Origin of the sequence: Psychrobacter sp. PL19 (assembly GCF_017875835.1) — a bacterium.
Lineage (GTDB): Bacteria > Pseudomonadota > Gammaproteobacteria > Pseudomonadales > Moraxellaceae > Psychrobacter.
The window spans coordinates 1,153,426-1,211,096 of the sequence record NZ_JAGING010000001.1 but is presented as its reverse complement, the minus strand read 5'-3'; the positions used below and the strand labels follow the sequence as shown (position 1 = coordinate 1,211,096).

Genomic DNA, 57,671 nt, shown 5'->3' with positions numbered 1-57,671 from the left:
ATAAAGACTGTCATCGTTGGTGGCTTCAAAACGCAATTTATCACAGGCATCAGAAGCGTTTGAAACCAACTCACGGACGAAGATGTCAGCATTAGAATAAAGCGAATGAGTCACCAAGTGCAATAATTGGGCAACTTCCGCTTCAAAAGTATGTTTTTTTAATTCTGGGTTTTGTTCTTCAGCACTTTGGCCATCAACTGGGGTCGACTCACTCATAAAAACTCCTTTGTATTGTTATATGATATTTACTATAAAATAGCGGTATTCAAGCTAAATCTGTTTTTAGTCAGTTCGAAATAAAAGAGAGTCGTTCATAGCAAGGTGCTACTGCTATAAACATCATTATTAAGGTTAAATACCACCACACTGGTTATACAAATAGGGGCGCTGAACAAAAATTCAAGCGCCCCAGCTGCTTTAAGTGGTCTTTATTATGGTTATTAGCTTGTCTGTACGTCATTTATTAGCAATAACGACAAATTTAACGGGGCATTGGACGGATAGTGAGAATTTGTTCACTACGCCCAAAGGGTCCCTGGGTGTCATGAAGTACGCTACTGGTCACACCTATGCCATCAGTACCGTACTGTTGTACCGCCTCAATACCCAACCAGCGACCTTGTGGTGAGCGGTGCATATGAATTTGTAAGTCGGTATTAGGGAACATCCAACCAGCATCTGCTAATCCCAGCCCAAGCCTAGGAACCACGCCGTTGGCGGTATCGACCATACCTAAAAGGTGCACTAAGTCATCAGTGGGTTCGTCAGCTATCATATCAACATCGGTGGTTATCCACACCATACCTTTACCAGGACGACGGTCTGCCTCAGCGACTAGACGCACGCTTTTGATAAAACCACCCGGCCAACCTTTCATGTCGTCCCAAACGGGTAACTCATCAGGCTGATGGGGCGCGCTTTTGTCTTCAAGCCCTGCAATCATGCTGGTATCTTGAGTCAACAGTCGCCAAGCGCGAGCAATGATACAATCACGATCCCGACTGCTCATTACCGACTCAATCAGCTCAATGGTCTTACCGGGACGAATACAGCGCGTAGTAATGGTAAAGTCATCAAGCGGTATCAGCCCTAAGATATCAAGGCTAATACGAGCAATACGCATGTTGTCTTGCGGCGCAAACTGGCTGAGCTCGCGGCTAAGAACCCCAGTAGCTGGTGCCATATGCTGTTCGTGCTCGTTCCACGCCCCTTGCGCATGCTCGGTGGGCTGATAATGCGCAACACTGACCCCATCTGCTTGCTGTTCGCGTTCGACACATTGATAATAAGCTGACATCGTTATCCTTAACTTTTTTTATGAATAGTTTTTAGTAGCAATATTCTCTTTTGTGAGACGCTGTTATTCATAAGCACTTACTTGCTATAAGCACTTACTTTATAGCAACGCACAGTATAAGCAGTTGCTATTATTATATGAAATATGGGGTTACTAACTCATATCCTTGACAGGATATTGACTCTACTTGCTAACTTGTGCGACTGGAATACGCAATTCCTTGGGTAGACTAAAGATCACATCCTCCTTAATACCTGCTAGCTCATTGGGCATTTGACCACCCCAATCTTGCAGCTGTTGCAGTACTTCTTGAATCAGTACTTCAGGCGCTGAAGCACCAGCGGTAACGCCAACACTCTGTACACCATCGAACCAGATACTACTCATTTCACTAGCATTATCGATCAAATAAGCCTGACAATTCATGCGCTCAGCCAGCTCACGCAAACGATTAGAGTTTGATGAGTTTGGTGAACCAACGACCAATACCACCTCACAACGACTCGCTAAATCTTTAACGGCATCTTGACGGTTTTGAGTGGCGTAACAGATATCATCTTTACGTGGACCTTGAATGCTTGGGAATTTGACACGCAGCGCATCAATGACTCGAGCGGTGTCATCCATCGATAAAGTAGTTTGAGTCACAAATGCTAGACGCTCAGCATTTTGTACCGTTAACTTTTCGACATCGGCTTCATTTTCAACCAAATGAATGTGGCCGCCATGACGGTGGCTGAAACGTCCCATCGTACCTTCAACTTCAGGATGGCCAGCATGGCCAATCAGCACAGCGTCCATGCCCTCATTAGCGAACTTTGCTACTTCCATATGCACTTTAGTAACTAGAGGGCAAGTGGCATCAAATACGGTCAGATCACGCCTTGTGGCTTCATCTTCGACTGCTTTTGACACCCCATGCGCCGAAAAAATAACAATCGAGCCATCGGGTACTTCATGGAGCTCTTCGACGAACACGGCCCCGCGATTGGCTAAGTCTGAAACTACAAACTTATTGTGCACCACTTCGTGACGAACATAGATGGGGGGCTCAAAACGCGTTAAGGCTTGGTTGACTATCGCAATCGCGCGATCCACACCAGCACAAAATCCACGTGGATTGGCAAGATAAATTTGCATAAGGTGGCCTATCATTGGATAATTTGGTTTCAAAGCGAATGCCCTACTTTAGCATAATTTGCTTTTATTGCCCTTTAAAATAGCAGTTACTGACTGTTAAAAAACGGTTACTTCAATCTTATAGTGCTATAAAATGCAGGCATTGTTAAACATTCGTCATCTATAACCGTCTAAATGAAGACGTTTTCTATTTTTACCAGCCACTTTTGACAATCGTTTTTTAAACTGTGTTTCATTCTTTAACTTTGGTTATTTTTATTTCTATATAATCAACCTACACTAACATCGATAACAGAAAACCAGATATAAGCGCTACATTATTGCGATTAGCGAGATTGACGCTATAGCGGTTTTATATTGGTCAGACTATAACTTTTTTAGGATATACGGTATGACAGGTTCGCTATTTATTATTACCGCCGCCTCCGGTACAGGCAAGACCTCACTGGTGAAGCAGCTACTCGCCACCACCAACGACTTGACCGTGAGTATTTCCCACACCACCCGCGCCTCGCGTCCTGGCGAGATTGATGGTCACCATTATCATTTCACCGAAGTAGAGGCCTTTACTGCGGCTATCAGCGAGGGTAAATTTTTGGAGCACGCAGAAGTTTTTGGCAATTATTACGGCACCTCAGAACAAAGCGTGCGCACGCAGTTAGACGCGGGTGTTGATGTGATTTTGGAAATTGATTGGCAAGGTGCCTTACAGGTCAAAAAGATATTTACTGAGGCCACCATGATTTTTATCTTGCCACCAAGTATTGCAACGTTACGCCAACGGCTATCGACCCGCGCTCAAGACACTATAGAGGTCATAGAGCAACGCCTATCTGGAGCGGTCACAGAAATGGCGCAATACGTTCATTTTGACTTTGTTCTTATTAATGACAATTTTGAAGTCGCGCTGACGGAACTAAAAGCCATTATCGTCGCTGATAGACAGACTCTAAAACGCCAGCAGCAACGCTATCACCGTACCATTACCACCCTACTTAATAATAATTTAAATGATTGACCAAACAATCAAACTTAAGCCGATACCACTTCGAATAGATTAAGTATAAAAAGCAACTGCGCGACTAAACAAAAAATGCTATAATAGTTGGTTATTTAACCTTCATACATTTTTATATTATTATTACTATTTTTATTGGGTAGCGAACCATATCTGCTGCTAATAAAAACAACCGAGGTAGCTATCTATGGCACGAGTGACGATTGAAGATTGTTTGGATAATGTTGATAATCGCTTTGAGCTGGTGTTAGTCGCCAGCAAACGCGCCCGTCAGTTAGCCAAAGGTATCGCTGAGCCGTTAGTTGAAGTCGATAATGACAAGCCTACGGTCTTGGCGCTACGCGAAATTGCTGCGGGCAAAATCACCCGCGATATCCTAAATCAGCCGGAGCATAACTTTGCTACCAGCTCAATGGACTTAGCATTGTCAGGTGATCACGGTTTTTAGAGTGACCGTTATTAAAGTGGCCGTTATTAAAGTGGCCGTTGTTAAAGTGGTTATGTTCTAAAGCGCTAGTGGCTTAGGCGTAATTTTAGCCTGTGGCTATTTTACTCCTGGCGCTACAGACTAACTATCCAAACCAGAGAACCACAGTGTAATGCTGTGGTTTTTGCTATTTGACTATAGTAATGCCTTCTTATTAAGTAATGCCTTCTTAAATTATTTAAAGACTGTTGATAATAACTGCTCATATTAAAACTTGAGCGAGTGTTCAGTGACCCTTTAAGTAACAATCCTGCATTTTTTATACCATCTATTCGCTTAACGGTTGACATTGAGCTCAATTTACGATTAATTAGAGGGTGGTTTCCCAATTTTCTGACTTGTTCTCTAGATTTCTCCAGTCATCTGAATTTTTCCAGTAGTAAGTCAGCCCTCATTTATATTAATAACCATCACTTGTTGGTTAAACACGTAATCACTATCAGATTAGCGATCGGCAGATAGATAACGAAGAATAGGATAGCCCCCTTTATGAGCCAAACTTTCCCCAAACTCAGTCATCATATGGTTGATGAAGCGCAATATAATTTGCTACGCTCAGTAGGCTATTTGAACGCAGCTGAGCGCCGCGATATTGTTGATGCCTGTAAGTTTGGTGATATTGCACACATCAAAGACAAACGTAAGTCAGGAGAGCCTTATATCACCCATCCGATTGCGGTCGCGGAGATATTAGCCGGCTTTCGCTTGGATCGAGATACGATTATTGCTGCAATTTTACATGACACCGTTGAAGATACTGAGGTTAGTGACGATCAGCTCGAACAACGTTATGGCAAAATAGTCGCTAGATTAGTCGATGGCGTTACCAAATTAAAATCCTCTACTCATAATAAACAACAAAACAAAGCGGCCACCTTTCACAAAATTCTTACCGCGACCCTTGCTGACCCGCGAGTATTGATTATCAAACTCGCTGACCGCCTGCATAATATGTCTACCCTCGATGCCGTACGCCCTGAAAAACAGCGCGCTACTGCTCAAGAGACCCTAGATTTTTACGTGCCATTTGCCCGTCTGATGGGTCTTAATGATATTGCCGACTATATTGAAGAACTGTGTTATCGTAACCTTGATTCTGACATGTATAACAAGCTGTCTGACAAGCTGTTACAACACGGACTTGGACGTAATTTTCAAAGAGAGTCCGTACATCGCTATCTGACCATCGTCATGAATAATCTAGAGCTTAGCGGACACGTTAAAGTGCTGGACAACCGGGTGGTTATATATCGGCAGTTTTTCCGTAATCGTGGTGAAATTAACGCCTTGTTGCGCCATTATGCTTTTGAGATTGTGCTCGATAATATTGAGGCGTGTGACAAGCTGGCTTATTATCTGATTAAAAAATATCAGATAGATGATACCCATATTGGAGACAATATTCGACGCCCATTGCCTGGTGGTAATCAGTCACTAACTCTTATTTATGAGCGTGATAATGACTTTGTCAAAGTAACTATTTTAACCAAGCAAATGCAAAAGGCCGCACGACTTGGGGTGATCGGTGCCGAGCATGCCTCTGATGTCAGCCAATCGGTTATTCAAGCATCACTACGTAATATGAAAGACTTAGTCGATGAAGACAACTTAGACAAAAATAGCCCTGATTTTACAGTAGCAGTCTCTACCATCAACGAGTTAATGGATTATCTACATTCTAGTAAAATCCTGTGTTATAGTCCGCGAGGCCGGGCTTACGAGTTGCCACAGGGTGCAACCGCGCTAGACTTTGCTTACGCCGTTGGACCTATGGTCGGTAATGTGGCTGTCGGTGCAAACGTCGATGGCAAGCACGCTAAGCTTGGCACTGTGGTCACGAACGGACAGCTGATTGAGATTGAAGTCGATAAGAATTCTGAGCCTAAAGCTGAATGGCTAGGCTTTGTTGTTACTAACAAGGCCCGAGAACAAATTCTACGCTGGTTTAAAGATTTATCCGCATACGATAAGCAACGCCACGGTAAACAGGCATTAGATCGCGCCTTAAAACCCTACCAAAAAAGTCTCGATGACTTAACAGATAGCGACTGGACCCACATACTTGAATGGCGCGGTCTGCTCGAAAAAGATGCGCTATTTGAGCAAATCAGTTCCGGCACCTTGCTGCCTCAACTGGCAGTATCACGCTTGTTCAGTGATGAAGTAACCGGCCTTCATACTCAGAAACACACTCATGAGATGGCACAGCCGCAGCAGTTGATTGCGAATACTGCAGGAGTTGAGCTTGATTTTGCCAATTGTTGCCACCCTATCTATGGTGATCCTATTGTCGGGCATTTATCACGTCACGGCTTAGTCGTACATCGCCACAAGTGTTTTTCACTTGACGACATTCGTAAGGATAACCCTTATCAGATTATACAGTTACGCTGGCGTAATGATAAGGCGATCCAGCAAAGCGAAACTGGTGATTACGGGGGGAAAATTCGTTTCCCAGCTTACTTAAAACTTTCTATAGCGCTCAGTGATGAACAAATTAGTGAAGTCATCTACCATCTGCGCCAACTGAATATGGGAGTCGAAACTGTTGATGTGCGTAGTAGTGATACCATTATCCACATCATCGTTCGTAGCCGTAACCATTTAGCACAAGGTATCCGTGAGCTACGCTCGCTACTGGGTTTCCCTAACATCATACGACTGTATCAGCTGTAAATACTTTAATAATGTCGCTTAATGACAGATACTCATAACTAATAATAGGTACTAATAACAGGTACTAATAATAGCAGCTGACCACTATTGATAGTTAGGGCGTATGGAGCTACGAGGCTTTAACCCTAGCTTTGAGAATACTTAAAACATATTAATTTCATCCGCTAAGAACTTAGCGACTTAACGCATCAAAAATACTATAAGGATATATTATGACCCGTCAAACCATCCAAACTGATAAAGCAGCCGCTGCTGTTGGCACTTATTCACAAGCCGTAAAAGTAGGCAACACCGTCTATATTTCAGGACAGCTGGGCTTTGATCCTGAAACTATGGAGCTACGAGATGGTTTTGAGGCGCAAGCCAAGCAAGTATTTGCCAATATTAAAGCGATTTGTGAAGCAGCAGGCGGCACTCTAAACGACGTGGTCAAATTTAACGTGTCATTAACTGATTTAAACGACTTTGCGACTCTTAATGAGTTATTTGCCGCTAACTTAAGCGAACCTTATCCTGCCCGTGCTGCCGTACAAGTTGCGGCCTTACCTAAAGGCGGCGTGGTTGAAATTGAGTCTATTTTATACATTGAATAACGTAAACAGCTAGAAATACTTAAGTCCTTTTAGCAAAGTATAGACAGTTATCAAGTACATAAGCTTTTAATATAAAACAGTTAAGCCCAAATTGCTCTAGTCCAACGACAGACATTTGGGCTTAATGGTGTTATCTACACTTTTCTTATTCTTTCTAACTTTATTATTTAGAATTCACGAGGCTGTGAGCGCGCTTTATGTTGGTACAAGTTGCTTTACCCGTCCCCCTTTATCGGGTATTTGACTATAGCGTATCAGCTGATAGTTCTGCCATCCCTGGCATCGGTAGCCGCGTGGAAGTCTCATTTGGTCGACAAACCTTAATCGGTATTGTCATTGCGCACATTACCCAAGCTGATAGCAGCGTTCCTAGCAATAAACTAAAACCTATCAATCAAAGCTTAGATGCTGAACCAATTCTAGATAGTAAAATGCTCAAGCTAGCCTATTGGCTTGCGCGTTATTATCATTATCCGCTTGGTGACGTGTTGGCAGTGATGCTGCCAAGCCTAATACGCCAAGGCAAACCGCTCGATTTACTCATCACTCACTGGCGGATCCTGCCACATATTAATGACGATGATTTTCGTGCGAATGCCAACAAGCAAAAACAACAGTTCGATATGCTCAAACTACATGGCGAGCGCGGTGCGAGTGAAGAGGTGCTGTTACTAGAAGGTATGCAGCGAGCGTTTTTAAAGACCTTAGAAGATAAAGGCCTCATTGAACGCTATATTGAGCCTAAAGCCACGCCGACTGCGGTAACATTAGCCAAAATGCCACTCGATATGAATACGGAGCAAAAGCTAGCCGTTGAGGCTATTATCGCCGCACACAGTGCAGGACGTTATAGCGGAATTTTATTAAATGGCATTACTGGTAGTGGTAAAACTGAAGTCTATTTGCAGGCAATGCAAACAGTGTTAGAGGCGGGCCAGCAGGTACTAATCTTGGTGCCAGAGATTGGCCTAACGCCGCAGACGCGGGCGCGTTTTGCCAGCCGTTTCGCCGCACAGATTGTGCTATTGCACTCAGGGATGACCAATACCTACCGTATGCAAGGCTGGCAAGATTGCCGTACCGGCCACGCACAAATTATTATCGGTACCCGCTCAGCGGTCCTGTATCCCTTTGCAAACTTAGGGCTGATTATCGTTGATGAAGCCCATGATGCTTCTTATAAGCAACAAGACACCTTGCGTTATCATGCTGCTGATGTTGCTTTATATCGCGGACTACAATGTAATGTTCCCGTGGTGCTCGGCACAGCAACCCCCACCCTTGAACACTTAAAGCTAGTCGATGATGGCAAACTCATTGAATGCCAACTACGCACCCGTCCTGGCAATGCTAACCCTGCTACGATGCAACTTATTGATGCGCGGCTGCAAAGCACCCACCAGCAAGCACAAGACGATGGTGCACGCTATGACACTGGCCTGACTGATGCACTAATTGGCGCCATTCGGCAAACATTAGAAGCTGGCAATCAAGTGTTGATATTCTTAAATCGACGTGGTTATGCCCCTGTCTTGTTGTGCGAGGCTTGTGGTTGGCAAGCGGACTGCCCGCGTTGTGATGCCCATTTAACCGTGCACTATAGCAGCCAAGCACAGCACAGCTCTTACTTGAAGTGCCATCATTGTGACTGGCAGGCTTATATTCCAGCTGCTTGTCCTGATTGCAGCAGCCAAAATTTAAACGCTAAGGGCATGGGAACTACGAGACTAAGCGAAAACCTACACGCTATCTTTGCCAACCCACAAACCAGTAAAGACCTGTATCCTATTATTCAAATTGACCGCGATACCACGCGCCGTAAAGACAGTTGGGAGAAGATTTACCAGCAGATCAATCAGGGCAAACCGGCAATCCTAGTCGGCACGCAAATGGTCGCTAAAGGTCATCATTTTCCCGACGTCACTCTAGTATGCCTGCCTAATGCCGATCGTGGATTTTTGTCCGCCGACTTTCGCTCACCGGAGCATACTGCCCAACTTATGATTCAAGTTGCTGGACGTGCCGGGCGCGGTGATAAGGCTGGGCGGGTATTGATTCAAACGCTACAACCTGACAACCCACTACTGCTAAAACTAGTCAAAGATGGCTATTTGCCCTTCGCACGCGAGTTGTTACAAGAGCGCAAAATGATGGGTCTACCCCCTTATAGCCACGCGGCTTTAATACGCTGCGAAGGTAAGACGCTGGCAGCGACCACTCAAGCGCTTAAAGACGCCATTGCCAGCCTGCCAGCTGCACATCATTTAGCGGTACTCGGCCCTATTGATGCCCCTATGAGTAAGAAAAACAGCCGTTACCACTCTCAACTTTTATTATTAGCAAAAGATCGTCAGCAGCTACATCGTGTTTTAAGTCACTGGTGGCAGCCGGTACTGGCCATGCCCAGTAGCAAGTACCTCAAGTTAACTTTAGATATTGATCCAGTCGGTTGGTGATATAGTCAACCCTATATAAATAGGCCATATCGTCAGACTCGCCTACTGTACTTGGTGTGATGTTGGCGTTCGTTTGTCTGGTATTACTTGTCTGGTTTCGACTAGGTACTAGAGTACAGTAGTAATATTAGGTACTGTCAAATTTTTATTAATCCCCGTTATTTTTACTTCGCTGTTACAGCTTCTAATAAATAAATATGCTAGATTCCCTTCATCTGTCTAGCAATACATAACGCTAGACGAGTTCGTTTTTGCTACTTTATGCCAAGGTTATGGTTGTTGTTATGATCGGCTTAAAGTAGCAGTTGTGAATTTTCCATTATTTTGAGTGTTGTTATGAGCGCAAAAATTCCCGATTTTGAACAAAACAACAGCCATGATAGCCATAATCATGCTGCAGCCGCAAGCACGGCAGCACCAAATACCAAAGGTTACCAACGCACTTTATTGTTTAGTTTTATCATTATTACTGGCTATATGTTTATTGAAGCGATTGGTGGTTGGCTAACCGGTAGCTTGGCATTATTATCGGACGCCGGTCATATGCTCAGTGATGCGGTGGCACTGGGTGCCACACTCATGGCATTCAAGATCGGTGAAAAAGCGGCTACTCGTCAAAAGACCTTTGGCTATAAACGCTTTGAAATTTTGGTTGCTAGCGTTAACGGTATAACCCTAGTGGTTATCGCCCTGATGATCTTTTACGAAGCCATTAAGCGCTTCAACTCGCCACCAGACATTGCGACCCAAGGTATGCTGATCATTGCTACCATCGGTATGCTGGTCAATATCTTAGTCGCGTGGTTAATGCATCGCAGTAGCAACGATGGCGAGGGTCACGGGCACAGCCATGGCCCAACTACAGCTGAACTATCTGCTGATAATGTAGAGACAGCTGACCATAAGAAATCTGCTACGAAAAAACCTGCCAACCTTAATATGCAAAGTGCCTACTTGCACGTCTTGAGCGACTTGCTAGGGTCAGTCGCCGCCATTATTGCTGCATTATTAATGATGGGCTTTGGTTGGATATGGGCAGATGCAGCGGCCTCAGTCATCGTTGCCGTGCTGATATTATTCAGCGGCTATCGTGTAGTCCGAGATTCGGTGCATATATTAATGGAAGGCACGCCAAAAGGCCTATCTTTAGAGGTAATTGAGCAAAGCTTATTGGATCATTCACAAGTACAGAAAATACATGATTTACACGTTTGGAGCATTACTAGCGGTCTCAACGCGCTATCTTGTCATGTGGTTGTTGATAGTGACATGAGCATTCATGAAGCAAGCCTATTAATCGCTGAGCTAGATCAACGCTTACAAGAGCTGAGTATCAGTCATACGACCATTCAAGTTGAAAGCCTCACACACCCACATACTCAAACCCATGGCGATGCCTTAGTCTGTGGCATAGCAGAGCGTCCAATGAGCAATAATGGTGGACATCAGGGTCATTCTCACTGAGCATTCATACCTGTTAAATGATAAGTGATAATTATCGTTAATTGATTCAGTCACTAAAGTATGATTTAACCAACATTAAATCTACGCGGCTTTATATGGTTGTGTTAGCATATTAAAATAGTTGCTAAAATAGCATAGCCAGCCGTTCGCCCATTTTCGCTGCTATAAACCATATAGATTTGAATGACTTACTAACTTCTACCTGATGAATTACTGCCATGTCTAGACGCTCAGCTCCCTTTGTTGCTCCCAATTATATTAGCAGCCCTATAGACGGTGATATTGACGAGCCTATCTCAAAAGAGGCTAAAAAACACGCCAAAGTTTTGCTATCCGCCCTGCAAGAAGATATTGCGAGTTTCCGTAAGCAGCAGTTTCCACCTGATATTTTACGTCAAATCCGTGATATGCCTATCTATGAAGGTAATTTAGCCGAAGTGCAAGCTTATCAGCAGCGTTGGCAAAACCTGCTTGACCGTGCTATGGCATTTTATCCTGCCGCCTATCTACCACCTGATCATTTACCGCTACCTGCCAGCCTTGAAATCCCCCAATTTATTTATCATGTTCAGCGTCTACATCTAACCAAAACTCATGCTAAAGAGTCCAAAAGCTTCGGCTCAGTAGGCGCGCTAACTGATAAATGTGGTGAGTATACGCCACAAGAGCTTGAGCGATTATCAGCGGTATTTGATAACGATGATGAGGCACGACTAGTAGCACATCGTGAGTTTATTGACTTGCGCGCCTATGTATTTTGTCGAGACCATAAAGGTGAGATGTTGGAACCTGAACGCATCCGTTTCTATCGCACTGGGCTGATTGTCCAGGCCTTACCTGATTTTAAAATTGTTGATAGTCGGCAAACACCGCGTAAGCGCCGTAACGATGCTTATAATAATCCGCTCGCGGACAACAGCATATGGAAGATCTATCATAAAAAGTAGCTTATATTGAGGTTTTTTTATTGTTGTACTAATTTTATATTGCTGGTTTCATAGTAACTATTAAGGAGCTAAGATGTTCGCTGCCGCCGCCGGCTCACCAAATTTAATGTTACAAGCTACGATTTTTTTGGGCGCAGCGCTACTCTTTGTACCACTTGGAAAACGCTTTGGTATTGCAACCGTTTTAGGCTATCTAATCACTGGACTAATATTAGGGCCAAGTGCATTAGATGTGGCAGGCGACGCCGAAAGCTTATTACACTTTTCTGAGTTTGGCGTAGTCATGCTGCTGTTCATTATCGGGCTTGAGCTCCAACCCTCACGCTTATGGGCGCTACGTCGTTCGATATTTGTACTTGGTGGCTTGCAAGTCGGTCTGACCGGTACGCTATTAATGGCGATTCTATATCGTTACTTTTCCCTACAGTTAGATACTGCTTTTATTGTCGGCTTTGGCTTAGCGCTGTCCTCTACCGCCTTTGTACTGCAGATCCTCACCGAAAAACAACAGCTATCCAGCACGCATGGTCGTGAAGCCTTTACCATTTTGTTATTTCAAGATATCGCCGTTATTCCTTTGTTAGCTGTGATTCCGTTTTTGTCAGGCGTGCGCGAACAAAGCTACGATTTAATTTACTTTATTAAAGTGGTTGCTGTGTTTGCCGGTCTCATCTTTGCTAGCCGCTATGTGGTCCGACCTTTCTTTAAATTTGTCGCCTCAAGTGGCGCATCAGAATTATTGACCGCTGTGGCACTATTTATTGTGATGGGCGTATCAATATTGATGGGACAGATCGGTCTGTCGATGGCCTTGGGTGCATTTTTGACCGGGGTATTGCTTGCTGACTCAGAGTATCGTCACGAGTTAGAAGCCAGTATTGAACCTTTTAAAGGGCTATTACTAGGCTTGTTTTTTATGTCGGTAGGTATGCTTACCGATGTCAAACTCATTATGGCGCAGCCAGTATTTATCATTAGTTGTGCCATTGTCTTGATGTTAGTCAAGTTCGGCGTAGTGACTGCTATTGCCAAGATATCAGGTAATCGCTGGCCGACCAGTATTCGCTTGGGGGTCACCTTAGCCCAGGGTGGTGAGTTTGCATTTGTGTTGTTCAGTGTGGCTAGTGCACAAAATGTCTTGCAACCTGAACTGTCCAATACCCTCAATCTGATTGTGACTATTTCTATGGCACTCACCCCAGTGGCATTTTTATTGTTAGAAAAAATTGGTGAGCCTCTGTTTGCGAAGGGCAAGCCAAGTCCTGAATATGATACGATTCCTGATCATGAGCATCCGGTGATTATTGCCGGTTTTGGGCGGGTTGGGCAAATTATTGGTCGCGTACTGCGCATGCACAACATTGAATTCACTGCTATTGAACGTTCAGCGAATCGAGTGGATTTTGTTCGTAAATTTGGTAACCAAGTCTATTATGGCGATCCAAAAAACCCTGAAATCCTACGTGCTGCTGGGATCAGTAAAGCCCGAATATTTATCATTGCCGTTGATGATTTAGAACGCTCTATTACTACGGCTGAGTACCTCCGTAAAAACTATCCTGATTTGATTGTGCTGGCGCGTGCCCGTGATAGGCAGCATTACTATCGGCTACGTGAGGTTGGGGTTCGCCATATTTGGCGTGAGACCTATTTGTCGTCTTTGGATATGTCGCGTGAATCACTACAGTTGCTCGGTATCTCACCTGAAAAAGCGCACGAAACCATTAAAACCTTTCGTGATTACGACGACGACTTAATTGAACGTCAACAAGCCATCTACGATGATGAAGCGCGCATGATTGAATCCGCCCAGTCGGCCATGGCAGAGCTTGAAAGTTTATTTGACGAGGACATTGATAAAGCCCGTAAGATGGATTTAAGTGATTTTTATGAGGCTCTTAAGAACCAAGCAACCCCTGTTGATAATAGCTCAGACGATATCACTACTGACCCTAAAACTTAGTAACTGTCCAATCAAATAGCTATCTAATCCAATAACTATCTAGTTAAATAGCTATCAAACCAGACACCCGTCAATTGGCGACAAAACTTGAATATGGCTAAACGCTCATGGTCTAGCCATGATAATTTAGCCGTATTTATAAACACCAGAGCCTAATCATCAATGCAGTAGGCAGGCGCTTGCTTCTTATTCAGCGAGCTTGTACAACGCCAGCTATTGTTATCAACATTGTGATAAAACATCAATGTCTGATCATTCAGGTGACGAATTGGAAACTTAACATTTTGAATGGTCGCCCATACCACACAGTCTGCTTTAGGCGCGCCAGCTGCTTGAGTAGTAATTTGAATACGCACCTGCGGCTCATCGATGTTCAGTGGTAAGTCAATAGGGCACCGCCCGGTCTGCTGATAGAGTAATGCCACTCTATTTTGCGTGGTTTTGGCAATGTCATAAGTATTAAACAGCACCTCATTCTCTTTTGGCTTAGCGATAATGGGTAAAAACTGCACATAAATTACCATCAGTGCAAAAGCAAAGAACCCAAAGCCCAGTCCTAATCCGTATAGACTGACCCCGCCTTCCCGTTTTAAATGGTCTTTTTGCGCCGCCTCGTCACGCGGATTGTCTTCGAGCGCATCAGCAATTTCACGCCGCGCCACACGATAGTAATAAGCATCAGTCCAACGTGCCACCATAAATGCCCAGAATAACCAAATTATTCCTGCAATAGCTATGCGGGTTGCCATATGATGAGCATCTGGAATATAGGATATTATCGCAAACTCAACAAACACCAGCGCCATAACGACATTGAGCTGGATAAACGACCAACCCGCTACACTGTAGACAAGCGCGTCCATATAACGCTTACGATAGAGCAGCCAAGGAAAGGTAATAAAAAATGCAGCCCAGTGCCATTTTGGTGATAGATATCCCTGCTTATCAAATTGCTCAAAACGCTTGAGATAATAGCTTTGCGTACGATGTCCAATAAACCATTGGTCCAGCTGTTTGCGTTTAGTAGGCGTTAGCCGTTCTTGATAAAACGGTGGCGGCGAATCCGTCTCGATAAATAACATGGCAGTAGGCTCTATTAGTCATTAAAAGGTCAATAAAACGTATGTGAGCAGACCTCTATTATATGACAACGCTAAAATGAATGTATACAATAACTCTTAAATCAAACCTTGCAAAAACTTCCTAAAATCAAGACCTTTAAATCCGTATAAGACCCTGCAAAGGAGCTAAAGTATGATAGTCGTTCACACTAGAAATTATTTAACTTATAATACGCTCATACCCATCACTTTATAAAGCACTAGTAACCCTATGAGTCAACATTCCGATACCAATGATAACCTCAGTACCCCTGACGACGATAACCTCAATACTGCTAACCACCAAACGCCTCACTCAGCTAATGACCCACACGAGGACCGCGACGGTAATGTGGGCGCGCCTGCCCTAAACGCTGAAACTACTGAGACCGAGTCCAAGACTGAACCAAGCAAGCGTATTCGTATCGTCAACACCTTTATGAAACGCCGTACACACATGAATAAAAATGCCGAGCAGGCATTAACAGATCCAGATTTTGCGCAGTATTTGGTTAATAATAGCTTCGGTGATGGCAATCTTGATGAGATTCATGACTTGCGTACGCTGTTCGCTGATACACCTAATGGTAGTGACGCGCCACTTACGCTAGAGATTGGTTTTGGGCTTGGTGACTCCTTCATCGAAATGGCAGCTGCTGACCCAGCGCGTAACTTTGTGGGTATCGAAGTGCACGAGCCAGGTATTGGCAAGTGTGCCTATATGGCAGGTACGCAACACTTAACTAATGTCAAAATTATTAATGGTGATGCCGTGCAATTGCTAAAGCAGCTACCAGAAAATCATATTGATCGCATCCAACTTTACTTCCCTGATCCATGGCAAAAAAAGCGCCATTATAAGCGCCGTTTTGTCAGCCCAGAACGTATGGCAATCGTTACCCGTAGTCTTAAACAGGGCGGCTGGTTTCATACTGCAACTGATTGGGAACATTACGCCTTTTGGATGGTTGAAGTGTTGGATAACTTACCCGGGTTAAACAACCAAGCTGGTACGGGTAACTTTACGCTGCGCCCTGACTTTCGTCCGATGACTAAATTTGAACGTCGTGGACTGCAAAGTGGACATGGTGTTTGGGATTTGATCTATATTAAAGAATAAAGCCGGTTTATGTCAGCAGTCCACAAAGATATAAATAGCATTGATACTAAAAAATCAAGCGCGAGCGATACCTAATTGTGTACGGTCAGCGAGGTTGATACCATAGCAGTCTTGTGGTGAGCAGACTGTAGTTTTACTCTTGATAACATTTAAATGTAGCGGCTGATACACACAGCCGCTTTTTTGTGTACTCTATTTGACTGGCTGTTATTTCAGGTCTAATATTGGCTAATGTCCTTGCATGATTAGCGCATACAGAGTGCTTGCTATTTTTAGTAAGTATCGTAACAGTCCGTTATAACCACTACTTGGTGGATGTGACCCTAATTAATCACTAAAACCAATAAGCCTATAAGATGTGAAACATTACTCCTGCCTCATTTTTTGTAGGCTTGCTTGTCCCTAATTGGCACCCGAATAGGCTTTATTCACCGCTGTAGTATCTTTCCTGATCTGCGCAAACCTCGGTAATAGAAGGGCTACATGAGTTCTCCCCATAAGCTGTGGATAACCATGTGGATAAGTCGGCACTTGACACGTATCTGCCTTGATAGCTTAAAGGTTAAGGTAAAATTGGTTACTTTTTATACAAAAAATAAATACTTTAAAATCAATAACTTATATTTAATATATAAACATAATAATTTATTTTTAATTTGTTTAAAATAAATTATTATCTTAGCTATGTTTCACAATTGCTAAATAAATAATTTTTATTTACTGTGGACAACTTATAATTTTATTGACAAATGGCTTCAATAGCTGTTCCCAAATTATATTATAAGGATGATTTTTTTATCTTTTTTTCTATAAAAAGTCAGTAGATAGCATGCGACATCCAGTGTCGTTTAGCATGTACTTACCGCTAACGTTACCCTTAATTTTTGCTATAATTGCCTTATCTGATCAAGTAGAGAGTAGCTGATCAAATATTCAACAGGCCACGACCCTTCTAGTAACTCACCCAAAATCTATCGAAATGCACCGTTATTCTGAACTTATTTTTGCTCCTTTTATGACTTACTTTTACTGTATAGTAGAGTGATATGTCCCGCATAATCTGTGAAAAAATTATGCTATACCTTGCCCCATAACGTTTTAATGATGGGTGCCACTTTATAATTTAAGATCAAGCCAATCGAAGATAAATACCATTCAATCAGCGCTATTGACTACCAAAGCTATTATAAATTTATAGTTCCAAATGACTCATTGATGACAAAGGAATCCAGTATGGACGACAATAAAGCCAAAGCTCTTAAAGCAGCATTAGGTCAAATTGAAAAGCAATTTGGCAAAAACACTATTATGCATTTGGGCGATAACTCTACAGCATTAGATGTAGATGTGGTCTCAACCGGTTCGTTAGGACTAGATATTGCCCTAGGTATTGGCGGCCTGCCTAAAGGCCGTATCGTTGAAATTTATGGTCCTGAAAGTTCAGGTAAGACCACCATGACCCTGCAAGCGATTGCACAGTGTCAAAAACAAGGCGGTACTTGCGCCTTTATTGATGCTGAGCATGCACTAGACCCAGTCTACGCTCGAGCGCTTGGGGTAAAAACTGATGACCTATTGGTCTCTCAACCCGATAATGGTGAGCAAGCGCTTGAGATTACCGATATGTTAGTGCGTTCAGGTGCTATCGACATGATCGTAATTGACTCCGTTGCAGCCTTGACCCCGCGCGCCGAAATTGAAGGCGAGATGGGCGATTCGCATATGGGTCTGCAAGCCCGCTTGATGAGCCAAGCCTTACGTAAAATCACAGGTAATGCCAAGCGCTCTAACTGTATGGTGGTGTTTATTAACCAAATCCGTATGAAAATTGGTGTGATGTTTGGTAGCCCAGAGACCACCACTGGTGGTAATGCACTGAAATTCTACGCCTCTATACGTATGGATATTCGTCGTATTGGCGCGATCAAAAATGGCGATGAAATTATCGGTAACCAAACCCGAGTTAAGGTCATTAAGAATAAAATGGCACCGCCATTCCGTCAGGCAGAATTTGAAATCACATATGGTCTAGGGACCAATCACTTAGCCGAAGTCATTGATTTGGGTGTTGAGATAGGCGCAGTGGGCAAAGCTGGATCATGGTATAGCTATGGCGATGAAAAAATCGGTCAAGGCAAGGCCAATTCAGTGATATTTTTGAGAGAAAATCCTGTAATTGCTGAAGAGATTGAAGCTAAAATTCGCGCTGAAAAATTGGGTGTGGCTGATGATAGTAAAGAACCAGATACAGCTAAGACCAATAAAGAATTAAAAGCTGATAAAGAATTAGAGGCAGCACCAGTACAATAACTGTTTATCATCTGCCCTTTATTGACTATTGACTGACTGTTATGAAGATTAAAACATTAGCTGAAATCCTAGCCGAGTCAAATTCTGACTCGGCTAACTCGTCTGAGTCTAAACAAAAACTCACCAAACAAAAACCATCCTCTAAAGCTTATAGTGACGCTAATACGCGCCCCGCTGAATCCAAGATAGAGTCCCTAAATTCAAAAGATCAGCGATCTTCTGATACTGATAACTCTACTACTTTTGATTCTACTGCTACCTCCTCCCACTCTAAAACCAAGTCTAAAAAGAGAAAGAAACGCTTCCATCCTGCAGCAAATTTTGCGCTTGACCCTAGTGATGCACCAACTTATCAGCCTCCTGCAGCACAAAGTATCAAGGAGATGTTAGCTGAGATAAAACGTGAGATTCATGACGATGATAAAAATGTGACCGATAATGTTTTAGAAGGAGACACTACTTTAGAAGCAGGTAGTACTTTAGAGATAAATACTGAGTCAGGGGCTAATATAGCAAGTACAGAAATCGATAACCTACCCTCTGCGCTTAAGGCTTACTTACGTACTCCTGAACAGCGGCAAGCAGATATAGACGCTATTAAAGCCGAAAGTCGTTTGCGGTGGTTGGCGTTTTATTATTTATCACGCCGCGAACATGGCAAGGCGGAGCTTAAGCAAAAGCTGATTGATAAAGAACAAAACCCTGACAAGATTGACGCGTTACTAGAAGAATTTGAGAGTAAAGGCTATCAGAGTGACTACCGAACTACCTTGATGCTGATCCGTGAAAGCATTCGTAAAGGTCGGGGCCGCGGTCGTATCAAGCAAGATTTTTATCAGAAAAAAATAGCCATGCCCAGCAATATAGATGAGCTAATTGACATGGCAAACGCAGAATCTGATGAGTTTAGAGAGTTTGTTGATGACAACCCAGACAGCTTGGTTGAGGGCGTTGATTGGCTCAAGCTCGCTGTTATTGCCCGGATTAAGAAATATGGCGATGACATACCCACTGAACAAAAGGACAAAGCCAAACAACTACGGTTTTTACAATACCGCGGCTTCAATACTGATATTTGTTTCCAAGCGCTCCGCTATACCCTAGACAATTTAGAGGAACGCTTTTAGCTTAAGAGGAGCGCTTTTAGCTTAGATTGTTAGCGCCTGTTTAAGGACTAACTGTCATCAATAATGCTTAATAATATTCAGTAATAATATTCAGTAATAATAGTCGTTTACTTTAGCGTACCTAGACGGCTAGATAATTGGCTGATGATTTGATCAATTTCTTGATTAGCCTCAGTTTCATTATCCAAGTTACCCTGAGGTGTCAACTGATTCATGACTTCAGGGAGTAGTTCAGAGAGACCTTGACGCACTTCCATCTCATTAGCACCGGTATGAGCCGCTACTTGTTGAATTTCTTGTTCATCAAACAGGCGATTGATCTCATTAGGGTCGAGATTGTCATTTAACTCCTGATTGCTCATCCAAGATCGCGCTTGATTGTCATAACCCAGCCCTATTATTTTTGATAACGCACCGCTCAAACCCCCATTACGCTGAATCCAACTCAGTACCATTGGCATAAGGGCGGCAACTAACATTCCTTTACCACCAAAGCCGCCCTTATTACCCTGACCACCCAATACGCTACCTAAAATATCACCTAATCCACCACTACCTGCACTTATGCTGCCGCGTTGGTTGCCATCACTATTGCCACTACTGTTGCCAGCAATCAGACCGCCCAAAATGTCATCCAGGCCGAAACCATTATCGGCTTGACGGTCATATTGCTGCGGATTGTAATCGCGTGGCTGATTACGGCTCCCTGTTAATACCCCACCTAAGATATCACCCAACCCGCCAGTACGACGTGGGGTAATACGCTGATTAATAGGATTACGCTGGGCATCTTCTGAATCAATGGCACTGCGCGCCACTTGTGACACTAGATTTCCTAATAAACTCATAACCTGATCCTTTTATTATCATATCGTTGATTGTCTTAAACCTTTATTCTTATGATTTTTATTCCTACCTGTAGCCACTGCCGTGCAGGCGATAAATGGGCTTATAACTTTACCTAAATATAGCAAATACCTTTTACTATTTAGATAGCTATTTTGTTATGGCATGTAGGACTTCGTTAGCACATATAGAATAAAATCAATTTTAATAATGAAGGATAGATTATTGCGGTGTAGGTCGTGACGCATTGCGTTATGAACTATTAGGTTGTAGATCATAATCGTATAGACAATCACGCTATAAATAGTATTTAGGAGACAATGCTTAAGAGACAGTATTTAGGAGATAGCGTTTAAGAGACAGTACTTAAGTCGTTTTTGTAGGGAAGACATTGGCTAAAACTTGTAGTTCTCGCCATTGTTCAGTGTTGACTTGATCACGAAATATAGTCACCGATAGAGTGCGCTGACGAGGCTCAACGACTATGAACTTAAAGTTTATTAGCGAATCATAACGATGCACAGTCGCCAATCCAGCTTGCCATAGCTCATCACTACGCTTTGTACGCATAAGCAGTTGCCAATTTCGATCGATACGCTGATGAAGCGGTGGCTGACTTAGGTGTAACAAAATAGGTCGTGACAATGCTAAATAACCTGCTATTACTATACTTATTATTAGTAACAATATGTATTGCCATAAAAATAATGAGGCAAGCCACGCCAACAGCAGCAGTGCGCCGGCTAGACTGCCATATAGCAGCAGCCGTAAATGACTTGACTGTTTAATCGCAGTATCAATACGTAGCGATACTGCCTGTATCGTGTCCTGTGTCATATTTTTAACACTGCAGAATCCGCTCGCTGGCTAGAGGTTAGGGAAGCGGCTGATGGTTATCATTTATTTTTTATAGCGATGGGATAAATGACTACAGCAGGTCTTTGGTATGGCGCCAAGTTTTAATCTTATTGACTAGTATCCATATCGCTTCATCCTCAGGCTGACTCTGATTAGTAAAATAATCTAGTAAGTCAGGATCTTCATGAGTCAGCATCTGTGCAAAAGTTTCTTGCTCGGTAGGATCAGCGGTCAAATATAGCTCTTTTACGTATGGACCAATATAAAAATCCAATTCCTTCAATCCACGGCGAGCTTGATAAGTAACACGGCGCTGCTCGTTAGTCGGTTCTGGCTGAATGGCTGGTGGCTGAGTTGTTGTAGTCATAAAGGTAGGCTCATTAGTTAAAGTTAGTTTTGAATTGGCATATAAAGTCTTGCTATAGCAGACTATCAACAATAGGTTTGGGTAGTGCGTGTTACATCTTAATTGTCACATTGTTGATACGTCGTTTATACCCTGCTCGTATAATGATAACTGGTACCATAATGCCAGCGCTTGCTGCGTCATAGGGACATTATGGCTACGGATAATACAGGCTCCTTGCTGTAGCGCAAACAGCCCAGCAGCAGCACCCGCAGCATCCCGTTCTGATGCTTTATTGTTTGCCACTGCTGGCACACCGCTATTGGTGAGCACTTCTGCTAAAAAACGCTTACGTGAAATACCGAACATTATAGGTAAATTAAGGGCTTGCAAGCTATTGAGCTGGGTTAATAGTGCACAATGATGCTCATAGTTCTTAGCAAAGCCAAAGCCCGGGTCAATAACTATTTTGTCATGCTTGACACCGAAGCGGGTAACTTCAGCAACACGGCTGGCGAGCTCATTACTGACTTCGCTGATCACATCATCATACTGTGCCAAATTATTCATGGTGGTCGGCTCACCGCGCATATGCATCAACATCACTGGTATATCAAGTTTAGCCGCCATTGCTACCGCGCCATCACGCTTAAGTGCTCGCACATCGTTCCACATATCAGCGCCCGCCGCAAATGCAGCCTGGATAACTTCAGGATTACTGGTATCAATAGATAGCCAGACCTCATCACCAAGTTGTTGCCGAATCGCTTGGACCACTGGAATGACACGTTGAATTTCTTCGGTAGTCGTCACGGCTGTAGCATTTGGACGCGTAGACTCACCGCCAATATCAATAATCGCCGCGCCCGCAGCTAACATCTGCTGGCAATGGCTAACGGCTTTATCAAGCGCATTAAACTGTCCCCCATCCGAAAACGAATCTGGAGTTACATTCAAAATACCCATAATACGTGGCTGAGATAAATCTAAGGCTTTGCCACGGCTGGTCAAGGTATAAGCAGGTAAAGGGCGAAATAACGACATAGATAATCCATTATGATTAAATAATTTATAGATAATATTGTAGAACTCTCTTAGCTCATCATATCAGTAAACCTTATCCTGTCCTAAACTTATGACATCCTAAAATCTGCCTCATACTAAAATAGTAGCAATAAAGTAATGACTATAAAATAATGACCATAAAAAAGCCCTTTACGAAAAGGGCTTTTTATCAGACATGTTACGTTATCTTCTGCTACTACATAGCTGGCAATGGTGGTGGTGTTGAACCAGATGTTTTAATATCGTTTTTCGATAAGTTTACTTCTGTATGCTGATAAACTTTCGGTGGACGTGGCGCTTCACCTGCCAAGATGTCTTGCAATTGATCACGGTCAAGGGTTTCCCATTTCATCAAGGCATCGACCATCGCATGCACTTTATCTTGATTGCCTTCAATCAGCTCACGCGCGATATCGTATTGCTCCTCTAACATCCGGCGGACTTCTTCATCGACCTTTTGCTGAGTGGCTTCTGAGATAGTACGACTGCCACCAAAGTAACCTTGTGAGCTATCGTCATCTTCATAGACCATGATACCTAGCGCATCAGACATACCATATTTAGTAACCATGGCGCGGGCCATTTTAGTCGCTCGTTCAAAGTCATTAGAAGCGCCTGTCGACATCTGATTAATAAAGACTTCTTCTGCAATACGGCCACCAAATAAGATGGCGAGATCGCTAAGCATTTTTGACTTATAAAGACTGGTCTGATCATGCTCAGGCAACTGCCAGGTTACACCAAGAGCAAATCCGCGTGGCATGATAGTGACTTTATGCACCGGATCAGTACCCGGTAGTAGCTCAGCAACTAGAGCATGGCCTGACTCATGATAAGCGGTAGCACGGCGTTCTTCTTCCCGTATTACCATGGATTTACGTTCAGGACCCATGTAGAGCTTATCTTTTGCATCTTCAAAGTCATTCATATCGACGCTTCTCTTGTTACGACGTGCCGCAAAAAGTGCCGCTTCGTTAACAAGGTTGGCCAATTGCGCACCAGTAAAGCCAGGAGTACCACGAGCCAGTGAATTAGAATCAACCCCTGTAGTATTCGGTAGCTTTCTCAAATGCACTTTTAGAATTTGCTCACGACCTTTAATATCTGGCAAACCTACTTGTACCTGACGGTCAAAACGACCGGGACGTAGGAGTGCTTTATCAAGAACGTCAGCGCGGTTGGTTGCGGCAATGACGATAACGCCTTCATTGCCTTCAAAACCATCCATTTCGACCAGTAGCTGGTTGAGTGTCTGTTCACGCTCATCGTTACCACCGCCGGTACCAGAGCCACGATGACGGCCGACCGCATCAATCTCATCGATAAAGATAATACAAGGCGCACTCTTCTTGGCTTGTTCGAACATATCGCGTACCCGTGAGGCACCGACACCCACGAACATTTCGACAAAATCAGAACCTGAGATCGAGAAGAAGGGTACTTTGGCTTCACCAGCAATGGCTCTCGCTAATAGCGTTTTACCAGTACCAGGTGGACCTACCATCAGGATACCGCGTGGAATTGTCGCCCCTAGTTTGGTGAACCTATCCGGATCACGTAAGAACTCGACAACTTCCACCACCTCCTCTTTGGCTTCTTCACAGCCCGCAACATCGTTGAAGCTAACCTTGATTTGATCTTCAGTCAGCATCTTAGCTTTTGATTTACCAAAGCTCATCGGGCCACCGCCTTTCCCACCGGCGCCACCTTGCATATTACGCATAAAGAATAAGAATAGACCAATAATCAGCAGGATGGGGAAGCTAGCAATCAATAGCTGCATCAGCACGCTTTGACGTTTAGGCGCCGTTCCTTCGATATTGACTTGGTTCTCACGCAGTAAGGGCATCAGCTGGTCGTCGGACACAGCTGGTCTAATGGTCTCAAATGCTGAGCCATTTTTCTTCTCGCCGGTGATCTGCTCGCCGTCAATTTCAATGCTGGCTACCTGACTTTCTGACACAGCGGTCACAAATTCAGAGTAGTTAAGGCTATCCGGCTCTGTAGATTGATCAAAGCCGCTAAACACCAACACTAAAACGCCGATTACCACCAGCCACAATAAGGTATTTTTCACCATGTCGCTCACTAGTTATTCCCATCCCTTACTTATTGGTGTGTTTAATAAACACGTGACATCTATAAGCGTACTTCTCACGCTCTGAAGGCAGCTTACTATTTATATTTACCGCTTAATTCATTATTACCATTCCAACTGTTTCGACGTCAATTCTATAAAAGTAGCAATGCGTCTGTTGTTAGAACATAACGAATATTAATAATCTGTAAACTAATTAGTAGGCACCTGAACGTGTGAAACGCTTATTATCAGACGACTTTGTTTAAAAAATACTTGAAACAAAGTTGATATACAATGATATGTGGTTCTATCCTGAATAATTCAAGCAGGATCTGCCTTTATTCAGTTAACAATTGTAGCGATTTTTATACCGTCATAAGCCCATTTATCTTAACTTATTATAAAGCATATAATCGACTTAACCTATTGAAGTAACAGACTATTTAGTCGCAATCCAAAACATCTCTTTTGATCGTGCCCGTGAGGCAGCTGGTTTAATACTACGAATTTTACTAAATTTAGGTTGCATCTGTTTACGCAACTCTTGTGACCCTTCACCCTGAAATACTTTCATAATCAATGCGCCGCCTTCTGGTAAGGTAGCCAAAGCAAAGTCCACAGCAAGTTCGCACAGATACATCATACGTGGCTGATCCACAGCACTATTACCTGCAGTATTAGGTGCCATGTCAGACAGTACCACATCTACTTGCCGATCGCCGACCTCTGCCATGATACTGTCGAATATTTCTGCTTCCCGAAAGTCGCCTTGAATAAAAGTCACGTCTGCTAGCTTATCCATCGGTAAAATATCCGAGGCAATTATGGTACCGCTTTCACCCACCATCTGTCCTGCTACTTGAGACCAGCTACCCGGAGCACTACCTAAATCAACCACAATCATACCCGGGCGTATCAGCTTGGTTTTTTCATTCATCTCTAACAGTTTATAAGCCGCGCGCGCGCGATAGCCGTCCTTTTGAGCCTGCTTCACATAATGGTCGTCAATATGCTCTTTCATCCAAACACGGCTACTCTTTGACAAATTTTTGTTTTCAATACGCGTGGCCAAAATACCTGCTCCTATTATTTTACAACGCTTTATACGTTACTTCTTAATCTTTATATCGTCTATCAATGAGGTTAGTTATCAACTATTTTATCTGACGGTCTAAATTCTATTGGTTTAATAACTGCTTTATAGGACAGTAGCGTTTATAATACGACACTATATTCAGTTTAACATTTTCATTACGTAAAATCGTGCAAAATCCTGCTGATTTCATGCAAGATGGGCACATATTATTTATAATGATTATTAACTTTATTAATAATACTGTTTTTTATTTTTATTAACATTTAGGAATTTTATGGAACTCGATAACGCTACGATTAAACGCCTAAAAGGCATTGGTCATGAGCTCAAGCCCGTTGTCATGATTGGCAATAATGGCATTACCCCTGCCATTACTGAAGAGATTGATCGTGCTTTAACCGATCACGAATTAATCAAAGTAAAACTACCCGCAGGTAGTAAGCACGATCGTGATGTCGTCAGCGCTGAGCTTGCAGCAACTGCTAAGGCTAATATCATTCATACCATCGGCCGTATGGCATTGTTACTGCGCAAAAACCCCAATGCTAACCCTAAGCTATCAAACTTGGTGCGCCACGCGCAGTAGCTTATTGTCCTCATTTCGAGCTAGGCAATACAATGTAGAGCAGTAAACATGGTAACGTACAAAAGCCGCGACGCGTTATTGCTCGCGGCTTTTGTGTTGTCCGCTATATGATTCACTCTATCGATATCTGTGTCATAGAGGCTATGGTAACCACCAGCTTGTATCTTAATATTAGCTATTTATTATGAAACCAAATCATGAGCCAAACTTTTAACTTACGCTTAGCGACTGAATCGATAGCTATTAATGCACAACAGCTGGGCGTGACTATAGCACTGTTACAACGTATCCGTGTGTATGTTGTCGCCATCATTGTTCGACAGCCAAAGCCCTATTTATGGCTAACCTATCAAATCGAGCTACCACACCCTTGTTTGGCAGCCCAATTAAACTGGCCAGCATGGCAACCAGCTCAAGTGGGTTTTAGCGACTATTTGTGGGAGCAAACCTGCCTTGAGTGTTTTATACAGACCACGAGTATAAGCACTGCCAATGCAGTAGACATTAGCTCTATTGGCAATGGCGTTATAGAGGATGGGCAAGCAACTGACTATATCGAGATTAATGCCAGCCCCAGTGGCCGTTATGCGCTGTATCAATTTAACAGCTATCGCAATCCGTCGACACTACCACCGAATCCCCTATTAAGAACAGATGGGAGGACTCGCGCGCGTATTGATTGGGCCGATAGCTCCTCACAAAATAAGAAGTTTGTAATATCAAAGCTCAATCCAGCCCCTACTCTTTGTTTAAACACTGTCAGCACGATTTTACCCAAGAGCATATTTACACCAAACTGCCACTATAAGTATGGGAAAAGCTTTTATGAGCGTGGCTTTGGGGTATCCTTAGCTCAATTGTCTAATCAGACATCTATCATTGATCCGATACCTATTGAACGTTTACATCCTTGCGTTATTTTGTGGTTTGGCGAGCTCGCTTTATATTTTGCGTCTAGCCATGCCTCTCCGCCCGACTTTCATCAGCGTGAATACTGGTCGCCCTTTGATTATAAAGCTGCGTTAGCGCAATAATCACTGGTACACAGCGTTTATCAAAATTATTGATAAAGTAGCGTTAATATAATAAGTCGCCATTCATAAAAATAGACTGCGTTGAGGTTTCGACCACGGCATTTACGTTTGCTTAGACTCATAATCCAAAAAGCAAAAAACCCAGCAATGTCGTCACGACTATTACTGAGTTTAGATTGTACTTCAAACCTATGCTTCAAACTTATGCTTTAAATTTAAGACCTAACGGCTGCTTGGTCAAACTTTATTTATCAGCCATAGCAAGGTAGATACCACGGTCTGATGCGTCGTCAACATATTGTGAGTCGCGCCATGTGGTATAAGCATAGACACCACTATATGGACTGATACCGTTTTGACGGAAGTCAGACACCCAGTCTGTACCATCAAAAATCTGAATGTGGCCGTGTGGACGCTTTGAGCTACGGTCATAGACGATAACGTCACCCACTTGGGTCTGCATATCATTGCTTATTTTGCTAAAGCCTGCACCTGCAAGCGTGCCGCGAGAGGCATACTGGTATGCTGATGGGTTGGGTGTAAACTCGTAACCAGCCGATTGCAGCGCTTTACGTACATAACGAGCACAATATCCAGAGCTTCCAGATAAAGCAACTTTTGAGGCCCGAGCAGCAGCGATAGCAGGGGCTGAATTACGATCCGGTACTAAGCTTGCTTGTTGCTGGCGCTGTTCGTAAGACAAACGGCTAGTCAATGATGCCAGCTGATATTCTTTTTGTTTGGCATGGGCACTTAGATTGTCGATAGCTTGACTGATTTCGTCGTTGCTATAGACATGGGCACCACTTTTGTTTTTATAAGTATTGAGACTAGAACCGTAGTTTGCAGCAGTAGAGATATTTGTGATGGTATGAGTCAAGGTATTATTCGCTTGAAAGGTTGTTTCGACAGCACCACTTGTCTGTGCTATACCCATTCCCAATACTGACAAAATTAATAAAGCTTGTTTCATAAATTTACTACCTATTGTTAATACAAGATTGCTCGTCATCCATGACGAAGTATCAATTAATTTAGAAGACAACATCATTAAATAAACATGATAAAATCCTAAGTACCACAGCTCACTCTTTAGTCTACAGTGGCTAACATTAGCGTCATCGCCCGTTAAGTCACCTCGTAAATTGCTTACTATCCATCCTATATATATCGACGCCGAGCATGTTGGTTGTGACGGTTGCTTTTCCCACCTAATAGATGAGTCATTACGATGTCAAAAAAACAGCCCAATCGGCTCGCTGAACTTATCGATCATCAAGCTTTTGCAGGTAGCGCACTGCCACAGACTCTTGCTGATAATATGCGCCTCTATACACAGGCGACCAATGAGGTAAAAATGCTTCTGGTAGAGTGTCTACCTGAGGAAATCCTTAGTACCTGTTGGGTCGTGGGTCTAACTGCTGAGCAATTAACACTCAGTGTGGGCTCAATGACTGCGGCCAATCATATTCGTTACTTACAAAACGCTTATCTGCGGGTGTTAACAGAGCAGTCAATTACATTTCAACAACTCAAGCAGATTCGTGTCGTGATAGCAAAAACTCCTGCTAACAGCCGTTTATCTAATGATAAATCAGCGTTATTACCGACCGCATTAATGTCTCGTAAAGCCAATGAGAATCAGGCTCTTAGCCAGAACACAAAGCGGACTATAGCACAGGCTGCAAACCATGTCACCACTGATAAAAACCTTCAAAAAGCACTTTTGCGCTTAGTAAATGAGTGAAAATCCTCGTCGTACAATGTAAACTTATGTAAAAATTTTAAAGAAAAGCTGACCAACATGGCATAAATTTTCATTTTTTATAAACAAAAAAAATCGTCTGCTTGTGGCATCCAAAATATGGAAGTCACAAGCAGACGATTTTTTATGGCCTAAAGTACTTATACTCTCTAGGTTTCCACATAGCTAAGGGTAGCTATATCATATTACTCTTCAGTAAATACCACGATAACTACAGCACACCATGTAATCTTACGTGAGTGTTGCGATACATCGTGTATGTTCGTGTATTCATCCCTCAACCGTTGACCCTGTCAAAGGTAAATATTCGATAGGACAGGTTACATTGTCATCAAAAGTTACAATTTCAAAGTTACTTGCGTCGGATAGAATCTCGCGCACTAGTAAGTTATTTAAAGCATGACCGGACTTATACGCACTAAAGCGACCTAAAATTGGATAGCCAATCAAATATAAGTCCCCTAACGCATCCAAAATTTTATGACGAACGAACTCATCAGCAAAGCGTAGACCTTCAGTGTTTAAGATGCGAGCATCGTCAATGACAATAGCATTGTCCATGCTACCACCTAAGGCTAAGTTGTTTTTACGTAGTGCTTCAATATCACGCAAAAAGCCAAAAGTACGTGCTTCACTCAGTTGTTCGATGAAGTTTTGGGTAGAAAACTGTAGCTGTGCGTGCTGATAATCTTTGTTAATAGCAGGATGGTCGAAGTCAATTTCAAAGTTTAGCTCAAATCCTTCATAGGGACGCAGCTCTGCCCATTTATCGTCTATTTTGACGCGAACAGGGCGAACAATCCTCAAAAACTTCTTCAAAGCATCTTGTTCATCGAAGCCTGCTTGTAGTAGCAGGCCGACAAATGGTGAGGCACTACCATCCATAATCGGAATCTCACTAGCAGAGACACGAACCAATAAATTATCCACACCAAGACCAGCAATGGCACTAAGTAAGTGTTCAACCGTACCGACGCGGGTACCACCAAAAACAAGATTCGATGACATCATAGTATCTTGTACCAGAAAAGCACTAGCCGGAATCGGTAAGCTGCCTTCAATATCAGAGCGCTCAAATATCACACCTGTATCAACGGGCTGTGGATGAAACTCTAGATCAACAGGCTGACCACTATGTAAACCGATACCTGTGATGGCTATGGCTGTTTTTATAGTTCGTTGGTTCATGGCTGTTTCCCACATATCTTGTTACAATTTCCTCAGTGTACCATTATTTGCTATAAATTCGCTATAGTTAAAGGACAGCAATTTTCTTATCTCTTTAATTGATGCAGCTCATCACAGACAATTTATTGATAAAATTTACTAATTAAAAGGCTAAAAACTCAGCAAGGTATTAAATTATTATTGATTAATTGCTATATTTTGCAACACTTTAAGCCCATAAACAAAAAATCCAGTGCTTGGGCACTGGACTTTTTTAGTGTGTCTCAGAGTGGTTATAATTTACTTTGTAATAAACATATAACGATACCTCAACAGTGGTATTAATTTGAGCGGCAACTCAAACCGTTCAATTATTTATTTTGCTGACGTTTTAGATAGTCTTGAATGCTATTGGTTTTGGTTTGTGGGTGTTCTTGGGTAGACGAGCGAGTGATACTGTCTTGATACAGCTGATTTTGTGACTGCTTTTGACTGTTTAGAGCACTGGTGTGCAGATTAGGATCAACTGGTTGCGTACTAGTGACAGAAGGAATTGGCTGCGGGGCCTCAGGTTCTGCATATTCATCTAAGGTCAAACCTGTAGCAATAACAGTAACGTGTAACTCATCACCCATATCTTCATCAACCACTGAGCCATAGAAAATATTAGCATCATCAGTATCAGTAATACCTTCAACGATTTCACTAATTTTACTGAACTCATCTAACGACAAACTTTGTGAAGAGATGACGTTAACCAACAGACCTTTGGCATTCTCTAAACGCAGGTCATCAAGTAATGGTGACTTGATAGCTTTTTCAGTCGCTTCACGTGCGCGATCGTCACCACTCGCACGGCCAATACCCATCATCGCATGCCCTTTAGCCGTCATCGCGGTACGAATATCGTTGAAGTCAATATTCACCAGACCTGAACGAGCGATAGTTTCGGCAATACCTTGCACGGCATGCATGAGGACATCATCTGCTTTTTTAAAGGCATCTTGCATTGATAGATTGCCGTAGACACTCATTAGCTTGTCATTCGGGATAGTGATAATAGAGTCAACAAAGTTAGTCAGTTGCTCAATACCAGCCTTCGCCGCTTTAATGCGTTTGCCACCTTCAAATTTAAATGGCGTGGTCACTACTGCGACAGTCAATACTTCCATCTCTTTAGCGATACGCGCAACCACAGGAGCAGCACCGGTACCGGTACCACCACCCATTCCGGCAGTAATAAAGACCATATCTGCATTTTCCAGTAAGCCGCGGATAGCTTCTTCTTCGCTTTCGGCGGACTCACGTCCCACTTCTGGATTGGCACCGGCACCCAAACCACGATTACTCTTTGCACCTAATTGTAATTTATGCGGCGCTGTTAGACGATCAAGGGCTTGTTTGTCAGTATTGGCACAGACGAATGTCACGCCTTTAATACCTTGTTGTACCATGTGTTCAACCGCATTACCGCCGCCGCCGCCGACACCAAATACGATGAAGCGAGCTTGACCGTTGTTTAGAGGTTGATTGTCATCTGGCATAGTATATTTTGACATAAAAAAGGTTCTCCAGTTGCAGATAGCGTGATGATTGATACGTGGTAACGGACTCGCATGGCGTACTATCGACTTACTATATAAAAGTGTTTAAAAAAAATAAGGTTTCGGCCTAAGCAGTATATTTTAGACCTAAATATGAATGTGTTATTGTTGCTTGTAACATTACTTTAGAGTCCAAATGCTATAACATGAGCGCATTTTATAAAGTATGTGCGTTGACTATCAATACATTTTTTGAGATATTTTTACAGTATTTTTTTGAGCACACGCGTAAAGCGCTGCCCAGCACCTTGAAACACATTTTTTACTCTACTTTTTTGAATGGCTTCAGGCTCGCTTTGTTCGCTATGCCTGAACTGCTCGCTTTGACTATATAGTAACGTACCAAAAGCCGTATAATAGGCACGGTCGTTAACTTGAGTGTTAAGCTGCTTAAACGATTCGTCATTATCAAAATGGTTATAAGCACTGATATCAGGGTGAGTATTCGTCAATACTATAGGCATCTTAAGCAGTTTTTTGGCAAACGGTACCATGCCTTTAATGGTGCTACCGCCACCTGTAAGTACGATGCCACGATTAATGTAACCCAGTAGATCGGCCTCGTGCAGTTGACGGGCGACCTCAGTGAAAATACTGATATAACGCGCTTCAATGATTCTTGCTAGGTTATACACATTAACATTGATTTCGTCGCTTAAACCTTGGGGTTTAAAGACAAAAAATGCGCTAGGATCTAGGCTATGCACATCAACGGTGCCATGAGACTTTTTGAGTTTCTCAGCTTCTATCATCGATATACCAATATCCGCTGAGATATCCATCGTCACTTCATGGCTGCCCATCGCTACACAGTGGGTGAATATCAGTTTGTTCTCTTTATAGACACAAATACTGGTGCTACTAGCGCCAATATCCACTAAGCAAACACCCTGCTGACGTTCCTCTGCCATAAGACTATACTCAGCGCTAGTTACCGCATCAAAAACGATATGATCGATTCCGACATCGCAGCTTTGTAATAGTTTTTGGATATTTTGACGACTAACGACGGGCAACATCATCATGTGATACATTACGGTGATGTTATGCGCTACCATTTCAATCGCATCATCGACGATGAATTCTTGATCGTCGATATAAATACCCTGCTGACAGCAATGCATCAAGTAGTAATTAGAGGGTAAGTCTTGCGATTTGGCATTGGCTAAAGCCTGAACCATGTCTTGAGCACGGACTACCTCATCCTCTACGTCGACATGACCCGCGCTATTTTTGCTAGACAATTCAGGCGTTGCTATGGTCAACCATACGCTATGCACTCGACAGTTCGCTGTATCTTCCGCCTCTTGAATAGCTTGCCTAATCGCACTTTGCAAACGTTCGCGATGTTTGATTTGACCTTGGTAAAAGTCACTATTTTTAACTCGTCCAACACCCATAATACGGATGTCTTTTGCAGAGACAACGCTACCAATAACCACATGAACTGCCGTGGCACTTAAATGAACAACAACCAGATTTTCAGTATTTTTCATGTTACCAAACAAATTATCACTAAATAAAGGATTAAATAGCACCCCTATTAAATTATTAAAAAAACGCTATAAGAACGCGGTAATGTTATACGCTAAATTTTTATATTAAATTATCAAAATAAACTATAGTGCTGGCGGCTCATTGGATGTTTCTGCTGGTAACTCTTCGACATTCCACGCAATAGTAAAGCCGTTTTTATAGCGTAAGTCTATCGATTGTATATTATCACGGCGGGCACTTAATTGATTACCGAGTAGCTGACTTAAGCTTAGCAATTTCTGGGCCGTGTTTTCATTATCAACAATAACACGAAGCCCATTATCAAAGCGAATCAACCAGGTCATCCGGGGTGATAAAATAATATCTTCAACCCGCATATTAAGTGGTGCGTACCAGCCATTGATTTGCTGCATTTGCTGCATGATAACCGGTGCTTGCGTCATCTCACCTTGTAACGTGGCAAACTTATCTTGCGTCAGCTCTCGGCTGTCTGCAGGTACAAATACGGCTCCTTTAGCATCGACCAAACGCTCGGTACCAAAATTAGCGACTGCCTGCTTTGGTAAAGCGTTCACCACTATTCCACGCTGCCAATCACGGGTTATACTAACCTGGTCGACCCAAGCAAGACTAATAGTAATGTCTCTTAGCACTTGTAAATCAGAGGTAAAAAAGCTACTGACTTTCTGCTGGCTCATGACCTTTTGTAGCGCCTGATATTGTACAGAGGTCAGTCCTTGAGTGCTGACATGGATAGCAGCAGGAGGTGCATCACGTAACGCTTTACCGCCCATCGTTAATATTAATAACAACATTGCCAACATCAACATCATAAAGAAGTATTTAATGGCAGTTGGTATTGGGGAACTGGCTTTCGAACGACGGCTCTTATCACTCATCAAGTCAGTTACGTCGTTGACAGTTTGAGCCATAATGACCTTCATTCCTATATTTGCCTGTATCTAATAGAGGCTGTCTGCTTGTGTCTGTCTGCTTATTTTTGCCAGACGCTATTATCGTGCTACTATTTTTTATTTAATCGTTTATGACCTAATATCGTACAGTAAGTCAGTTAATCTGAGAAACGGGGGTGATTGTCATTTCCTGCATACCGTCTTATAAGAAAGGCTTATAAATCGATACAAATATCGTCATATTAGACTACTACTTGCAATATTAACGTATTTTGTGGTCAAACAATAGCCTAACCCCTACTATCACTAACGAATTTACACAAGTTTACATGACGCTATGCTGCAGCAGGGCTTGCTATACATTAAAGGCCATTTTGGTTCATAGAAAAACCAGTTTTTAAGCCTTTATCATTGGTTCTCATAATACTGATCTTATCAGTATTCTACCGTATTTTGTGCTGTCTAAATACGGTCATAGCCACAAATCTAATGAATTCAGTACGGTAAATAAGTGAGCTTATTACAGGGTCTGCGCTAAGATATGAACGCAAAGGGTATCAAAATCCATACCCCGAGCCTTGGCGGCCATAGGCACTAGACTGTGGCTGGTCATACCCGGCACCGTATTGATTTCTAGCAGCCAAAAATTGCCGGTTGCATCTTGCATGGCGTCGACCCGTCCCCAACCCTTCGCGTCAACAGCACGGAAGGCCGAAAGACTCAGTTCTTGTAAATGATTTTCTTCAGCAGCGCTTAAACCGCAAGGAATATAATAGCTAGTATCATCACGATTATATTTTGCTTCAAAATCATAAAAGTTGGTAATATCAGCCGGTTCCAGACGAATAACCGGATAAGCTTCGTCATCAACTATAACGATGGTAAATTCGCGCCCAGTAATCCAGCGCTCAGCCATCACCGCATCACCGCATTGAACAGCGGTTGCGTAAGCTGCGGGGAGCTCATCAAGGTGATTAACCTTAGTCATACCGATACTTGAACCCTCGTGTACTGGTTTAATAATTAATGGCAGCCCCAACATATTAACCACTTGCTGCCAGTCAGTGTCGGCGGTAAGCAAGGAAAACGGCGCAGTCGATAAGCCGCAACCTTGCCACAACTGCTTGGTACGTACTTTATCCATACTAAGCGCTGATGCCAAAATACCTGAGCCTGTCTGCGGAATACCCAACCATTGCAACACCCCTTGTAGCAGGCCGTCTTCACCGCCGCGCCCATGTAACACATTAAATACCCGATCGTAACCGCGCAGCTCGGTAATATCTTGATATTTAGGATCATAATGCGTGGCGTTAATACCTTGGTTTTGTAGCGCCTGTAATACCGCTGCCCCACTATCTAAGGAGACGCTACGCTCATTGCTATTACCACCATAAATGACCGCTACCTTACCAAACACGCTGGCGTCTAACGCTGTGGCCGACGCTAGTATGGTATCTTCCACATTCTGGTCGCTGATTATTTTATTATTATTCTGTTCAGTTTGAGCAGCAGCGGCCAATGCCGGTTCTGGATTAATAATATTAACCGTGTCCAAATCTTGATTGTTATTAATAGTCTCATTGAAATTGTCGATATGAGTATTATTACTGGCGTTGCTAGTCATGACGATAGTTCCTAATATTTTTATTGATACTTGGCTTAACACCTTGTTAATAGGCGTCATGTTATCAAGTAATGAATAACTTCATGGTAGATAACACGCTGCAATAAGTAAAAATCTATAAGCAGTGATAACCTTCCAAAAAAACGGAGACAACGAGGAAGACCGGCGTCAGCACTACATGAGTAGGCTTAACGAGTCTAAAAATACCGGCTCATTTTTTGGGATTGGTGTTATTTGAGATATAAGTTGTTAGCGACTAATTCCAGCGCAATTTGACCTATATTACCCGCTCCCTGAGTGAGAAGCAGGTCATTCGCTTTTAATAGCCGCTGCATAACTGGCGCAATATTACTTTTATCAATGACCGTAGGTTCAACTGAGCCTCGCAAGCGAATACTGCGTGCCAGTGACTTGGTATCTGCACCAGCAATCGGGCTCTCACCAGCTGAATAGACGTCTAACAATAATAGCTCATCGACACTTGACAGCACTTCGACAAAATCATCGAAGCAGTCGCGAGTACGGCTATAGCGGTGCGGCTGAAACAGCATAACCAAACGGCGGTCGGGGAAACTTTGACGCGCCGCTTTGATGGTCGCATCAACTTCTCTAGGATGATGGCCATAATCATCAACTAACAGTACATCACCATCATCAATGGCCACCGCATCATGCTGCTCAAAGCGACGACCCACGCCCTCAAACTTTTGTAGCGCGCGCTTAATGGCCTCATCGTCGACACCCTCGTCGGTTGCCATGGTGATAGCTGCCAGTGCATTATAAACGTTATGAATACCAGGAATATTCATCGTAAGTGCTAATGGCTCGTGGTCGCGACGCAAGACGGTAAAGTGGGTTTTGGTGCCTTCGCTAACCACATCAATCGCTTGTACATCGTTGTAAGTCTCAAGCCCAAAGGTCAATACCGGACGACCAATATCATCAATCATTGCATACAGTTCAGGATCATCACCACAAACGACGGCGAGACCATAAAACGGCATGTTTTGTAAAAACTGAATATACGCAGCTTTTAGCTTTTCAAAGCTATTGCCATAAGTTTCCATATGGTCTTGGTCGATATTGGTCACAATTGCTGCCATCGGATGTAACGATAAAAATGACGCATCGGACTCATCTGCTTCTGCCACCAAAAAACGACTGCTGCCCAGCGCTGCGTTTTTGCCGGATGAATTAAGCTTACCACCAATCACATAGGTTGGATCTAACTGCCCTTCTTCAAGCATAGTCGTTAGCAAACTGGTGGTCGTCGTCTTGCCATGAGCACCTGCAACCGCGATACCATGACGATAACGCATCAGCTCACCAAGCATATCAGCGCGGCGCACTACCGGCAAACGGGCTTTGAGTGCTGCTTCGATTTCTGGGTTACTGCGATCAATTGCGGATGACACTACCACCACATCGGCATTGGCAATGTTTTTGGAATCATGACCAATAAATATCTCTATGCCAATATCCTGCAAACGCTGAGTCACTGGGCTTGCGGTAATGTCTGAACCACTAACTTGATAACCTTGATTATTCATCACCTCAGCAATACCGCACATCCCTGAACCACCAATACCCACAAAATGTAAATGCTGAATCCGGCGCATCTCTGGAATTTCAATCAGACGTTTAGGCAAAGCATTGTTAGTTGGTGCATTAGATAAAGGTCTAGCAGAAGCGGTTGAGGACATAAGAATTTCTCTTTATTAAGGGCTAATAAGATGCCCATAAATGTAATATGAACAAGTGAAAACAGCATTTATAACGGCACAAGCTATGGCGCTATAGCGTTTGCCAAATAAGGTCCGCAACTTGCTGAGTGGCGCTACGATTGGCAAGCGCATGGCCTTTTTGTGCCATATCTAAACAGCTACCTCTATCAAGTGCTGCCAACTCATCGCTTAAGCGTTTAGGAGTCAACTCAGTTTGCGGTAATAAAATCGCCGCATCATATAATGTTAGGGTGCGAGCGTTAGCAGTTTGATGGTCATCAACCGCACTTGGCAGCGGCACAAAAATCGCGGCAATACCAACGTTTTGAATTTCAGTAACGGTCAACGCGCCAGCGCGACAGACAATAATATCTGCCCAGTTATAGGCGGCTGCCATATTATCGATAAAAGGCTGCACGGTGATTTTATGCTGGCTTAGATTTTCACCATCATAAGCATCTTGTGTCTGCACGTCATTATTGCGCCCACATTGATGCGTCACTTCAAATGGCTGGTCTAGCAAGGCCAATGCTTTAGGAACGGTGTCATTTAGCACTTGCGCACCCAATGAGCCACCAACCACCAGTAGTCGTAATGGCGATTGGTTCATGATGTCGTAACGAGCCGATGGTGCGGCCACTCCAGTAATAGCATTACGGACTGGATTGCCAACGGTTTCAAGTTTACGATCACGCTGACTGTTGGCAAAGGTATGTTCAAAAGCCTGCAATACCTTGGTAGCAATTTTAGCCAAATAGCGATTGCTCATACCCGCAATCGCATTCTGCTCATGAATAATCAGCGGTGTGCCCGTCATACGCGCAGCAATACCGCCAGGCGCAGTCACATAACCACCAAAACCCACCACCATATCAATCTGGTTACTGCGAATAATTTTGATGACGGCCATAACCGCTGATAATAAGGTCACTGGCATTTTGAGTAGTCGACCTATGCCCTTACCTCGTAAACCTTGCATAGCAATAGCATGAAATGTATAGCCGGTTGGTTCGACTAAACCATTTTCCATGCCGTTTGCTGTACCAAGCCAATGAATGACCGCACCGCGCTGGGTCAGCTCTTCGGCCACTGCGAGTGCTGGAAATACGTGCCCACCCGTACCAGCGGCCATCATCAATATATGCGGTGTCTTCATTAATACCTACCTTTCATATCTTTTGTCTGTCAGCTATATTTGTTGGTCATTATTATTTATAGCGATACGGTTATTTAACTCAATAAAGTTATTATAGTAACAGAAGAGCCGCTCATTAAAAGCCCGCATAGTATAGAGGAATTCATTCTAATATATACAATATTTTATGGGCTTAATGACGGATTAAAGGCTCATTAACTGGCTGTATTGTCAGACAACAAAAGCAGCCTCTCATACTCACCGCTGATAGCCTTACATTTCCTTATTTATCGCCATGTATCTTTAGCAGCGCCCTTCTATCGCTACTATGAGGTCGGTCGCAATATCAGTACCACACTGGTCATCAATCTCACGTACACAAGTGGGACTGGTGACATTAATTTCTGTGATACGTCCGCCAATCAAGTCTAATCCTACGAACATCAACCCCTTTTCTTTAACAATTGGCGCGACTACTTGTGCCACTTGGCGTTCAATATCGGTGAGCGGCATTGCTACTCCGCTGCCGCCTACTGCTAAATTACCACGGGTCTCGCCCTTGGTTGGAATACGCGCTAAAGAGTAATCAACTACCACCCCATCAACAATCAATACGCGCTTATCACCTTCTTTAATCTCTGGCAAATAACGCTGCGCCATAATTGGTAAGGTTCCAAGTTCGGTCAATATCTCCAACGTTACTCCAATGTTAGGGCTATCAGCAGTCAGACGAAAAATACCGGTGCCGCCCATGCCATCTAGCGGCTTCACAATGACATCCTGCTGCTCAGCGATAAACTTACGAATATGTGCTTGTTTACTGGTCACAATCGTTGGGCTCATGTAATCGCTAAACCAAGTGGCAAATAACTTCTCATTACAATCGCGAATGGCTTGTGGGTCATTGACCACTAGCACACCTGCTGCCTTAGCATGATCAAGCATATAGGTGGCATAAACAAAGCGCATATCAAACGGTGGGTCTTTACGCATCAAGATCACATCATAGTCGCTAACCGGACCAGACTCTTTATCGCCTAACGTATAGAAGTTATCAGGATCACGCTGCACGGTTACCAATTGTGAATCTATCATCAACTGACCGCGATCAAGCCATAAGTCATGAATTTGGCAATAACCCAACTGATGCCCACGATCTTGAGCGGCCCACATCATCGCTAAGCTGGTGTCTTTTTTATAATTTACCTGCTCGATAGGGTCCATGATAACTAAGATCTTCAAGGAGCGACTGGACAAAGGGTGTTTAAGGTTCGACTGGCTCATGATAAGACTCGCTTAATTGATGGAGTTGTTATTAATATTGATGTCGTTATTGATATTCACTTTATAGAAAAAATGCCGGCAACATATTAAAATCTGGTCGCAGGTTATACACCATACTGCGCACGATAATGCTGCATTCTTGCAAGCTGGGTAGGGTTTTTATATTGGCTATTTTCATTGGCCAGATAACCAATTAGATCATCCATATCAACGAGCGCACGTACTGGTGTACGTAGATTAGTCGCCAGCTCTTGAATAGCAGAATACTCCGCTTGGCCTTTTTCTTTACGATCAAGGGCGACGATGATACCTGCCACACTGGCACCTGCCTGCTCTAAAATATCGACCACTTCGCGCATAGCCGTGCCCGCAGTGATAACGTCATCAAGTATCCATACCGACTTACCGCTGACATCGGCACCGACTAAATTACCACCTTCACCATGGGTTTTGACTTCTTTACGATTATAACCCCATTTGGCATTGATACCATGATGTAGCCATAACGCTTGTGCAGTTGCAGCGACAAATGGAATGCCTTTGTAGGCGGCACCAAAAATAACTAACTCCTGATTATCAGAAAGGCTTTTATCATTGCCACTAGCATCATTATTAACAGCCATTTGCGCCGCTAACGCTTCAGCATAACCGCGTGCCAATAGTGACAACATTTCACCGGTCGCCAGTAAGCCTGCATTAAAGAAATAAGGACTAATACGTCCAGACTTCAGAACAAAATCGCCAAACTTAAGCACCTTGTTATCTAAGGCTAACTGAATAAAATCGTGCGATGAAAAGTTCTGAGATGAAAATGAAACGGTGTGCATGACGCGTCCTTATAAACAAAAAGTTTATCAACAAAAATTTGCATTATTGTACGCATTATTGTTCAGCTTGACCAACCATTGATATGATAATCGGGCATATTGGCATAGCGAGTCAGCAGACCACAACGTGATGAGAGATTAAAATGACACTCTTCGTCGGCACCCACTTGAATACTCCAACCCAAATGATAAGCAGCAACAATGATATGCCCTGCAAAGAGCCGGATTTGTCGATACTGATTGCGATGCATAGGTGCTATAGACAATTGGCTGAGCAGATAGCTGCGAACGTACTCACAAATTTGTGCCGCGCTATAACTATGATTGATGCTTTTACGGGTCTGGCATTGCTTTAGCACATGAACGGCTACGCTACAGGCCATAATATCGGTTGCCAAACTACCCTCACCCGTTTCAAACTGCTGTGGCTGCAAAACAACTTGCCAATCATCAGCATAGATACTACTAAGCAGCTCATCAGGGTCGTGGCTATAAATTGTTTTTTGCAGTTTATGGGCTCTGGCATTAACCTTGCTCTCAGATACCACAAAACCATAACGGTTAAGAGTAGGATAATGGCCAATCGCGCGCTGAATATCCGCCATATCTAGTAGCGTCAGGGATTCAAGTGAAGATGATAATGGCTGGTCGCTGTAATTATGATAAAAGCTATCGGGCAACGTCATCAGCTTTGCCGCACTGAGCAGCGCTAGATGCTCAGCCAACGCCTCAGAACCAATCAGTCGCCACTTAGAAAGTGAATGTTCATTCGGCTGAGAAAAATGCACAGATTTACCATAAAGACGACGCAATTGACTGTTAGTGCGGCGTGCCGGCTCCGGAATATCTTGCAGCGGACGAGCAGGATCAATAGGCGTTTGGTTGGGATCAAAATTAGGATGCACAATAGCAGGCTGCTCGGTGTCCGGCAGGTTAGATAATTGCCCAACGCTGTCTTCTGCACCTTTACCCTGCCCTGACAATAAGAGGGCGTTAGATAAACGATCGTCAGAAGTAAATGGTTGGGTCATGAAATCTCCATAGGCAATAAAATATATAATCAAAGCATAACTTTAAAAGATAATGCTGAAAGGTAGCGCTAAAAGGCAGTGCTGAAAGGCAGTACTGAAAAATCGGACTAATAAAGTAAAAGTCAAAAAAACAACCCACATTACAGCAGCATCAGGATGACTGATAATACTGCGCTATAGACCATTCATTTTAAAATGGATGCAGTGTGGCTAACAAGTGTGGCTAGCAAGCTATCCATTTTATTTGCTGTTAACTACCTAGTCTCACTGTTGCTGCTGTAAGATATCACGATAACCGGCCTGCCAATCAGGATAATTGAGCCAAGCTAATGGAATATTGCTGTGTAAACGCTTACCAGTCACAGACGTTTTTTCATTATCAGCCTCTGGTGGCGTCTCTCCTACCTGCTTACTGAGCCAAGTAGTCAATTCAAGCGTGGTAACTGGCAGATAATCCGTGGCAATGTAAAGGGGCTTCGGTGCCTCAATCGTTAACACTTTGGTAATAACATTTACTAGATCGCGATCCATAATTCGATTGCTCCAGCTCTCGGCGGCAATGGGGTCTTTTTGCCCTTCCTTAGCTTTACGTAGACGCATCAAACGCTCACACCCATAAATACCACTGGAGCGAATGATAATCGCCTTATCACCGAACCCTTGTTGCAACGCTTGTTCTGCTTGACGTATCACTCGTGATGCTTCGCGCTTAGGCATAATAGGCGCGGTAGACTCATCAATCCATTCGCCGTTGTCTTGACCATAAATACCCGTTGAAGAAATAAACACCACCCGCTCAAGGGTTTCTAACGTATCACTAAGCGTTGCTAGGTGCTGACAAATACTCAAATAACTGTCGTTATAGCCACTGGTTGAGTACTCGTCAGGGGTAACGATAATAGCAATACCAGTAAAAGCTTTTAACTGCTCGGCGGTGAGCGTCGACGCATCAGCCTGCATAAAGTCCGCTTTATCGTCCAATGCGTAATGTTCACGTGCACTACGCGCAAGTCCGGTAACTGGCAAATTATCTTGGGCAAGCATGTTAGTTACTGGTAGACCAATATCGCCTTGACCAATAATAAGTAATTTCTGAGTGGCCATAAATCATCCTTAGTTATAATTATATTTAGTGGTTTTTAGTCGTAAATATTTTTTGTTAGTGGCTGACTTTATTAGCTATTTTTTAGTAGTTATGATTATGACTGAGAATATAGTTATAGTTATGACTGAGAATAATGGTTAAGCATTCATATCCTCATTTGAAAGTACTCAGAACAATTTTAAACTACCTAAAAGTAACACTTATTAGAAATAGCGCCTATTAGAAATAATGCCTATTAGAAATAACGCCTATATGAAAGCTGTATATCGTCATTAGCATCGACCCGATCTTGCCAGTCATAGCTGGCATTAAGACGTAGTGCTTGTTTTTTATCAATATCATATTGTAGCCCAAGGGTGGTAACGGGCTGCCAATAATGACCCCGAACATCAGGCTCGTCACTACCGCCATGATACCAATACGGCAATTGCAATTCAGCTTGCGCGCGTAACTGATTGTTAATTTGATAGCGGCAACCCGCATTTACCCCTGCACCAACGCGAACGCCTTTATTAATACCGCGTCCTGCTTGCGTCGCACCCGTTGCTAACGCATAGCATAGCTGCGGTGGCATCTCACCTGTCTGCGCCCGCGGTGTGCCAAATGCCCACGACTTACCAGTCTCATAGGTCATGCTGCCTACCAAGTGGTCAGTGCCGTCTTGTTGTGAGCCGTCATTAACACGAGTTGCCTCAATACTCACACCCCATGTTTTACCTTTTTTAGCCGAGTTCACTGGATTGAAGGAACGGCCACGGATTAAAGTAAAATTCTGCAAGACCACACTGCTTGGCTGCTGAGCATTATCGCGGTCATCGGTATCATACAAGCGTAGCGTTGCCGCCAGCCCTTCTAAATTAAAAAACTGAGGAAAGCCTGTCGGGCGATCAAGGCTATCATGATACCCCGCTCGCAACCCAACATCGATATAGCGGTTATCACCGCGCTGACCAACCCCAATATGACCATTCTGTAGAGATTGACGGTCTAACGGATTATTATCAGCGACAGCGATAGTTATGGGCAGGAGCGATTGTCCATCGGCTGATATACTGGAAGCTGGATTAATTTGTGCTGATTTAATGTCATTAAAAGTATCTTGCCCAGTGTTTCGATAACTAAGTTGCTTGCGAGACTGTTTGGCATCATTGAGCTGCGCTTGACGAAGAGTATTATCAGCTGGCGTATAGCGAGTATTTGCTAAGAGCTTTTCATCGGCGAGTAATTGGACAACGTCAGAGGGAACAACTGCATAAGGCAGCTGACTTAATAAGTGTTTCTTGGGACGCACCACATCAATTAAGCGTAGAATTTCAGAAGCACAATTATCAGTGGTGAAGTAATACGGCAACGACAACTCTTTAGTTTCCCAAACATGAGACATCACTTGTTGTACTTCCGCTGGGGTCAATGCCAACTGATAGGTCCACGCATCACGCTCATCATCTTGCAGATATTTGGCCAGCTTTTTTGGATAAGGGTCAATTTCTATCTTATTGTTATAGCGGCCGGTCATCGACTTAATAGCATAGATTACAAAGCTGTCATCAGGGTCACCATCGACGGTATCGTTAAGTGCATACGCATGATGAATTTGGTTGGAATCAGCAGCACTGGTCTTTGAATCAATACGCAATAGCGTATGAGCAAAAGCGGACAACGGATTATCTAAATACTCTTGGGCAAACATAACTGACAGCTGCTCAGGTGCTAGAGTTGCCATCCAGTTATCAAGCGCTGGACACTTAGCCTGCAGGCGTGAGTTATCAATTGGTAATTGTTCTGTCAACCACTGTACCCGCGCGGGAAAACGACACAATACTGAGTTATTAGAGACCGTTGGGATTTTGCTATTACTATTTTTCTTTGCAGCAGACAGGGTCACTTCTTTAGTAAGTGCGACTAGCATGGCGTCGAGCTCAGCACCTGAATCTTGCTGTCCATTCGCACTCAAAAAGAAATTTTTATTATCGACTAGACTTTTAGACTCACCCTGAGCAAAAAGACTTTTTTTATCGTCAAGAAAATACAGTAACCGTCGCCATGTGGTGTGCTGTGCAAGGTTGTCTGCTTGTACTTGTTGGCGCCATGTCATCAGTAACTGTTCAGCCTCAGCATTTTGTACTAAGGTTGCATCGTTGTTATTATTGTTATTACTATTAGCACTGACACTATTGTCACTGCTACTATCATTTTGGCTAAGCGCCGATGCTATGGGAGTCTGTGGGTTTATTGCTACCGCTGTCTGTGAGCTAGGTGCTAACTCGCCCGTGGTCACAATCGATAGCGGTGTGGGTAAAAATGCCTGTGCTTGCGCAGTCAAGAGTAGCCCGGTAATAGCCAGTGGCAAACGCGCTCGCGAGCTTATTTCTCTTCGCGTACAATCTATAGCAATAGAGTTAGAAATTTTAGAGTTTATGAACATAATATAAAACCTCCCGCTTTATTATTTGTACGCTTATTATAAAAAACGCACACTATACAGCGCCAACTGATTAACAAACTGATTAACAAACTGAACAGAGAATATTATGCCAATATCGTCGCAGCTTGCTCCATTAATGACTATTAATAACGGCCGCCTATCATCAGCTACATGGCTGTGTTCAAAAAATAATAATGCACGTCCTGATGGTATAAATATCAACGCTATCGTCATTCATAATATCAGCTTACCACCCAATGAGTTTGGCGCATGCGATGCTAATGGCTTGCACTATGTTAAAGCATTATTTACCAATCAATTAGACTGGCAGGCGCATCCATATTTTCAAACTATTGAGGGCGCAGAAGTTTCGGCGCATCTATTCATTGAGCGTGATGGGGCCATTACTCAATTTGTAGACTTTAATGAACGCGCATGGCATGCAGGGAGATCCAGCTACCTTGGCCGTTCTGAGTGTAATGATTATAGCATTGGTATTGAGCTTGAAGGCTCAGATTTTGTGCCATTTACAGCGTTGCAATATGAGATGCTGGGGCAAGTGGTCGCAGCCTTATATGACGCCTATCCTAAAACCCGCCGACATTTAACTGGTCATAGCGATATCGCCCCTGGTCGCAAGACCGATCCGGGTGATTATTTTGAATGGGCGCGGTTGCGTGAGACTGTTGCCACATTATTGTCTTAGATCAAAAGACAGAATTATATAGCCAGCTTATAAACTGTTATCAACGCCTCACATTCCACATCCAATCCATTTATATGTGCTACGAAAATGCTATAATCCGTCAGTTTTTTTTGACCTTAGTAAGTTAATAGATAACTTAGCAAACCAATAGGCACAATAGGTTCTCATGGCAAAAAGTCGGTTATTTCGTTCAACCATGGTGGTCAGCAGTATGACCATGTTGTCGCGTATTTTAGGATTGGTACGTGACATAGTGTTATTAAGTGTTTTTGGTGCAGGCGGTTTGATGGATGCCTTTTTGGTCGCCTTTAAGATACCTAACTTTTTGCGGCGGCTATTTGCTGAAGGCGCGTTCAGCCAAGCCTTTGTACCCGTGTTGTCCGAATACAAAGAAAAATATAGCTTACAACAGGTACAGATCTTGGTCAGTCGCACTTCAGGGGCACTGTTGCTAATTTTATCGATGCTTACCGTGGTGGTTATGTTGATGGCACCCTGGGTAGTGACTTTATTTGCGCCCGGCTTTGTGGATCAGCCCGATAAGTTTGCTATCACAGCAGAACTATTGCGCCTAACCTTTCCTTATTTATTATTTATCTCGATGACCGCCTTTGCCAGTGGTATTTTACAAAGTTACGGTCGCTTTGCAGCACCTGCTTTTGCACCAGTATTATTAAACCTGTGTATGATTGGCGCAGCGCTGGTCTTCTCGCCGATGTTCGAAACGCCCATTATGGCGCTCGGCTACGCAGTGGCTATCGCTGGCTTATTACAGTTATTGATTCAACTGCCACAGTTGTCGCAACAAAAGCTGTTGGTCCTACCTAAAATCGACTTTCAGCATGAAGGCGTCAAACGCATCCTAAAGTTGATGCTTCCTGCTATTTTTGGGGTATCGGTTACTCAGATTAACTTGCTGCTCAATACTATATTTGCCTCGCTTATGATTGGTGGTTCAGTTTCCTGGTTATATGCTGCTGAGCGTATGAGTGAGCTACCATTAGGACTGATTGGAGTGGCAATTGGTACGGTTATTCTACCGAGCTTGTCAAAAAGTGAAGCCCAAAAAGATGATGTCACCTTTAAAAAGACCATTGATTGGGCGGCGCGACTGATTGTGGTGGTCGGTCTGCCCGCCGCCGCCGCGTTGTTTATGCTCTCTGATGTGCTGATGCAGGCGCTGTTCTTACGCGGTGAGTTTACTATGCGTGATGCACAAATGAGTTCGCTTGCGCTACGTAGTATGGCAGGTGGTATTTTAGGCTTTATGCTTATTAAAGTATTCGCTCCAGCCTTTTTTGCCCGTCAAGATATCAGAACACCAGTGAAAATCGGTATTATTTCAGTCTTTGCTAATATGGTTTTTAGCGTTATTTTTATTGGTATATTTTATTTACTTGAGATTCCGCTACACGGTGGTCTAGCACTCGCCACTACCGGTGCTTCTTTTGTTAATGCCGGTCTATTATACTATTTCTTACACAAACGAGATATTTTCCGTTTTGGTAGCCATTGGAAGAAGCTATTTGCGCAGTTTGTAATGGCCACCAGCGCCATGGTCGGCGTACTTTATGTGATGCTGCCCTACTTCCCCACCGGCGAGGCACAATGGCAGCGTTTGGTTGCGCTGCTCATTATGTGTAGCGTTGGCGCAGCCGTCTATGGCGTCGTGTTATTGGCCAGTGGCTTTCGTCCGCACCAGCTTAAACATGGTTAAATGACTCCTATTAATGTGGTGCTACTTTACCAAACAGGCACAAGCTTAAATGAATAATGGACTGTTAACGGTACTAATAGTTGCCATAATTAACTATCCATGTATAAATGAAATTTGAGGTTTGATATGAACACTAAACAGTTAACATTTCAACGCTTACCAATAGTAATCGCTACTGGTGTATTCAGTGTAGGACTGCTATTAAGTGGTTGCAGTAATAGTGATAAAAATGACGGCAACGATAGCGCTGAGACCGCAATGGATGTTGAGAATAATACGAATGATACGGCAGCAGTGGCCACTCAAGATGCAGAAGCGCCTGATGCTGAGAGCACTGCAAGCATTCTTGACAATAGAGGTGTACAGATAACAGATGGCCTTGAAGATAAAAGTGAAACGGCCATTAGTAGCGATAATGTTAATCCATTAACAGCGGCTACTAAGCAGCCAAGCCTAGTGTCCAATCCCACTCAAGCAGGTACGCCTGAGGATACTGTCAAGCAAGCGCTCGATACTTTATATTATGGCGATGTCAAACAGGCCGCGACCTATTATAAAGTCGATATGGCAAACTTCGTGGACGAGCTGACCAAAACCCAATATGCCTTTCAGCAAACCGTTGCTGGGGTCACTATTACTGATACCAAATATAGTAGCGATAAAACTCGCGCCTCTATCTCTGGTGAGCTGAGGCTAAAAGACCAAAATGAGCCTGTACCACTGACCTATGAGTTACAGAAAATAAATGGTGAATGGAAAATTTTGGGCTAAAAATAGCCACTACAAAGTTTGAGAGCTGAAACAGGCTAAATTTGGTTACTGTTATCTACAGCAAGCGCTTTGCCAAGCATAACAACATCGGCGATAAAACCTTGCATGTCACACACTTGTGGCATATATCCCCACTGCTCAAAGCCGAGCTTGTTGAATAGACCGAGACTGGGTTGATTGTGAGCAAAGACCAGCGCTACCACATTTTGAATACCCAGGCTTGGCGCTTGCGTTAGCATCCAACGGGTTAATAACTTACCAAGCCCTCTCCCATGATAGTCGTAATGCAAATAAACACTAATCTCACTGCTGATGTTATAGGCAGTACGCGCATATAAATCGCTAAAACTGCCCCAAGCAATAATTATTGATGTAGGCTCCATTGCGTCAATCTGATCGGTTGGATCGGTGTGGTTAATAGCGTTTACTGTTTTAACCACATAGATTGGACGGGTAGGATTATTGAGATGGTCCTCAAACCAAGCAGCGCGTTCATCACTGGTGACTGGTACTAAGTTGGCCGTGGCCTGTTTGCCAGCAATGGTTTGATTATAAATGGCTAAGATAACTGAAAGGTCTTCTATGCCTGCACGCTGTACTATAAACTGGTCAGTAAGCCTATCTACAGATAACATGGTCGGCGCAGCGTTGATGTCGGACATAATAGTTCTCATAATTAGTGAATGACTTATAAACAATGATCAGTTTTTAGAGTTTGGGCGTTAATGATGTGAGTGGTGCTATTTTACTTTATAATGACTAGCTTTAGACACCTCAAATGTCATCATAGACGTGTTTCTTCATTTCTTATTTGGTCTTATCATAGCTGCAAACTTATGAATACCTATTTTCTTGAACAATTGATTGCGTTACCAAACGCGACGCTCACAGATACTAAACTAATAGAGTTAGCGCCTTGTGTGCTCACTATTGGTAACTTCGACGGTGTGCATCTGGGCCATCAAGCGATGCTCGCCCAAGTCCAAAGTTTGGCGGAACAGCAAAAATTGAGTGCGGCAGTGATGGTATTCGAGCCTCAGCCACGTGAATTTTTTGCGCCAGCAACCGCTCCTGCACGTTTAACTAATTTAGCAGAAAAACAAGCTTTATTGGCAGAATTTGGAGTTGAGACCTTAATTGTAGCCAACTTTGATACTAATTTTCGGGCGCTATCAGCGCAAGCGTTTGCTGACATTTTAGCGCAACGCTTAAATGTAAAAGCCCTAGTATTAGGCGATGACTTCTGTTTTGGCCACGATCGTACTGGTGACAGTCAATTTTTACGGGCATATGGCTTGCAGGTGACTAATTTACATACGGTCACTGACGATACAGATACCGCTAAGCGCATCAGCTCTACTCGTGTTCGTGATTTACTATTGGCCGGTGATATCAACGCTGCTAACCAGCTACTTAAACGCGACTATGCTATCACTGGTCCAGTTATTGGCGGCGATAAAATCGGGCGCACGATGAACTTCCCGACCGCAAATATAGATTTGGCGCGAATCAAACCTGCCTTGCACGGTATCTTTGCGGTAGATGTCGTACGTTTGGATGGTTCTGGAGAGGTCATACCTAATGGCTTAACCGAATTAGCAGACAATGAACAAACAGGGGTAGCCGGTCTGCGTCCTGATAGCTTATTTGGTACTGCCAGTGTTGGTACTAGACCTTCTGTGAATAAAGGCGATGAATGGCGCTTAGAGATTCACTTCCCGCAATTCCAAGCGAATTTATATGATCAAACTTTGCACGTACGTTTTTTGCATTTCTTACATGGTGAGCGTAATTACGCAGGGTTAGAGGCACTAAAAACCGGTATCCATAGCGATGTGGCAGATTTACTTGAATGGCGGTCACAGCAGCTTAATTAAAAACCTGCACTTAATTTAAAAAACCCACAAGCATAAGCATTGTGGGTTTTTTTGTATTCAATCAATACTATTGGTTCAAGGTACTGAGTTTAGCAAGTCGTCACTGACGATCAATTACGCACTCGGATGCAAACGTACATTCAAGTCATCGATAACCTCAACCCATGCGGCATCTTTGGTCCATTCTTCTTGCAAGAACATGCGTTGATTGTCCTTCCAAATATCAGACTCTATCAGCTTTTCCTCTTTTGCTAGCTGGTTTTTTTCTACGAAGGCGTCAATAGCCGCATCTGAGCTATCCAATCCCAACTGGGCAAATAAGTCATTAATACTATAATCAGGGTCACCTAACATAATTTTCTCCTTGAGGATTTGTGGTCGATCGTACTGTTTCAATTTTTATTGCTGGTTATACGTTGTTTATATTTCCTTAGGACATAAGGCTTGCGTCGCAATTTATTGTAGCAAGCTCTACCTCAAAAGCTGTTATGCAACGTTACCAGTTATGTTAACGTCAATGTTGTCCAATAAATAAAAAGACAAAAAAGCCCTCAATGAAGAGGGCTTTTTTATTCTATAACGCTAGTGGTTTAACAGCCTGTCTACTTATGGCAGTAGATGCGACACGGCATCACGCTCTTCGCTAAGTTCTTGCTCAGTAGCCGCCATTTTCTCTTTCGAGAAATCAGATGACACATCAAGGTCAGCAACGATAGACCAGTCGCCATTTTTGCAAGTACATGGGAACGAGTAAATCAAGCCTTTGGCAATACCATATTCGCCGTTAGAGTAAACGCCCATTGATACCCAATCGTTATCATCGGTGCCCATTACCCAAGTACGTACGTGTGCAATAGCAGCATTGCCAGCAGAGGCCGCAGAAGAAGCGCCGCGCGCTTTAATAATTGCAGCACCACGTTTTTGGACTTCTGGAATATAAGTGTTTTCGTACCAATCACGATCTACTAGATCTAGAGCTGGCTTACCATTTACAGTACAAGTGGTCAAATCAGGATACTGAGTAGATGAATGGTTACCCCAAATAATCATTTTTTTCACGTCATTGATGGTGGTGTCGGTTTTTTCGGCCAACTGTGCCATCGCGCGGTTGTGATCTAAACGAGTCATAGCAGTGAAATTACGTGGGTCTAGATCTGGTGCGTTACGCTGAGCGATAACGGCGTTGGTATTAGCAGGGTTGCCCACGACTAATACTTTGACATCACGGCTTGCCACCTCATTCAAGGCTTTACCTTGTGCTGAGAAAATCGCAGCATTGGCTTCTAATAAGTCTTTACGTTCCATACCTGGGCCACGAGGACGTGAGCCTACCAGCAAAGCATAGTCGACATCTTTAAAAGCAACAGTGGCATCGTCAGTTTGTACAATACCTGCGACTAAAGGAAATGCACAGTCTTCTAATTCCATGACCACACCTTTAAGTGCATCAAGTGCTGGGGCGATTTCAAGTAATTGCAAAATAATAGGCTGATCATTACCTAGCATTTCGCCAGATGCAATACGAAAAAGCATAGCATAGCTGATATTACCAGCGGCACCAGTCACGGCAACACGTACAGGCTGTTTCATAGAATATTCCCTAATTAATTATTAGATAATTTTGTCTTCATTTTAAACATAGTCGTCCATCTAAACATCATCTAAACATAGTGATTTTAGATATAGAATTGTTCAATGAGAGTGGTTACAAACCGAAAGCTAGTGTAGCACTTCATTTGGTGAATCGTCTAGAGACAATCCGATGCCTATTAATGACTATATTGTTACATTTTATACAGTCTAAAATTTGCGGGTGGGGAGGAAAGTTATAATAAAAGAGAGCAGAGAGGGCTAAAAAACGGCTTAGAGTCCACTTTATTAAGATTATTTAAAGTAACGTTATATTTAAGTAGGAGAAATATATTGAGTGACAGTATTTTGAGTGACAGTGTTTTGAGTGACAGTGTTTTGAATGACAGTGTTTTGAATGACAGTGTTTTGAATGACAGTATTTTGAATGACAGTATTTTGAAAAAAATTCTCACCAATAAAGTGTTGCAAAAGACCTTATTTACCACCTGAGATAATAAAATTTGTGCCGCAGTTATCTACTACCTTGTTGCAAGTGCCAAATTGGCTGCCTTCGTAACAAACGTGAACATCGGTAAGCATGGTCTGACGTCGACTGCCCGCTTGGCAAATCAAGTCAATACTGGCTGAGGTCATTCCACTATTCAAGCGAGTCATTTGACTGATAAAGCGTAATTTGGAAACGGTATAGGTATTGCCCGTATTCAACTCATTGGGTAGCTTTAATGCTCCAGCATGATTGACGATCTGGCGAAAATAACTGCTAGCACTTAACGGACTACAAGCGCCGTAGTGTTGCCACGCTTGAGTACGGACAGTGGTGTCAGGCATGATACGGTTGACCACTTTTAACTGTAATGGCGTTAAACGTGGCTCGCTACCCCGTCCACAGCGTTCGCCATAACCGAGATCGAGACCAGAGACCGTTAGAGAGTAACCCTCTAAGCATTGACGCATACGCGCTCGCGAAGGCTGCAGACTACATAGGGCTGGGGTCATCTCAATCATCAAGACTCGTTGGCCGGTCTTAGCCGCATTGGCCGCTTGTGCTGAGCTTAGCATGAGCCCTGGTAATAACAGTAAACCGGCAATTTTGAGTGCTGTGTTGGACTTGTTATATTTTTTATCCGCCGGGCTGACTTTTAATAGACTAAGACCTGATAAAGTGGCGCTTATAGTTAGTTGGTTGCCATTTAGTCTCTTTAGCAGGCGTACTCTTAACGCCGGACTGGCAGATAACTGATGTCCATTTTGTAATAATATCGGCAAATTTAAGTATTTCTTAATCATAAGTAACTTTTATTATCGTAAGTAACAAAGCATGTGACAGTGATCAAACAGGGTCTATAGGCTCAGATTATGGTGATTAAAATATCAATATTAGATGAACTAATAATAAAATAGGTTGATAGAAATATACGGGCGCTTACTAAGGTAATGGTAGCAAAATGCTTTTTTTAATCTATAGCAAAAACGTAAATTTAAGACTAATTATTTAATTGTGACAACCATAATATGGTTAGAAATACACTTTTTGCGAGAAGACACAGGTTTAATATCTAGTAAACCCCAGAGAACCAACTGAGGTCAGTTAAGAATAGACCTCTTGCAAAAGTACCATTTCATTAGCTTTCATGAACGAAGCTTCAACGGCTAGCGACGACTTATGCAAGAGGTCTAATATAGAGGGCAAAGGCCGTGTAAACGTCTGCTACCCTGTTAATAAGCCGCTGGCAAATTAATGCTAACGGCTCAGTACGCTCTTAAAAATTATATTAACAGTTATGCTACCCATCACAATAACAGCTAACTATTTATTAATGGTGGCTTTCTCATACAAAATTCTAAACGTTAGCAAGTCTTTTTAAAACGCTGCAGGAATTGTGCCCATGCGCTGGCTAATAGGTTGGGGGCTACCGAGTAAGCTACTATAAATAGTGGCATTTTCCATCACGTGCTTGACGTAATCACGGGTCTCAGGATAAGCAATTGATTCGACATACTGATCAGCAGCCAGTGAGCCATAAGTAGGCTGCCAGCGCTTAGCATTATTAGGGCCAGCATTATAACCAGCAGTGGCAAGTACCGGCTGACGGTTTAGCTTTCCCAAGATATCACTCATATACCAGGTACCATAGCGAATATTGGTATCGCCGCTATTCGCATTGCTAGCACTATAAGATTCGCCTAAATTACGAGCAATATATTTTGCCGTGTCAGGCATGATTTGCATCAAACCACTGGCGCCAACGTTGGAGCGCGCTGAGCTCACGAAGCGACTTTCTTGACGCATAATGCCATAAGCCCATGCTGGATCAATACCTGCTGACCGGCTATGCCGTACGACAGCATCTTGGTGCGGCATAGGATATGATAAGGCCAAACTGCTGGCTCTATCAGTATTATCAGCAGCATAGACCGCACGATCAAGCCAACCCATATCATGTGCTTGTCGGGCGGCAGCAATAATTAGGTTGTCATCACGATTATCACGTGCCACCTTGACCGCCCAGTTCCATTCACGGTTGGCATAAGCACGGCTAGCATCGGCGTTATATAAGGCAAAAGCGCGAGCAAAGTTCGGATCCTGCATGGCACGAGCACGGTCAGCGTTGCTAACGTTTGGTAAGTTACTGCCGCCTAAACGACTAACATCAAAACGCTGACCCACTTTATCTTTTGCCATTAGGCCATAATAATCGTTGCTTTTGGCCAGATGCTGGTACATTTTTTTAGCGGTATTACGCTTGCTACGATCGTTTGATTGCTCATAGGCGCGTGCTAGCCAGTACTGCCATTGGCTGGATTTTTGAGTTTCTGCCTCCATACGTGAAATGGCCTCAACCACATCATCCCAACGACTAAAGCGAATAGCCGCTTTGGCATAGTCTTCGGCCTCTTCATAATTAAAGTCATCATCTAGACTGCTACGAAACCAGTCAACGGCCTCAGAGTCAAAGCCATCATCGGTGGTATGACTCATCCGCTGAACGCCAAGAATACGATAAGCATAACGGCGCGTATCATCGGTCAATAAGCGGGCTGAACGCTGATTGTCTTGCTTAATATCAAAGTCTAGCTGGAGCGCGGCTTCACGATAGGATTTATCCGCGATACGTCCAATAGCATATAGATATAGATACTGATTGGTTTGGCTTTGAGGTTGCATACCAAAGCGGCTAAAAAACGAGCTCGGGTTCAGCTGGATTTCACTCAACGCTGAATAGGGAATCGGGGTGCCAAGCCGTGATGATAGCGCCATAATGTCGCCAGTTTTGCCTTTACGCAGCATGCGCTTAAGACGCGCCATGCGATCTTGATTACTGATCAACACGTTATTATTCATCTCAGTTGCTAGCTGATCACACAGCGCCGGCTGCTTTAAGGTAGTCAGCCAAACATCTGATTTCTCTGCCAAGGCACGCATGGTGTCGCCGCCATTATTAAAGCCCAGCCCAATCGCACAGCGCTCACTGCGATCACCGTTGGTAATCAAATTAGCCACCTGCCGTACGGAAGCATAATCACCTGATGCAGCTTTAGTCTCAGCAAAGTCAGCCACCAACTTTTCTGCCATAACAGTATTGGGATATTGGCGTACAAATTGTGACACGGCCGCCGAGCTTTGCGCATTCAAATCTAAATTCATACGCCAATAAGTAGGATACATAGCAAACAGACCACCACTCATCAACTGCTCATAGTTATACAACGCGCTGATATCACCACGATTTGCTGCCTGCGCTGCGGCACTAAAAGAGTTGATACTACTGTCCTGCTGATCATAGCTACCAACATAAAGAGCCGGATCATAAGGAGCCGGATCGGCACAGGCCACTTGTGATAGCACTAGCGCGCTCATTGCTGTTGCCAAACTAAGCGTGCCCACTCGCAGTGAGTCAATATTAAATCGGCTAGAATTATGACTGGTTTGACCATTGGGTACCACAAGGTTGTCATTAGTATTGTCATGAATGGGCTTGGCAACGCGATGCTTGGTCATACTTACTCTCTTTATGATCTTAATGGTTATTTAATATTTGACTTTTTATTTTGGTACTGAAATTTTCATAATAAAGTATTTTAAGAATGCAGTATTTAAACATCAGGGCACAATACTGTATCTTAAGATCAGTATTTTTAACTCGGAGGCTCAGTCTTTGAAACAGCTATCATTAAAATACCTTAAAAACGCGACGGTACTGCTGGTATAGGCTTTTTGCAGCCTCTGTCTGCGTAGGCACAGCAAGCAAGAAAAACGTATGCCAGCAGTAGGTTATGTGTCGATATTACTTTTCATTGACTATGTTAAGACGTGCTAAGTAAAATTGTTAAACAAAAGCACCAACATGGTAAGCACAGCTATTCTCTGTATCTAGGATAATGAGTCTGGCCATAACGATCAGCGGCGTTCGAAGGTCAAAAAATACATCCCGCCAGCAACGCAATACTCATCATACTATATCTTTTTGACTTTCAACCAGCTCCCTTACCATTTGTAAATAAACAGGACAGCGACCTGCAATACAAGGGTGATACTCGGATCAATTACTAGGGTTACTCAGACATCTTTCACCTTATCGACGGAACCATTAAAACTTAGGTAGAATGCTCCTTTAATGACCGTTACCATCTAAATTAGTATAAAATTTCATAAGCAATTGATAGTATTATAATTATTTTTTATACTTATATCTAATCATGTCGCGTTACTTTTCACATTAGTCCATGGTTATGATAAAATGCGCCACCCATTAATGGCTTGCCGCCGCTATATTTTGTTTGCTAATCATGGACTTTCGCTTATGAGTGTTTCTGTATTTAATCCTCGCATCAATGACCCTGCACTCGAAGCGCCAGTTTCAGAGCAAGTAAATGTCGCTACCATCGAAGCGCCGGTTTCAGAGCAGGTCAATGCCGCTGCAATAAAAAAAGTCTTTATCGCCACCCAAGGCTGTCAGATGAATGTCTATGACTCTGACAAAATGCTCGACGTCCTTGGCGACTCGCATGGTATGCAAGTGACCCATAATATAGATGAAGCAGATGTATTGTTGATGAATACCTGTTCTATCCGCGAAAAAGCACAAGAAAAAGTATTCTCAGAATTAGGCCGCTGGCGCAAACTAAAAGAAAAACGTCCAGACCTAGTGATTGGGGTTGGTGGCTGCGTGGCCTCGCAAGAAGGCGATAATATCCAAAAGCGTGCGCCTTATGTCGATATGGTGTTCGGCCCACAAACCTTGCATCGCCTACCAGAGCTGTATGATCAATCAAACCAGCAGCGCCACATTTC

48 protein-coding genes (2 of these 48 only partly in view) are annotated in these 57,671 nt (G+C 43.3%); 20 read left to right on the top strand and 28 right to left on the bottom strand.

What is annotated here, in order from left to right; genetic code table 11:
* From htpG to ispH, 3 genes are all read right to left on the bottom strand, one after another.
* A protein-coding gene (gene htpG / locus H4W00_RS04910; RefSeq protein ID WP_209956501.1) for a molecular chaperone HtpG crosses the window boundary here: on the bottom strand, window positions 1–216 show its start. The gene continues 1,791 nt to the left of window position 1, outside the view; only the first 216 of its 2,007 coding nucleotides appear in the window; the start codon lies at window positions 214–216; the stop codon falls past the left edge of the window.
* Between the two features lie 265 nt (window positions 217–481).
* Window positions 482–1,297, bottom strand: coding sequence for a thioesterase family protein (locus H4W00_RS04905; RefSeq protein WP_209956500.1), 816 nt, complete (start codon window positions 1,295–1,297; stop codon window positions 482–484).
* A gap of 183 nt (window positions 1,298–1,480) precedes the next feature.
* Entirely contained in the window at window positions 1,481–2,437 is a 957-nt protein-coding gene (gene ispH / locus H4W00_RS04900; RefSeq protein ID WP_209956499.1) for a 4-hydroxy-3-methylbut-2-enyl diphosphate reductase, read from the bottom strand.
* 391 nt (window positions 2,438–2,828) lie between these two features.
* On the opposite strand from ispH, the gene gmk reads away from it, so the two are divergent.
* The 8 genes from gmk (at window position 2,829) to H4W00_RS04860 (ending at window position 14,041) form a co-directional block, all read left to right on the top strand.
* Complete coding sequence (gene gmk, locus H4W00_RS04895; protein WP_209956498.1) at window positions 2,829–3,455, top strand: guanylate kinase; 627 nt, start codon at window positions 2,829–2,831, stop codon at window positions 3,453–3,455.
* Between the two features lie 187 nt (window positions 3,456–3,642).
* A complete protein-coding gene (rpoZ, locus tag H4W00_RS04890) occupies window positions 3,643–3,903 on the top strand; it encodes a DNA-directed RNA polymerase subunit omega (protein ID WP_209956497.1) in 261 nt (86 codons plus the stop codon).
* Between the two features lie 528 nt (window positions 3,904–4,431).
* Window positions 4,432–6,618, top strand: coding sequence for a RelA/SpoT family protein (locus tag H4W00_RS04885; protein WP_209956496.1), 2,187 nt, complete (start codon window positions 4,432–4,434; stop codon window positions 6,616–6,618).
* A gap of 212 nt (window positions 6,619–6,830) precedes the next feature.
* Window positions 6,831–7,211, top strand: a complete 381-nt coding sequence (locus tag H4W00_RS04880) for a Rid family detoxifying hydrolase (protein WP_209956495.1) — start codon at window positions 6,831–6,833, stop codon at window positions 7,209–7,211.
* Window positions 7,212–7,408: 197 nt separating this feature from the next.
* Complete coding sequence (locus H4W00_RS04875; RefSeq protein WP_209956494.1) at window positions 7,409–9,667, top strand: primosomal protein N'; 2,259 nt, start codon at window positions 7,409–7,411, stop codon at window positions 9,665–9,667.
* 336 nt (window positions 9,668–10,003) lie between these two features.
* On the top strand, window positions 10,004–11,131 hold the full coding sequence (locus H4W00_RS04870) for a cation diffusion facilitator family transporter (RefSeq protein WP_209956493.1): 1,128 nt from the start codon (window positions 10,004–10,006) through the stop codon (window positions 11,129–11,131).
* Between the two features lie 218 nt (window positions 11,132–11,349).
* Window positions 11,350–12,078 carry a hypothetical protein gene (locus H4W00_RS04865; RefSeq protein WP_209956492.1) on the top strand — a complete coding sequence of 243 codons (729 nt, stop codon included), beginning with the start codon at window positions 11,350–11,352 and terminating at the stop codon, window positions 12,076–12,078.
* 73 nt (window positions 12,079–12,151) lie between these two features.
* Entirely contained in the window at window positions 12,152–14,041 is a 1,890-nt protein-coding gene (locus H4W00_RS04860) for a monovalent cation:proton antiporter-2 (CPA2) family protein (RefSeq protein ID WP_209956491.1), read from the top strand.
* A 152-nt stretch (window positions 14,042–14,193) separates the two neighbouring features.
* On the opposite strand, the gene H4W00_RS04855 is transcribed toward H4W00_RS04860, so the two are convergent.
* The gene (locus H4W00_RS04855; RefSeq protein WP_209956490.1) at window positions 14,194–15,123 is read right to left on the bottom strand and encodes a DUF2628 domain-containing protein; all 930 of its coding nucleotides are present in this window, start codon (window positions 15,121–15,123) and stop codon (window positions 14,194–14,196) included.
* Window positions 15,124–15,373: 250 nt separating this feature from the next.
* On the opposite strand from H4W00_RS04855, the gene trmB reads away from it, so the two are divergent.
* The 3 genes from trmB to H4W00_RS04840 all read left to right on the top strand — a co-directional run bounded on the left by trmB (window position 15,374) and on the right by H4W00_RS04840 (window position 19,698).
* Window positions 15,374–16,261, top strand: a complete 888-nt coding sequence (gene trmB, locus H4W00_RS04850) for a tRNA (guanosine(46)-N7)-methyltransferase TrmB (RefSeq protein WP_209956489.1) — start codon at window positions 15,374–15,376, stop codon at window positions 16,259–16,261.
* 1,233 nt (window positions 16,262–17,494) lie between these two features.
* Entirely contained in the window at window positions 17,495–18,571 is a 1,077-nt protein-coding gene (gene recA / locus H4W00_RS04845) for a recombinase RecA (RefSeq protein ID WP_209956488.1), read from the top strand.
* A gap of 41 nt (window positions 18,572–18,612) precedes the next feature.
* A complete protein-coding gene (locus tag H4W00_RS04840; RefSeq protein WP_209956487.1) occupies window positions 18,613–19,698 on the top strand; it encodes a regulatory protein RecX in 1,086 nt (361 codons plus the stop codon).
* A 107-nt stretch (window positions 19,699–19,805) separates the two neighbouring features.
* On the opposite strand, the gene H4W00_RS04835 is transcribed toward H4W00_RS04840, so the two are convergent.
* The 6 genes from H4W00_RS04835 to H4W00_RS04810 form a co-directional block, all read right to left on the bottom strand.
* Entirely contained in the window at window positions 19,806–20,546 is a 741-nt protein-coding gene (locus tag H4W00_RS04835) for a YidB family protein (protein WP_209956486.1), read from the bottom strand.
* 364 nt (window positions 20,547–20,910) lie between these two features.
* Window positions 20,911–21,381 (bottom strand): hypothetical protein, encoded by a 471-nt coding sequence (locus H4W00_RS04830; RefSeq protein WP_209956485.1) that lies wholly within the window; start codon window positions 21,379–21,381, stop codon window positions 20,911–20,913.
* A 91-nt stretch (window positions 21,382–21,472) separates the two neighbouring features.
* Window positions 21,473–21,769, bottom strand: coding sequence for an FAD assembly factor SdhE (locus H4W00_RS04825; protein WP_209956484.1), 297 nt, complete (start codon window positions 21,767–21,769; stop codon window positions 21,473–21,475).
* Between the two features lie 105 nt (window positions 21,770–21,874).
* The gene (folP, locus tag H4W00_RS04820) at window positions 21,875–22,792 is read right to left on the bottom strand and encodes a dihydropteroate synthase (protein WP_209956483.1); all 918 of its coding nucleotides are present in this window, start codon (window positions 22,790–22,792) and stop codon (window positions 21,875–21,877) included.
* 217 nt (window positions 22,793–23,009) lie between these two features.
* Entirely contained in the window at window positions 23,010–24,902 is a 1,893-nt protein-coding gene (gene ftsH / locus H4W00_RS04815) for an ATP-dependent zinc metalloprotease FtsH (RefSeq protein WP_327192443.1), read from the bottom strand.
* Between the two features lie 430 nt (window positions 24,903–25,332).
* Window positions 25,333–25,965: an RlmE family RNA methyltransferase gene (locus H4W00_RS04810; protein ID WP_209956482.1), complete on the bottom strand. Its 633-nt coding sequence runs from the start codon at window positions 25,963–25,965 to the stop codon at window positions 25,333–25,335.
* Window positions 25,966–26,263: 298 nt separating this feature from the next.
* On the opposite strand from H4W00_RS04810, the gene H4W00_RS04805 reads away from it, so the two are divergent.
* Window positions 26,264–26,575, top strand: a complete 312-nt coding sequence (locus H4W00_RS04805) for a YhbY family RNA-binding protein (protein WP_209956481.1) — start codon at window positions 26,264–26,266, stop codon at window positions 26,573–26,575.
* A gap of 197 nt (window positions 26,576–26,772) precedes the next feature.
* Window positions 26,773–27,609 (top strand): hypothetical protein, encoded by an 837-nt coding sequence (locus tag H4W00_RS04800; protein WP_209956480.1) that lies wholly within the window; start codon window positions 26,773–26,775, stop codon window positions 27,607–27,609.
* 244 nt (window positions 27,610–27,853) lie between these two features.
* On the opposite strand, the gene H4W00_RS04795 is transcribed toward H4W00_RS04800, so the two are convergent.
* A complete protein-coding gene (locus H4W00_RS04795) occupies window positions 27,854–28,582 on the bottom strand; it encodes a CHAP domain-containing protein (RefSeq protein ID WP_209956479.1) in 729 nt (242 codons plus the stop codon).
* A gap of 258 nt (window positions 28,583–28,840) precedes the next feature.
* On the opposite strand from H4W00_RS04795, the gene H4W00_RS04790 reads away from it, so the two are divergent.
* Complete coding sequence (locus H4W00_RS04790) at window positions 28,841–29,356, top strand: hypothetical protein (RefSeq protein ID WP_209956478.1); 516 nt, start codon at window positions 28,841–28,843, stop codon at window positions 29,354–29,356.
* Window positions 29,357–29,644: 288 nt separating this feature from the next.
* Here the strand turns inward: H4W00_RS04790 and lpxC are convergent, their stop codons facing one another.
* From lpxC to H4W00_RS04730, 12 genes are all read right to left on the bottom strand, one after another.
* The gene (lpxC, locus tag H4W00_RS04785) at window positions 29,645–30,562 is read right to left on the bottom strand and encodes a UDP-3-O-acyl-N-acetylglucosamine deacetylase (protein ID WP_209956477.1); all 918 of its coding nucleotides are present in this window, start codon (window positions 30,560–30,562) and stop codon (window positions 29,645–29,647) included.
* Window positions 30,563–30,912: 350 nt separating this feature from the next.
* The gene (gene ftsZ, locus H4W00_RS04780) at window positions 30,913–32,100 is read right to left on the bottom strand and encodes a cell division protein FtsZ (protein WP_209956476.1); all 1,188 of its coding nucleotides are present in this window, start codon (window positions 32,098–32,100) and stop codon (window positions 30,913–30,915) included.
* A gap of 248 nt (window positions 32,101–32,348) precedes the next feature.
* Window positions 32,349–33,641: a cell division protein FtsA gene (gene ftsA, locus H4W00_RS04775; protein WP_209956475.1), complete on the bottom strand. Its 1,293-nt coding sequence runs from the start codon at window positions 33,639–33,641 to the stop codon at window positions 32,349–32,351.
* 123 nt (window positions 33,642–33,764) lie between these two features.
* Complete coding sequence (locus H4W00_RS04770) at window positions 33,765–34,574, bottom strand: cell division protein FtsQ/DivIB (RefSeq protein WP_209956474.1); 810 nt, start codon at window positions 34,572–34,574, stop codon at window positions 33,765–33,767.
* Between the two features lie 502 nt (window positions 34,575–35,076).
* Window positions 35,077–36,183 (bottom strand): D-alanine--D-alanine ligase, encoded by a 1,107-nt coding sequence (locus H4W00_RS04765; RefSeq protein ID WP_334684874.1) that lies wholly within the window; start codon window positions 36,181–36,183, stop codon window positions 35,077–35,079.
* A 230-nt stretch (window positions 36,184–36,413) separates the two neighbouring features.
* Complete coding sequence (gene murC, locus H4W00_RS04760; protein WP_209956473.1) at window positions 36,414–37,886, bottom strand: UDP-N-acetylmuramate--L-alanine ligase; 1,473 nt, start codon at window positions 37,884–37,886, stop codon at window positions 36,414–36,416.
* 91 nt (window positions 37,887–37,977) lie between these two features.
* Window positions 37,978–39,063: an undecaprenyldiphospho-muramoylpentapeptide beta-N-acetylglucosaminyltransferase gene (murG, locus tag H4W00_RS04755; protein WP_209956472.1), complete on the bottom strand. Its 1,086-nt coding sequence runs from the start codon at window positions 39,061–39,063 to the stop codon at window positions 37,978–37,980.
* 282 nt (window positions 39,064–39,345) lie between these two features.
* Window positions 39,346–40,326, bottom strand: coding sequence for a glutathione synthase (gene gshB / locus H4W00_RS04750; protein WP_209956471.1), 981 nt, complete (start codon window positions 40,324–40,326; stop codon window positions 39,346–39,348).
* 104 nt (window positions 40,327–40,430) lie between these two features.
* Complete coding sequence (pyrE, locus tag H4W00_RS04745; RefSeq protein WP_209956470.1) at window positions 40,431–41,153, bottom strand: orotate phosphoribosyltransferase; 723 nt, start codon at window positions 41,151–41,153, stop codon at window positions 40,431–40,433.
* A gap of 62 nt (window positions 41,154–41,215) precedes the next feature.
* The gene (locus tag H4W00_RS04740; RefSeq protein ID WP_209956469.1) at window positions 41,216–42,184 is read right to left on the bottom strand and encodes a hypothetical protein; all 969 of its coding nucleotides are present in this window, start codon (window positions 42,182–42,184) and stop codon (window positions 41,216–41,218) included.
* 264 nt (window positions 42,185–42,448) lie between these two features.
* On the bottom strand, window positions 42,449–43,288 hold the full coding sequence (locus tag H4W00_RS04735; protein ID WP_209956468.1) for an SDR family oxidoreductase: 840 nt from the start codon (window positions 43,286–43,288) through the stop codon (window positions 42,449–42,451).
* A 236-nt stretch (window positions 43,289–43,524) separates the two neighbouring features.
* Window positions 43,525–45,714: an Lnb N-terminal periplasmic domain-containing protein gene (locus tag H4W00_RS04730; protein ID WP_209956467.1), complete on the bottom strand. Its 2,190-nt coding sequence runs from the start codon at window positions 45,712–45,714 to the stop codon at window positions 43,525–43,527.
* A 106-nt stretch (window positions 45,715–45,820) separates the two neighbouring features.
* Between H4W00_RS04730 and ampD the strand changes: the two genes are divergently transcribed.
* The 3 genes from ampD (at window position 45,821) to H4W00_RS04715 (ending at window position 48,908) form a co-directional block, all read left to right on the top strand.
* Window positions 45,821–46,420: a 1,6-anhydro-N-acetylmuramyl-L-alanine amidase AmpD gene (gene ampD / locus H4W00_RS04725; protein ID WP_209956466.1), complete on the top strand. Its 600-nt coding sequence runs from the start codon at window positions 45,821–45,823 to the stop codon at window positions 46,418–46,420.
* Between the two features lie 166 nt (window positions 46,421–46,586).
* A complete protein-coding gene (murJ, locus tag H4W00_RS04720; protein ID WP_209956465.1) occupies window positions 46,587–48,137 on the top strand; it encodes a murein biosynthesis integral membrane protein MurJ in 1,551 nt (516 codons plus the stop codon).
* Between the two features lie 126 nt (window positions 48,138–48,263).
* A complete protein-coding gene (locus H4W00_RS04715) occupies window positions 48,264–48,908 on the top strand; it encodes a hypothetical protein (protein ID WP_209956464.1) in 645 nt (214 codons plus the stop codon).
* 35 nt (window positions 48,909–48,943) lie between these two features.
* Here H4W00_RS04715 and H4W00_RS04710 read toward each other — a convergent pair whose 3' ends face one another.
* Window positions 48,944–49,570, bottom strand: a complete 627-nt coding sequence (locus H4W00_RS04710; RefSeq protein ID WP_209956463.1) for a GNAT family N-acetyltransferase — start codon at window positions 49,568–49,570, stop codon at window positions 48,944–48,946.
* A gap of 174 nt (window positions 49,571–49,744) precedes the next feature.
* Here H4W00_RS04710 and ribF point away from each other — a divergent pair, with 174 nt between their 5' ends.
* Complete coding sequence (gene ribF, locus H4W00_RS04705; protein ID WP_209956462.1) at window positions 49,745–50,785, top strand: riboflavin biosynthesis protein RibF; 1,041 nt, start codon at window positions 49,745–49,747, stop codon at window positions 50,783–50,785.
* A 114-nt stretch (window positions 50,786–50,899) separates the two neighbouring features.
* On the opposite strand, the gene H4W00_RS04700 is transcribed toward ribF, so the two are convergent.
* Together H4W00_RS04700 and H4W00_RS04695 are read right to left on the bottom strand one after the other, a co-directional pair.
* The gene (locus tag H4W00_RS04700) at window positions 50,900–51,139 is read right to left on the bottom strand and encodes a DUF2789 family protein (RefSeq protein WP_209956461.1); all 240 of its coding nucleotides are present in this window, start codon (window positions 51,137–51,139) and stop codon (window positions 50,900–50,902) included.
* A 252-nt stretch (window positions 51,140–51,391) separates the two neighbouring features.
* The gene (locus H4W00_RS04695; RefSeq protein WP_209956460.1) at window positions 51,392–52,375 is read right to left on the bottom strand and encodes a malate dehydrogenase; all 984 of its coding nucleotides are present in this window, start codon (window positions 52,373–52,375) and stop codon (window positions 51,392–51,394) included.
* A 333-nt stretch (window positions 52,376–52,708) separates the two neighbouring features.
* Here H4W00_RS04695 and H4W00_RS04690 point away from each other — a divergent pair, with 333 nt between their 5' ends.
* On the top strand, window positions 52,709–52,867 hold the full coding sequence (locus H4W00_RS04690; RefSeq protein ID WP_209956459.1) for a hypothetical protein: 159 nt from the start codon (window positions 52,709–52,711) through the stop codon (window positions 52,865–52,867).
* On the opposite strand, the gene H4W00_RS04685 is transcribed toward H4W00_RS04690, so the two are convergent.
* Entirely contained in the window at window positions 52,853–53,665 is an 813-nt protein-coding gene (locus tag H4W00_RS04685; protein ID WP_327192429.1) for a ribonuclease T2, read from the bottom strand. The two genes, H4W00_RS04690 and H4W00_RS04685, sit on opposite strands and share 15 nt — an antisense overlap.
* A 574-nt stretch (window positions 53,666–54,239) precedes the next feature.
* The gene (locus H4W00_RS04680; RefSeq protein WP_334684991.1) at window positions 54,240–56,237 is read right to left on the bottom strand and encodes a lytic transglycosylase domain-containing protein; all 1,998 of its coding nucleotides are present in this window, start codon (window positions 56,235–56,237) and stop codon (window positions 54,240–54,242) included.
* Window positions 56,238–57,180: 943 nt separating this feature from the next.
* Between H4W00_RS04680 and miaB the strand changes: the two genes are divergently transcribed.
* Window positions 57,181–57,671: the 5' portion of a tRNA (N6-isopentenyl adenosine(37)-C2)-methylthiotransferase MiaB gene (gene miaB / locus H4W00_RS04675; RefSeq protein ID WP_209956457.1), read on the top strand. The gene runs 997 nt beyond the window's last position; only the first 491 of its 1,488 coding nucleotides appear in the window; the start codon lies at window positions 57,181–57,183; its stop codon lies off the right edge, out of view.

Bases quoted from the DNA above. Each gene is read 5' to 3' on its own strand.
- H4W00_RS04905 (WP_209956500.1), bottom strand. From the start codon at position 1,297: ATGTCAGCTTATTATCAATGTGTCGAACGCGAACAGCAAGCAGATGGG.
- ispH (WP_209956499.1), bottom strand. From the start codon at position 2,437: ATGCAAATTTATCTTGCCAATCCACGTGGATTTTGTGCTGGTGTGGAT.
- gmk (WP_209956498.1), top strand. From the start codon at position 2,829: ATGACAGGTTCGCTATTTATTATTACCGCCGCCTCCGGTACAGGCAAG.
- rpoZ (WP_209956497.1), top strand. From the start codon at position 3,643: ATGGCACGAGTGACGATTGAAGATTGTTTGGATAATGTTGATAATCGC.
- H4W00_RS04885 (WP_209956496.1), top strand. From the start codon at position 4,432: ATGAGCCAAACTTTCCCCAAACTCAGTCATCATATGGTTGATGAAGCG.
- H4W00_RS04880 (WP_209956495.1), top strand. From the start codon at position 6,831: ATGACCCGTCAAACCATCCAAACTGATAAAGCAGCCGCTGCTGTTGGC.
- H4W00_RS04875 (WP_209956494.1), top strand. From the start codon at position 7,409: ATGTTGGTACAAGTTGCTTTACCCGTCCCCCTTTATCGGGTATTTGAC.
- H4W00_RS04870 (WP_209956493.1), top strand. From the start codon at position 10,004: ATGAGCGCAAAAATTCCCGATTTTGAACAAAACAACAGCCATGATAGC.
- H4W00_RS04865 (WP_209956492.1), top strand. From the start codon at position 11,350: ATGTCTAGACGCTCAGCTCCCTTTGTTGCTCCCAATTATATTAGCAGC.
- H4W00_RS04860 (WP_209956491.1), top strand. From the start codon at position 12,152: ATGTTCGCTGCCGCCGCCGGCTCACCAAATTTAATGTTACAAGCTACG.
- H4W00_RS04855 (WP_209956490.1), bottom strand. From the start codon at position 15,123: ATGTTATTTATCGAGACGGATTCGCCGCCACCGTTTTATCAAGAACGG.
- trmB (WP_209956489.1), top strand. From the start codon at position 15,374: ATGAGTCAACATTCCGATACCAATGATAACCTCAGTACCCCTGACGAC.
- recA (WP_209956488.1), top strand. From the start codon at position 17,495: ATGGACGACAATAAAGCCAAAGCTCTTAAAGCAGCATTAGGTCAAATT.
- H4W00_RS04840 (WP_209956487.1), top strand. From the start codon at position 18,613: ATGAAGATTAAAACATTAGCTGAAATCCTAGCCGAGTCAAATTCTGAC.
- H4W00_RS04835 (WP_209956486.1), bottom strand. From the start codon at position 20,546: ATGAGTTTATTAGGAAATCTAGTGTCACAAGTGGCGCGCAGTGCCATT.
- H4W00_RS04830 (WP_209956485.1), bottom strand. From the start codon at position 21,381: ATGACACAGGACACGATACAGGCAGTATCGCTACGTATTGATACTGCG.
- H4W00_RS04825 (WP_209956484.1), bottom strand. From the start codon at position 21,769: ATGACTACAACAACTCAGCCACCAGCCATTCAGCCAGAACCGACTAAC.
- folP (WP_209956483.1), bottom strand. From the start codon at position 22,792: ATGTCGTTATTTCGCCCTTTACCTGCTTATACCTTGACCAGCCGTGGC.
- H4W00_RS04805 (WP_209956481.1), top strand. From the start codon at position 26,264: ATGGAACTCGATAACGCTACGATTAAACGCCTAAAAGGCATTGGTCAT.
- H4W00_RS04800 (WP_209956480.1), top strand. From the start codon at position 26,773: ATGAGCCAAACTTTTAACTTACGCTTAGCGACTGAATCGATAGCTATT.
- H4W00_RS04795 (WP_209956479.1), bottom strand. From the start codon at position 28,582: ATGAAACAAGCTTTATTAATTTTGTCAGTATTGGGAATGGGTATAGCA.
- H4W00_RS04790 (WP_209956478.1), top strand. From the start codon at position 28,841: ATGTCAAAAAAACAGCCCAATCGGCTCGCTGAACTTATCGATCATCAA.
- lpxC (WP_209956477.1), bottom strand. From the start codon at position 30,562: ATGAACCAACGAACTATAAAAACAGCCATAGCCATCACAGGTATCGGT.
- ftsZ (WP_209956476.1), bottom strand. From the start codon at position 32,100: ATGTCAAAATATACTATGCCAGATGACAATCAACCTCTAAACAACGGT.
- ftsA (WP_209956475.1), bottom strand. From the start codon at position 33,641: ATGAAAAATACTGAAAATCTGGTTGTTGTTCATTTAAGTGCCACGGCA.
- H4W00_RS04770 (WP_209956474.1), bottom strand. From the start codon at position 34,574: ATGGCTCAAACTGTCAACGACGTAACTGACTTGATGAGTGATAAGAGC.
- H4W00_RS04765 (WP_334684874.1), bottom strand. From the start codon at position 36,183: ATGACTAGCAACGCCAGTAATAATACTCATATCGACAATTTCAATGAG.
- murC (WP_209956473.1), bottom strand. From the start codon at position 37,886: ATGTCCTCAACCGCTTCTGCTAGACCTTTATCTAATGCACCAACTAAC.
- murG (WP_209956472.1), bottom strand. From the start codon at position 39,063: ATGAAGACACCGCATATATTGATGATGGCCGCTGGTACGGGTGGGCAC.
- gshB (WP_209956471.1), bottom strand. From the start codon at position 40,326: ATGAGCCAGTCGAACCTTAAACACCCTTTGTCCAGTCGCTCCTTGAAG.
- pyrE (WP_209956470.1), bottom strand. From the start codon at position 41,153: ATGCACACCGTTTCATTTTCATCTCAGAACTTTTCATCGCACGATTTT.
- H4W00_RS04740 (WP_209956469.1), bottom strand. From the start codon at position 42,184: ATGACCCAACCATTTACTTCTGACGATCGTTTATCTAACGCCCTCTTA.
- H4W00_RS04735 (WP_209956468.1), bottom strand. From the start codon at position 43,288: ATGGCCACTCAGAAATTACTTATTATTGGTCAAGGCGATATTGGTCTA.
- H4W00_RS04730 (WP_209956467.1), bottom strand. From the start codon at position 45,714: ATGTTCATAAACTCTAAAATTTCTAACTCTATTGCTATAGATTGTACG.
- ampD (WP_209956466.1), top strand. From the start codon at position 45,821: ATGCCAATATCGTCGCAGCTTGCTCCATTAATGACTATTAATAACGGC.
- murJ (WP_209956465.1), top strand. From the start codon at position 46,587: ATGGCAAAAAGTCGGTTATTTCGTTCAACCATGGTGGTCAGCAGTATG.
- H4W00_RS04715 (WP_209956464.1), top strand. From the start codon at position 48,264: ATGAACACTAAACAGTTAACATTTCAACGCTTACCAATAGTAATCGCT.
- H4W00_RS04710 (WP_209956463.1), bottom strand. From the start codon at position 49,570: ATGTCCGACATCAACGCTGCGCCGACCATGTTATCTGTAGATAGGCTT.
- ribF (WP_209956462.1), top strand. From the start codon at position 49,745: ATGAATACCTATTTTCTTGAACAATTGATTGCGTTACCAAACGCGACG.
- H4W00_RS04700 (WP_209956461.1), bottom strand. From the start codon at position 51,139: ATGTTAGGTGACCCTGATTATAGTATTAATGACTTATTTGCCCAGTTG.
- H4W00_RS04695 (WP_209956460.1), bottom strand. From the start codon at position 52,375: ATGAAACAGCCTGTACGTGTTGCCGTGACTGGTGCCGCTGGTAATATC.
- H4W00_RS04685 (WP_327192429.1), bottom strand. From the start codon at position 53,665: ATGATTAAGAAATACTTAAATTTGCCGATATTATTACAAAATGGACAT.
- H4W00_RS04680 (WP_334684991.1), bottom strand. From the start codon at position 56,237: ATGAGCGCGCTAGTGCTATCACAAGTGGCCTGTGCCGATCCGGCTCCT.